At 40.8% G+C, this 57,671-nt stretch carries 48 protein-coding genes and 1 pseudogene (1 of these 49 running past the window's edge); 36 read left to right on the top strand and 13 right to left on the bottom strand.

Annotation, left to right across the window (positions count from 1 at the left end; all coding sequences use genetic code 11):
- Window positions 1-202: 202 nt before the first annotated feature.
- Window positions 203-829, bottom strand: coding sequence for a Uma2 family endonuclease (locus HWQ58_RS00810; RefSeq protein ID WP_292856641.1), 627 nt, complete (start codon window positions 827-829; stop codon window positions 203-205).
- 289 nt (window positions 830-1,118) lie between these two features.
- On the opposite strand from HWQ58_RS00810, the gene HWQ58_RS00815 reads away from it, so the two are divergent.
- Together HWQ58_RS00815 and HWQ58_RS00820 are read left to right on the top strand one after the other, a co-directional pair.
- Window positions 1,119-1,976: a hypothetical protein gene (locus tag HWQ58_RS00815; protein WP_292856643.1), complete on the top strand. Its 858-nt coding sequence runs from the start codon at window positions 1,119-1,121 to the stop codon at window positions 1,974-1,976.
- A 12-nt stretch (window positions 1,977-1,988) separates the two neighbouring features.
- Window positions 1,989-2,543 carry a hypothetical protein gene (locus HWQ58_RS00820; protein WP_292856645.1) on the top strand — a complete coding sequence of 185 codons (555 nt, stop codon included), beginning with the start codon at window positions 1,989-1,991 and terminating at the stop codon, window positions 2,541-2,543.
- Between the two features lie 69 nt (window positions 2,544-2,612).
- Here HWQ58_RS00820 and glgX read toward each other — a convergent pair whose 3' ends face one another.
- Entirely contained in the window at window positions 2,613-4,739 is a 2,127-nt protein-coding gene (gene glgX, locus HWQ58_RS00825; protein ID WP_292856647.1) for a glycogen debranching protein GlgX, read from the bottom strand.
- A gap of 597 nt (window positions 4,740-5,336) precedes the next feature.
- Between glgX and HWQ58_RS00830 the strand changes: the two genes are divergently transcribed.
- Together HWQ58_RS00830 and HWQ58_RS00840 are read left to right on the top strand one after the other, a co-directional pair.
- Window positions 5,337-5,522, top strand: a complete 186-nt coding sequence (locus HWQ58_RS00830) for a hypothetical protein (RefSeq protein ID WP_292856649.1) — start codon at window positions 5,337-5,339, stop codon at window positions 5,520-5,522.
- Window positions 5,523-5,960: 438 nt separating this feature from the next.
- The gene (locus HWQ58_RS00840; protein WP_194043762.1) at window positions 5,961-6,257 is read left to right on the top strand and encodes a hypothetical protein; all 297 of its coding nucleotides are present in this window, start codon (window positions 5,961-5,963) and stop codon (window positions 6,255-6,257) included.
- A gap of 283 nt (window positions 6,258-6,540) precedes the next feature.
- Here the strand turns inward: HWQ58_RS00840 and nifH are convergent, their stop codons facing one another.
- Window positions 6,541-7,431 carry a nitrogenase iron protein gene (gene nifH, locus HWQ58_RS00845; RefSeq protein ID WP_292856651.1) on the bottom strand — a complete coding sequence of 297 codons (891 nt, stop codon included), beginning with the start codon at window positions 7,429-7,431 and terminating at the stop codon, window positions 6,541-6,543.
- Between the two features lie 263 nt (window positions 7,432-7,694).
- Here nifH and HWQ58_RS00850 point away from each other — a divergent pair, with 263 nt between their 5' ends.
- The 8 genes from HWQ58_RS00850 to HWQ58_RS00885 all read left to right on the top strand — a co-directional run bounded on the left by HWQ58_RS00850 (window position 7,695) and on the right by HWQ58_RS00885 (window position 18,863).
- The gene (locus tag HWQ58_RS00850) at window positions 7,695-7,835 is read left to right on the top strand and encodes a hypothetical protein (RefSeq protein WP_292856653.1); all 141 of its coding nucleotides are present in this window, start codon (window positions 7,695-7,697) and stop codon (window positions 7,833-7,835) included.
- Between the two features lie 1,152 nt (window positions 7,836-8,987).
- Complete coding sequence (locus HWQ58_RS00855; RefSeq protein WP_292856655.1) at window positions 8,988-9,500, top strand: hypothetical protein; 513 nt, start codon at window positions 8,988-8,990, stop codon at window positions 9,498-9,500.
- Entirely contained in the window at window positions 9,493-10,707 is a 1,215-nt protein-coding gene (locus tag HWQ58_RS00860) for a divalent metal cation transporter (protein WP_292856657.1), read from the top strand. The genes HWQ58_RS00855 and HWQ58_RS00860 overlap by 8 nt, the downstream gene beginning before the upstream one ends.
- A 104-nt stretch (window positions 10,708-10,811) precedes the next feature.
- A complete protein-coding gene (locus HWQ58_RS00865) occupies window positions 10,812-11,171 on the top strand; it encodes a hypothetical protein (RefSeq protein ID WP_292856658.1) in 360 nt (119 codons plus the stop codon).
- A complete protein-coding gene (locus tag HWQ58_RS00870) occupies window positions 11,171-11,509 on the top strand; it encodes a hypothetical protein (RefSeq protein ID WP_292856660.1) in 339 nt (112 codons plus the stop codon). Before HWQ58_RS00865 ends, HWQ58_RS00870 begins: the two co-directional genes overlap by 1 nt.
- Window positions 11,510-11,636: 127 nt before the next feature.
- Window positions 11,637-11,807, top strand: a complete 171-nt coding sequence (locus tag HWQ58_RS00875) for a hypothetical protein (RefSeq protein ID WP_292856662.1) — start codon at window positions 11,637-11,639, stop codon at window positions 11,805-11,807.
- A gap of 188 nt (window positions 11,808-11,995) precedes the next feature.
- Window positions 11,996-14,344: a glycoside hydrolase family 31 protein gene (locus HWQ58_RS00880; RefSeq protein ID WP_292856664.1), complete on the top strand. Its 2,349-nt coding sequence runs from the start codon at window positions 11,996-11,998 to the stop codon at window positions 14,342-14,344.
- A 187-nt stretch (window positions 14,345-14,531) separates the two neighbouring features.
- Window positions 14,532-18,863, top strand: coding sequence for a PAS domain S-box protein (locus HWQ58_RS00885; RefSeq protein ID WP_292856666.1), 4,332 nt, complete (start codon window positions 14,532-14,534; stop codon window positions 18,861-18,863).
- 437 nt (window positions 18,864-19,300) lie between these two features.
- Here HWQ58_RS00885 and HWQ58_RS00890 read toward each other — a convergent pair whose 3' ends face one another.
- The gene (locus HWQ58_RS00890) at window positions 19,301-19,783 is read right to left on the bottom strand and encodes a DUF4168 domain-containing protein (protein WP_292856667.1); all 483 of its coding nucleotides are present in this window, start codon (window positions 19,781-19,783) and stop codon (window positions 19,301-19,303) included.
- Between the two features lie 109 nt (window positions 19,784-19,892).
- On the bottom strand, window positions 19,893-20,882 hold the full coding sequence (holA, locus tag HWQ58_RS00895; protein ID WP_292856669.1) for a DNA polymerase III subunit delta: 990 nt from the start codon (window positions 20,880-20,882) through the stop codon (window positions 19,893-19,895).
- 307 nt (window positions 20,883-21,189) lie between these two features.
- On the opposite strand from holA, the gene HWQ58_RS00900 reads away from it, so the two are divergent.
- From HWQ58_RS00900 to HWQ58_RS00910, 3 genes are all read left to right on the top strand, one after another.
- Window positions 21,190-21,978, top strand: coding sequence for a DUF1868 domain-containing protein (locus HWQ58_RS00900; RefSeq protein WP_292856671.1), 789 nt, complete (start codon window positions 21,190-21,192; stop codon window positions 21,976-21,978).
- A gap of 357 nt (window positions 21,979-22,335) precedes the next feature.
- Window positions 22,336-22,587 (top strand): hypothetical protein, encoded by a 252-nt coding sequence (locus HWQ58_RS00905; protein WP_292856673.1) that lies wholly within the window; start codon window positions 22,336-22,338, stop codon window positions 22,585-22,587.
- A complete protein-coding gene (locus HWQ58_RS00910; RefSeq protein WP_292856675.1) occupies window positions 22,584-23,033 on the top strand; it encodes a type II toxin-antitoxin system VapC family toxin in 450 nt (149 codons plus the stop codon). The genes HWQ58_RS00905 and HWQ58_RS00910 overlap by 4 nt, the downstream gene beginning before the upstream one ends.
- A 132-nt stretch (window positions 23,034-23,165) precedes the next feature.
- Here HWQ58_RS00910 and HWQ58_RS00915 read toward each other — a convergent pair whose 3' ends face one another.
- Both HWQ58_RS00915 and HWQ58_RS00920 read right to left on the bottom strand, forming a co-directional pair.
- Window positions 23,166-23,951 (bottom strand): RDD family protein, encoded by a 786-nt coding sequence (locus tag HWQ58_RS00915; protein ID WP_292856677.1) that lies wholly within the window; start codon window positions 23,949-23,951, stop codon window positions 23,166-23,168.
- Window positions 23,952-23,996: 45 nt separating this feature from the next.
- On the bottom strand, window positions 23,997-24,842 hold the full coding sequence (locus HWQ58_RS00920; protein WP_292856679.1) for a hypothetical protein: 846 nt from the start codon (window positions 24,840-24,842) through the stop codon (window positions 23,997-23,999).
- A gap of 80 nt (window positions 24,843-24,922) precedes the next feature.
- Here HWQ58_RS00920 and HWQ58_RS00925 point away from each other — a divergent pair, with 80 nt between their 5' ends.
- The 11 genes from HWQ58_RS00925 (at window position 24,923) to HWQ58_RS00975 (ending at window position 36,712) form a co-directional block, all read left to right on the top strand.
- A complete protein-coding gene (locus HWQ58_RS00925; protein WP_292856681.1) occupies window positions 24,923-25,876 on the top strand; it encodes a stage II sporulation protein M in 954 nt (317 codons plus the stop codon).
- A 574-nt stretch (window positions 25,877-26,450) separates the two neighbouring features.
- Entirely contained in the window at window positions 26,451-27,494 is a 1,044-nt protein-coding gene (pstS, locus tag HWQ58_RS00930; protein WP_292856683.1) for a phosphate ABC transporter substrate-binding protein PstS, read from the top strand.
- Window positions 27,495-27,825: 331 nt separating this feature from the next.
- Entirely contained in the window at window positions 27,826-28,803 is a 978-nt protein-coding gene (gene pstC, locus HWQ58_RS00935; protein WP_292856685.1) for a phosphate ABC transporter permease subunit PstC, read from the top strand.
- A 74-nt stretch (window positions 28,804-28,877) separates the two neighbouring features.
- Window positions 28,878-29,759, top strand: coding sequence for a phosphate ABC transporter permease PstA (gene pstA, locus HWQ58_RS00940; protein WP_292856687.1), 882 nt, complete (start codon window positions 28,878-28,880; stop codon window positions 29,757-29,759).
- Between the two features lie 37 nt (window positions 29,760-29,796).
- Complete coding sequence (gene pstB / locus HWQ58_RS00945; RefSeq protein WP_292856688.1) at window positions 29,797-30,576, top strand: phosphate ABC transporter ATP-binding protein PstB; 780 nt, start codon at window positions 29,797-29,799, stop codon at window positions 30,574-30,576.
- Window positions 30,577-31,272: 696 nt separating this feature from the next.
- The gene (gene pstB, locus HWQ58_RS00950) at window positions 31,273-32,052 is read left to right on the top strand and encodes a phosphate ABC transporter ATP-binding protein PstB (RefSeq protein WP_292856689.1); all 780 of its coding nucleotides are present in this window, start codon (window positions 31,273-31,275) and stop codon (window positions 32,050-32,052) included.
- A gap of 318 nt (window positions 32,053-32,370) precedes the next feature.
- Complete coding sequence (locus HWQ58_RS00955) at window positions 32,371-33,525, top strand: NYN domain-containing protein (RefSeq protein ID WP_292856690.1); 1,155 nt, start codon at window positions 32,371-32,373, stop codon at window positions 33,523-33,525.
- A gap of 81 nt (window positions 33,526-33,606) precedes the next feature.
- Window positions 33,607-34,311 carry an SDR family oxidoreductase gene (locus HWQ58_RS00960; RefSeq protein ID WP_292856691.1) on the top strand — a complete coding sequence of 235 codons (705 nt, stop codon included), beginning with the start codon at window positions 33,607-33,609 and terminating at the stop codon, window positions 34,309-34,311.
- 106 nt (window positions 34,312-34,417) lie between these two features.
- Entirely contained in the window at window positions 34,418-35,515 is a 1,098-nt protein-coding gene (gene hppD, locus HWQ58_RS00965; RefSeq protein ID WP_292856692.1) for a 4-hydroxyphenylpyruvate dioxygenase, read from the top strand.
- A complete protein-coding gene (locus tag HWQ58_RS00970) occupies window positions 35,512-35,952 on the top strand; it encodes a GNAT family N-acetyltransferase (RefSeq protein ID WP_292856693.1) in 441 nt (146 codons plus the stop codon). The genes hppD and HWQ58_RS00970 overlap by 4 nt, the downstream gene beginning before the upstream one ends.
- Before the next feature lie 67 nt (window positions 35,953-36,019).
- Window positions 36,020-36,712, top strand: coding sequence for an HAD family hydrolase (locus tag HWQ58_RS00975; protein WP_292856695.1), 693 nt, complete (start codon window positions 36,020-36,022; stop codon window positions 36,710-36,712).
- 155 nt (window positions 36,713-36,867) lie between these two features.
- Here HWQ58_RS00975 and HWQ58_RS00980 read toward each other — a convergent pair whose 3' ends face one another.
- On the bottom strand, window positions 36,868-37,494 hold the full coding sequence (locus tag HWQ58_RS00980) for a CPP1-like family protein (protein WP_292780627.1): 627 nt from the start codon (window positions 37,492-37,494) through the stop codon (window positions 36,868-36,870).
- 649 nt (window positions 37,495-38,143) lie between these two features.
- On the opposite strand from HWQ58_RS00980, the gene HWQ58_RS00985 reads away from it, so the two are divergent.
- Window positions 38,144-38,863 (top strand): response regulator transcription factor, encoded by a 720-nt coding sequence (locus HWQ58_RS00985; RefSeq protein WP_292856697.1) that lies wholly within the window; start codon window positions 38,144-38,146, stop codon window positions 38,861-38,863.
- Window positions 38,864-39,684: 821 nt separating this feature from the next.
- Window positions 39,685-39,876: a hypothetical protein gene (locus tag HWQ58_RS00990; RefSeq protein WP_292856699.1), complete on the top strand. Its 192-nt coding sequence runs from the start codon at window positions 39,685-39,687 to the stop codon at window positions 39,874-39,876.
- A 140-nt stretch (window positions 39,877-40,016) separates the two neighbouring features.
- Here HWQ58_RS00990 and HWQ58_RS00995 read toward each other — a convergent pair.
- Window positions 40,017-40,208, bottom strand: a pseudogene (locus tag HWQ58_RS00995) (DUF2811 domain-containing protein); the annotation flags it as partial.
- 486 nt (window positions 40,209-40,694) lie between these two features.
- Here HWQ58_RS00995 and HWQ58_RS01000 point away from each other — a divergent pair.
- Window positions 40,695-41,954, top strand: a complete 1,260-nt coding sequence (locus tag HWQ58_RS01000) for an MFS transporter (RefSeq protein ID WP_292856701.1) — start codon at window positions 40,695-40,697, stop codon at window positions 41,952-41,954.
- A gap of 143 nt (window positions 41,955-42,097) precedes the next feature.
- Window positions 42,098-43,012, top strand: coding sequence for a phosphotransferase (locus HWQ58_RS01005; RefSeq protein ID WP_292856703.1), 915 nt, complete (start codon window positions 42,098-42,100; stop codon window positions 43,010-43,012).
- Window positions 43,013-43,028: 16 nt separating this feature from the next.
- On the opposite strand, the gene hisIE is transcribed toward HWQ58_RS01005, so the two are convergent.
- On the bottom strand, window positions 43,029-43,679 hold the full coding sequence (hisIE, locus tag HWQ58_RS01010; RefSeq protein WP_292856705.1) for a bifunctional phosphoribosyl-AMP cyclohydrolase/phosphoribosyl-ATP diphosphatase HisIE: 651 nt from the start codon (window positions 43,677-43,679) through the stop codon (window positions 43,029-43,031).
- 229 nt (window positions 43,680-43,908) lie between these two features.
- Between hisIE and hemL the strand changes: the two genes are divergently transcribed.
- Entirely contained in the window at window positions 43,909-45,207 is a 1,299-nt protein-coding gene (gene hemL, locus HWQ58_RS01015) for a glutamate-1-semialdehyde 2,1-aminomutase (protein WP_292856707.1), read from the top strand.
- Between the two features lie 1,032 nt (window positions 45,208-46,239).
- Window positions 46,240-47,160 carry a polysaccharide deacetylase family protein gene (locus HWQ58_RS01020; RefSeq protein ID WP_292856709.1) on the top strand — a complete coding sequence of 307 codons (921 nt, stop codon included), beginning with the start codon at window positions 46,240-46,242 and terminating at the stop codon, window positions 47,158-47,160.
- A 262-nt stretch (window positions 47,161-47,422) separates the two neighbouring features.
- Here the strand turns inward: HWQ58_RS01020 and HWQ58_RS01025 are convergent, their stop codons facing one another.
- The gene (locus HWQ58_RS01025; protein ID WP_292856711.1) at window positions 47,423-48,316 is read right to left on the bottom strand and encodes a fasciclin domain-containing protein; all 894 of its coding nucleotides are present in this window, start codon (window positions 48,314-48,316) and stop codon (window positions 47,423-47,425) included.
- An 852-nt stretch (window positions 48,317-49,168) separates the two neighbouring features.
- Here HWQ58_RS01025 and HWQ58_RS01030 point away from each other — a divergent pair.
- The 3 genes from HWQ58_RS01030 to HWQ58_RS01040 all read left to right on the top strand — a co-directional run bounded on the left by HWQ58_RS01030 (window position 49,169) and on the right by HWQ58_RS01040 (window position 53,408).
- On the top strand, window positions 49,169-49,963 hold the full coding sequence (locus HWQ58_RS01030) for a glutathione S-transferase family protein (RefSeq protein WP_292856713.1): 795 nt from the start codon (window positions 49,169-49,171) through the stop codon (window positions 49,961-49,963).
- A 109-nt stretch (window positions 49,964-50,072) separates the two neighbouring features.
- A complete protein-coding gene (locus HWQ58_RS01035; protein ID WP_292856857.1) occupies window positions 50,073-51,803 on the top strand; it encodes an ATP-binding protein in 1,731 nt (576 codons plus the stop codon).
- A gap of 621 nt (window positions 51,804-52,424) precedes the next feature.
- Window positions 52,425-53,408: an RNA polymerase sigma factor, RpoD/SigA family gene (locus tag HWQ58_RS01040; protein ID WP_292856715.1), complete on the top strand. Its 984-nt coding sequence runs from the start codon at window positions 52,425-52,427 to the stop codon at window positions 53,406-53,408.
- 257 nt (window positions 53,409-53,665) lie between these two features.
- Here the strand turns inward: HWQ58_RS01040 and HWQ58_RS01045 are convergent, their stop codons facing one another.
- Complete coding sequence (locus HWQ58_RS01045; RefSeq protein WP_292856717.1) at window positions 53,666-54,238, bottom strand: hypothetical protein; 573 nt, start codon at window positions 54,236-54,238, stop codon at window positions 53,666-53,668.
- Between the two features lie 418 nt (window positions 54,239-54,656).
- Window positions 54,657-55,220: an RICIN domain-containing protein gene (locus HWQ58_RS01050; protein ID WP_292856719.1), complete on the bottom strand. Its 564-nt coding sequence runs from the start codon at window positions 55,218-55,220 to the stop codon at window positions 54,657-54,659.
- A gap of 305 nt (window positions 55,221-55,525) precedes the next feature.
- On the opposite strand from HWQ58_RS01050, the gene HWQ58_RS01055 reads away from it, so the two are divergent.
- A protein-coding gene (locus tag HWQ58_RS01055) for an NB-ARC domain-containing protein (protein ID WP_292856721.1) crosses the window boundary here: on the top strand, window positions 55,526-57,671 show its 5' portion. Its footprint extends 1,406 nt past the window's final position; 2,146 of the gene's 3,552 nt are visible here — the first part of the coding sequence; it begins with the start codon at window positions 55,526-55,528; its stop codon lies beyond the right edge, outside the window.

Genomic DNA, 57,671 nt, shown 5'->3' on the forward strand with positions numbered 1-57,671 from the left:
TTGATAGACCCCTGACATTGGATATCCCTCTTCTCATTAAATCTTATTATCTCATCTGTAGCCAGCTTTTAGAGAATTAGTATAAGTACTTTGAAAACCAAGGAAAAAAAGTTGCTTACGAAAAAACTCTAGATTTACTGAAGAATCTGCGACAACAAATTTCGTCTGTAACAGAAATCGCCCTTTTCTAAAATTGTCAGGGTTATGCAGGGTATGCGCCAGCTTGAAAAATCTGTTCGGCAGTTAAATCTAATTCGGGGAAAAGAGGTGAGATAATGCGATCGCTACCTCGAAACTGGCTTACTTGGTATTCTCCCTCAATTAAAGTGTAGAGCGAGACAGTTGGTTGTTTGGGGTTGCCAATAAATCGCCTACCGCCTAAAGCACCATAATCTACAATCCAGTATTCTGGGATACCTACAGCTTCATAGTCAGCAGCTTTTTTTAAATAATCATCACGCCAATTACTACTCACTACCTCAATTACTAAGGGTATTGATTCCGCTTGGCTTACAGTAGATTCTTTTTTCCATAAAGGTTCATTTACTAAATTGGGGCGATTTAATATCAGCACATCTGGTGAGTAAGCAGATTCATTTTCAAGCGGTTTGACTAATACTGTTTTGGGTATGAAGTAGGGGAGATTTAAACGAATACACTCTCTAGTAACTTCAAAAGCTAAAAATCCAACTACCTCTTCATGATCGCCTGTTGGTTGCGGCATATCTACAATTACTCCGTCATGCAATTCATAACGTTTTCCTGTGTTGTCAGGATATTTAGCAACAAATTCATCGAATGTAACTAGTTTACGTAAGGCTTGAATCATAAATTATTGTCTTCTATTGTGTTTGTGAAGCGTCCATTTTTATCAATATTAACGTAATTCGTAATTGCTACATCTGACGTTTCTCAATTGAGTTTAATACAAACAAACCTAACAAGGATAGCCCCTTCCCTGCTAGCGTTGGGGAGTAAGCCTTAAAGCCTCTCTCCTTTTAGGAGAGAGGTCAGATCATATTACCAGTAGAACCGAGATCACACTTCAATGAGTTTATCTTGGTTAAACTGAATACTTATACTTAAATCTAACAAATGCTTACATAGGAATATAAATTATGACAATGAGGAGAGCAGATCGCAGAGATTCTAATCATGACAACAATGTTAATAATCCTCGCTCACGGCAAAAAGAACCACCTTCTCCTCGTGAACTTCAACAGCTATTGATGACTGTTCGTGCCCAACGCGATGAAGCACAACAACGTGCGAAAGAAAATGAGGAAGCTGCATCTCAACTAGTTCATGTTCAGCAAGAGATTCAAACTTACCAAATTGAGGCTAATGAGCTAAAAGAGCGAGTCGCTCAAAATTATCGCTTTTATATTGATGAGCAAGAGAATCATCAAAAGACGCTCTACCTTTATAACGAAGAAAAAGCGAAAATATCCCAGCTAGTTAATGTTCACCAGCGAGAGATTCAAACTTGCCAACTCGAAGCTAATGAGCTAAAAGAACAAGTCACTCAAAATTATCGTTTCTATATTGATGAACAACAAAGTCATCAACAAACACTCTGTCTCTACAATGAAGAAAAAGCTAGAGCAACTGAATTGTTTACCAAATATGAGGCAGTAAACTCTGAACGAGAAATGTATTTAACTTTATACAATGAGACTAAAGCAGAACTTAAACATGAGCGTCGTTCTAAAGCTAGTATTAAGGGATGGGAAACTCGCCGGAAAGCCGAGAATGAAAAACTAAAACGAGAAATTGCCCAGATGGTTGTGCTATTGCGTGACTCTTTAGCAAGTAAGGATGAAGCAGTAAATAGTCTTTATCTTGTAGCAGAGCGTATGGATCGGATTCAATCTCTAGTTGATTCGGTGGAAGAAGAAACAACTAACAATCCTATGGGTTTGGTACAAAAATTTAAACGCATCTGGCTGGCAATTAAAGACATACTTTCTGAATAAACAAGCATACTTATGAGCAAAAAATCACTACCAACCACGCAAAAAAAAGGTAAAGCGAGGTTGGCAGATCAAATTCGCAGTATTGCTGATCGCCTTAATCAAGAGACTGATGTACAGATACAAGCAACTTCTCGGATTTTAGGGGCTGCTGCTCAAATTGCCGAAAATCATGACCGACTTATTACTGAAGTAGTTGATATGGTTGAGTCAGACCTAAATGTAGAGAAACAGGTATCTCAGAAGCATATTTATAGTATTGATATTCTGAAGCAACAGTTTCAAACATTACGGGATGCAAAAATTCACTTTAAGCTAAAAGTTAGTAGTTGGGAATCACTAGCTAATAAATTAAATGCTGCATCTTGCCAAACAACCATAATACAGAATAAGCCTCAATCAAATCAGGGTTTGGCAGACACTAATATGACAAATAGTAAATATAATTTTAATAATGTTGAAAAATTGACAGTTTTTTTAGAACCTGATGTTGCAGAAATGTTTCCCAATTCGGAAGCTGTAAATGAAGCTCTGCGTTTTCTAATTAGAGTTACGAGAAAAAATCGTTAAAGCATTTTATCAACTGTATAGAAAAATATATTTTTCTATACAGTTGAGTATCTTTTTGTCCTCATACTGCTAACTAATAAGGCGTAACACCATCAAAGAGCGATCTGTAACTGGTACAGTTTGAGAGTCTGAAACTAATTTTCCCCGATCTAAAAAACGAGGTTCATTAGTGTCAATTACTATCTCCCATACCTTATCTTTAAATTCATTGGGTAAAGCAAAGTCAATTAACTCGTAGTGAGCGTTAAAAAATAACAGAAAACTTTCATCAATAATCCGCTCACCACGATCCCCTGGAGTAGCAATTCCCTGCCCATTCAAAAAAATCTCCATTACTTTGGCATAACTAATAAGCCACTGCTTCTCAGTCATTTCACTGCCATCAGAATTAAACCAAGCAATATCATTAATGCCTAAACCGTAGATGGGGCGACCTTGAAACCACTTACGTCGTCGGAATACTGGATGCTGATTGCGAAAATTGATGAGTTCACGTGTAAAGTCTAGTAAATCCGCGTTCGCTTTATGCAAATCCCAATGCCGCCAGGAAATTTCATTGTCTTGGCAGTAGACATTATTATTTCCCTGTTGACTACAGCCAATTTCATCCCCCTCTAATAGCATTGGGACACCTTGAGATAGCATTAGGGTTGCTAAAAAGTTTCGTCGTTGCCGTTCGCGCAAACGCATTACTTCTAGATCGTCGGTTTCGCCTTCTGCACCACAATTCCAGGATCTATTATGGCTTTCACCATCTCTACTGTCTTCCCCGTTTGCCTCGTTATGCTTTTCGTTGTAGCTGACCAAATCATTTAACGTGAAACCATCATGAGCAGTTATGAAATTAATACTTGCATTTGGGTTGCGCCCATTTGTTTGATAGAGGTCAGGGCTACCGGTAAAACAGTAAGCAAATTGTCCTAAACTATCATCTACACCACGCCAAAAATCTCTGACTGTATCCCGATATCTTCCATTCCACTCAGACCAACGCAGTGGAAAGTTCCCGACTTGATAGCCGCCTTCTCCTAAGTCCCAAGGTTCAGCAATCAGCTTCACATCTGCCAAGATTGGGTCTTGATGAATAATATCAAAGAAGGCTGATAGGTTATCTACCTCATATAATTCTCGTGCCAGCGCCGAAGCTAAATCAAATCGGAAGCCATCTACATGCATTTCTATTACCCAATAGCGCAGGCTATCCATAATTAACTTCAGAACTTGAGCATGACGCACATTCAGAGAGTTACCACAGCCTGTAAAGTCCATGTAGTAGCGAGGATCATCCTTTACCAAACGGTAATATACAGAATTATCAATACCTCGCAAAGATAGCGTTGGCCCGAAATGATTTCCTTCGCCAGTGTGGTTGTAGACTACATCTAAGATCACTTCAATTCCGGCAAAATGTAGTGCCTTGACCATTTGCTTGAATTCAGTGACTTGTTCTCCCCCAGTTCCACTAGCACTGTAACTAGAATAGGGGGCAAAATAGTTGATGGAATCATAGCCCCAGTAATTGCTTAATCCTTTTCCTTCTAAATGTCCCGGATGAGATAGAAAATGATGTACTGGCATCAACTCAACTGCTGTAATTCCTAATTGCAGTAAGTGCTGAATTGCAGCAGGATGCGCTAACCCGGCATAAGTGCCGCGCAACTCTTCTGGAATAGCTGAGTGTAGTTTAGTAAAACCTTTGACGTGAGTTTCATAAATAACAGTTCTATACCAAGGTGTAGCAAGCAGTTTATCGCCTTCCCAATCAAAAGATTGATCGACCACTACACATTTGGGCATTAATTTGGCATCATCTAGTTCAGAAAAAACTAAGTCTTTTTCCTCAGCGTCTAGAGAGTAGCCAAAGACAGCTGGATCGTTACTAAACTCACCGTCAATTGCCTTGGCGTAGGGGTCAATTAATAGTTTGTTTGGATTAAATCGATGACCAACTTCCGGTGCCCACATCCCATGCACTCTAAACCCATACTTTTGACCTGGGGCAACTCCTGGTAAGTAACCATGCCAAACAAAATTGTTTTTTTCTGTCAAAGGCACGCGGATTTCTTCGTCATCGTCATCAAATAAACAAAGCTCTACCCCTGTTGCATTTTCCGAAAATAAAGCAAAGTTTGTCCCTTTACCATCCCAAGTTGCACCTAAAGGATATACATTCCCTGGCCATAAAGCTACATACATAAGTAAATCTTGAATAATTAGTTTTTCGGCAAATATTATTGACTTCGACTTTTTTGAATAATTAGTTAAAATCTAAAGTTACTAATTATTCGTTAAAATCACTAATATTACAATCTAACTTCTAAATAATATTATTTGCTCTATCATTAGTAATAAAAATTTCTATTCCTTAAGTTGGAAAAATTAATGTAGAGGGCAACAGGCTGAAGGAAAACTGTCCTGTCTGCGACACGCTGCACAATCTGCTTCAGTAAAGCAACCATCGAAAAAGCTTCTTTTCTTTTGCTCCCTGCTCCCGTTCAGCTTACCTCGGCTCCGGCTCCATTGAGCGAAGTTGAGATGCTCGGCACGGGTCGCTCACGGCAAACCTGCCCCCAGCAATAACTGCGGTCTAAATGATAAGTTTTTAGCCGGACACGATATAACTTCTTTAAATACGATCGCTCTAGAGTTTAACACATAGTGAATTGACCAACAATCTCATCCGAACTGTGGAAATATGACAGCGTGTCTTTTGACACGATTTTACTATTACAGCAACAATGCTACGTAGTGACTGTTTTTACTTTGTGTAAAATAGAACGTTAAAAATGATTTTTGTTGCTAACAGTTGCTTTACCGAGTTTACTAATAGGGTCTCCTAGTTATGCGGTTGAGAGTGAAATTGAGCAGAGAAATACTAATAAATCAACGGAAGTCATTTCAGATATTCCGAGTTTGAGTGAAATTGAGCTACCCGCCACTAATGCCGAATTATTATCTCAACAATCTGTACCAATTTAAGTTAATCCAAAAGAAACTCAGCCAGAAACAGAGCAAACTCCGAGCGATGATGCAGACATTTCTTTTGTGAATTGAGATTTGAGCGGGCGTATACCTCTAACTAGCAATTTAGGACTGACAGTTTACTTAGAAAATCTACTCGGTGAGCAAGATGAGCTTAATCGCATATATAGCCCTGGATTTACTTTTCGTGTGGGTTTAAGCGCCAATTTTTAGGTATTCAATGTAGAGATTTTATCATTGCAAAGTCTCTACATTCTTATGTCTTGTCACATGATTTGGAAAACCTCACTTTCCTACCAGGGTAGGATGTTAGGTTTCACAGCATTTTTTTGTTAAATACAACGCACCGCCGTACAACATAGTGCGTTAAGCTAAAGCCATAATCACCGTACTTAAAATTTACTTTTAATCTAAAATATAAAATCTGAAATTGCTATGAGAGCCAGAATTGAAAATAAAATACTTTTTATCCACCACGAAGATTTGCCAGAGTTTAAAAAGGGTGGTTCAGTGGTGAGAAACTCTTATTTTTGGGCACTACGTTCAATAGCTGGTCAAGCTTCACGTTATCGTGATTGGGAATACGAACCGGAGGTTTGGCTAGCGCTTTCACGAATGCTTTTATCGTTTGCTGAATCTGGATATCTGGGTATTAGAGAAACTTTACTAGAGTTTCCCTTATCTCAAGGAGAAATTCCTAATTTGCTACGAGATGTTTCTACTTGGGAGTAGGGATGTATATGTCATTCTTGTTAACAAACCCTGTACTAGCTTCTGGTTGAAAATGATTAAGATTAGAGATATTAAGCGATTGCCAGAAACATTTATATCTTCTAATTTGTAACCACCGCTTTTGAAATCTCGAAACATCTCTTGTACATAGATGCGTAGCGGCTTATTGCAGGGTACGAGCGATCACTATATATTTATATTAAGGATTCAAACAAAGAAATGCAAAAATTGGGAAAAAGGTGGGCTGTTGCCCACCCTAAACCATTATTTATTTAGCAATACTTTAAACAGGTGCTTCAGTAGCAGTCTTCCCAACTAGCATTGCAGTATTTTCGTCGCTTTCCAGGATACCGAATTCAATCAACAATTCTTCTAACTCTTCCATCTCAATGGGGGTGGGGATAGTAAGGTTCTTGTTGTCAACGATCTTTTGAGCCAATGTCCGATATTCGTTAGCTTGGTTGCTTTCGGGTGCGTACTCGTTAACAGTCATCCGGCGCAATTCTGCGTGTTGTACAATGTTGTCACGAGGTACGTAGTGAATCATGTGGGTGTTCAACCGTTTTGCCAGGGTTTGGATTAGGTCAATTTCCCGGTCAGTGTTACGGCTATTACAAATCAAACCACCCAAGCGCACACCACCAGTGTGAGCATACTTAAGAACACCACGAGCAATGTTGTTAGCAGCATACATCGCCATCATTTCACCTGATGTGACGATGTAGATTTCTTGTGCCTTACCTTCACGGATAGGCATAGCGAACCCACCGCATACAACGTCACCTAATACGTCGTAAGATACGAAATCTAAGTCTTGGTAAGCACCGTTTTCTTCTAAGAAGTTGATGGCGGTGATGATACCGCGACCTGCACAACCTACACCGGGTTCTGGACCACCAGATTCTACGCAAAGAACGTCACGGAAACCCTTCAGCATCACTTCATTGAGTTCGATATCTTCTACTGCGCCACGTTCAGCAGCGAGGTGAAGAACGGTTGTTTGAGCTTTGCTGTGCAGCATCAAACGGGTGGAGTCAGCTTTGGGGTCGCAACCGACAATTAGAATGCGTTGACCCATTTCAGCCATTGCTGCAAGGGTATTTTGAGAAGTGGTAGATTTACCAATACCGCCTTTACCATAGAAAGCTATTTGTCTAATCTTTTCGTCAGTCATGGTTGTGTTTCCTACAAAGATTTAGTTGATGAGTCGTAAGCTTGATGTGAAATATTCACCCTTGGCGTCGTAGGGAAGTAGAGCCTATTGGCGTAGACGCCTAGCGGCTTGTCGCTAGACATCGCACCCTGGCAAAAACAGTTAAAATCAGAACATATTTACCCACGAACCGATGGCTTAAGAGATAGAGAAATCTAATCTCCTAATAACGAAGCCTTTGAAACTATGACTTCAGCATTATCAGTTGTTGTAACCAATCCCAAATGGTTGCTCAAGCCTCAAGAGTGGTTGCAGCAGGAATTCAAATGAACGCAGATTTGTTCCCTGAACCACACAACCAACCAAATTGCAATCCACTCTTAAATGGTCGCTACAACTTTTTTGATTTTGCTGATGTCAAGTAACCAAGAAAATCTATAGCGCTTCTCGTTTCGTGATTGATGCAGCAAGATAAATCCCAGCCTAAAAGTGGTAGAGACCAGTACAGTAATATAATAACTGCACAGGCAACATCTGATACTCTGGCTTAGATAATATCTTGGTGACTTTTGACAGTATGGTTAAATTCCTAGAAATTATGGAACTACACCATTCTGCTTGAAGTTTTCGTTCCAAAAGTCAGCAACTGCTTCAACTTAGTTTGCGGTTGAAAATGTTTACTCCCGCAAGACTAAGTTAGTAAATATTCTGTATTTCTATTGAATTGTCAGGCTGTACTAAGAGTCTTTCTTCCCAGACTCCAAGAGTAATTGCCTTTGGCGGGTAATGCTCTAGCTAGGTTAGCCAACTCTTATTGGCTCATACCCAGATAAATTTCGATTGACTTCAAGTTGTTACAAAGGCTACTATCCAACTCAATCTAGTTTTAGATTTTCGTTAAAAAAAGATGTAGCTAATTGAAGGGGACTTACCAGAGCAAAAAAACTTTCTTGAGCTTGCCTCAAACTTGTCTTGAAGTCTTTTTGTGTTTTCACTTGTTTGATTCCTATAAAAACCATAACATACATCTCACTAATTAATTTGCCAAATCTCAAATTTTTTCTCTATTTAATAGAAAGTTATCCTTAGAACCTTTAATAGTCATAAGTTACGTCCCGATCAGTTGCTAGTTAATAAAATTATTTATCATAGCCAATATGTGCAGTTTGATACTTTTGGGTATTTGATAAAAGTAATGAAACTAATGGTTTATAACGAAAACAAAAGTTTTTGTTTTTGTAACCAAAAATCTTGTAAAAAAATAAGTTAAATAACTCACAAAATTTTACGCAATAATAAGTAGAATGGCTTAATTAAATCAAAAGGTCGTAGTAAGCAGCTTGATATCTTAATAACTTTATATAAATGGATAAAGTATTTACTACCAATAAAAGTTTTATGGCATTTAATTACGCCTATACCAATTCTATTTAATTTACAAACACGGAGAGGCTCTGCTCCACAAATTATTGAAGAAATCAGGGATATTTTTATAGTTAATTTCCGTTAACACAATGCATTTTGAAAAATAAATATTCAGCTTGAAGTAATATTTTATAAAATCTTCCGTTAGAGAGATGTACACTGTTACCAAAATAATGAGAAAAATATATTTATTGGCTATGGAGAGTGTAAAAATGCCAGAGCCTGGTAAATTAGGATCTGTAATTAATTGTTTATTAATACTGACATTGTTAGCCTCTTGCAGTGGTAAAACCTCCGCAGAAGATATGGATAAAGAAACACAAAGTGTATCTTCTTGGGTAGCAACAGCAAATATGGTTGGTGATGCTTGGATACGCGGTGCTGTGCCGAATAAATATGCTGAACAAACATTGAAAAGAGCCACGGAAGAACTGCAAAAAGGAAAAAATCAAATAGACAAAATAAAGTTATCTAAAGATGTCAGCAAACATGATAAATCAGTGCTACTAGCTATAGTGTTACAGTTAGCCAATAAAACAGAGGAAATATCGAGGGCTGTGGCTAAAAAAAATCATTCAGAGGTACAACAAAAACTTGGAGAATTAGCAGTAGAAAAGCGATCGCTAAATAAGCTACGAAAAGTAGCAGGGCAAACCAATGAATAAAATTTTGGAAATCGCCCTTGGGATTGTTACCAGTATCGGCGGTTTTTTAGATGTAGGTGCGATCGCTACTGCTGCAGAAGCTGGATCTACCTATAACTTCCAACTAATTTGGGCGTTTGTCTTAGGGACAATTTGTGTAATTTTTCTGGTGGAAATGTCTGGACGTTTAGCAGCCGTTAGCAAACATACATTAGCTGCGGCGGTGCGAGAACGATTTGGGTTCAACTTTTATATTATTCCACTAGTTGCAGAAATTGCCGTTGATTTTCTGGTTTTCGCAGCCGAAATTGGCGGTGTTTGTATTGCCCTGCAATTAGTAACAGGCATTAGTTTCCAGTGGTTTGCTTTACCCGTAGCCTTTGCAATTTGGTTGCTACTTTGGAAAGGGACATTTGGATTAATTGAAAACGGTGTTTCTTTATTCGGATTAATTACCCTAGCATTTGTCGTCGCTACTTTTAAACTGCATCCATCATTGACACAACTTGGCTCTGGTTTGTTGCCAACTCTGCCACAACAAGACACCGCACATTACTTATACCTGGCCGTTGGCATACTAGGAGCATTGATTAGCCCGTACTTGTTTTATTTTTACTCATCTGGTGCAGTAGAAGATAAGTGGGATGAAGGGTATATCGGTGTAAATCGCGCCGTTGCTGGTTTGGGGATGGGCTTTGGTAGTATCGTATCACTGGGAGTGTTGATTGTGGCAGCACTGGTACTCGGTCCCAAAGGTATCCAGGTTGATAGCTATGAACAGGCGGCGCTGATGTTGACAGAAACCTTTGGTTACTGGGGCTTTGTGCTATTTGCAGCATCTTTAGGGATTGCTTGCTTTGGTGCAGCACTGGAGGTAAGCCTTGATACAGCATATATTGTGGCTCAAGCTTTTGGTTGGAATTGGGGCGAAAATCTTAAACCAAAAGATGCCGCACGCTTTAGTTTAGTCTACACAGTGTTTGTCTTTCTCGCTTCATTACTGATGGTATTTGGGATCGATCCATTGCAATTGACTTTGTTTTCAATGGCAATTACAGCAGTGATTTTGCCGCCTGTAATTATACCTTTTTTGGTTTTGATGAACGATGAATTATACGTTGGCAAGTATCGCAACGGGTGGATTAGTAACAGTGTTGTCATTTTTACAATTGCACTGACATTTGTGCTAGCAATCTTTGCTATTCCATTGGAAATTATTGGAGGATAAATCCATTTTAGATTTTGGATTTTAGATTAGGATTTATAACGTTTTAATCTTTGCGCCTTTGTAGCTTGGTAAATCTATCAATAATTAACCAGAAGTGATAGTTAATGGATATTATCAGAGATGTTCTTGATAACCAATTAGTTGACCGCAATCAACGCAAAATGGGTAAAGTCGATGGCATTGTGATGGAGTTGCGCGATCGCGAACCACCACGACTTGCTTATATTGAAGTAGGAGTAACAACCCTTACCAAACGCCTAAATCCCCGCTTGGCAGGTTTTGTAGCAACAATTGCAAATAAATGGGGTGCTAAACAAAGTGAACCGTTTCGGATTCCGTGGTCAAAAGTGCGGGATATTGGTATTGATGTCGAAGTCGATGTTGAAGCTGAAGCAACACCAGCTTTAGGCTATGAAAAATGGCTGCGCAATCGCATCATCGCCCGAATTCCAGGAGGGAGATAATGACAACTCGTGAAATTCATCTAGAATTACTGCTGAGTAAACCAGTATTAGACTCAACTGGTAAAGTCGTCGGACGCATTGAGGAAGTACGCGCCGAACAACAAGGCGAAGAATGGATTGTTAAAGAATATCTTATCGGCTATGCTGCCGTGTTAGAACGGCTATCCGCTTGGACAATTGGGTTAAAAATTTTGCATCTACTTGGGGCACAAAAAATTTACGGTGGTTATACAATACCTTGGGACAAGCTAGATTTGACTGACCCTGACAAGCCGCGTTTGCGTTGCAGTCTAGATGCATTAAAATCATTAGACGAGCAGCCGCAGGATACAGAGTAACTTGGCTTGAAGGAGGCAGAAGTATGATGTCACCAAGTTGCAAAATGCTGTAAATGTTTCTAACGATAGAACTTAGTACAGTTTTGCGTTAAAAGCGTAGCGTTTTAATGCGGCCAATGCATTAATAATGCAAGTCGATGCATTGGCATTGTCAGCCGATGCATTAACAAGGCAAGCCGACGCATTAACAATGCAAGCCGATGCATTGGCATTGTCAGCCGACGCATTAACAATGCAAGCCGACGCATTAACAATGCAAGCCGATACATTGGCATTGCAGGGTATTGCCTTTCTTTAATTCGCGACAAATTAATCAAATGTTGTATTTAGTGTGGTCACAATACAAGCTTGTGCATTACAAAAACCACTCTTGCTGAAAAATATCTGCTAATCTTTCACCCAACTTCTAGCGAAAGAAAGAGTTTGAGACTAAGTATCTCTGTAATCATGAAATGCGGACAAGTATTAACCTGCTGAATAACTGATATGCCGCAATATTTCGGAAAACTACCCACTACTAACCAACCTTGGACAACAGTTAGCAATGTAAAAGCTGTAACCTGGGACAATAATATTATTAATTTTGACTGTGGCGACTCACGCCTTACCATCAGCGTACTTGCTCCCAATTTAATCCGCGTGCGTTTGGCACTGACTGGGGAATTTGTGCCCCGCCGTTCTTGGGCAGTAACGCTGGATGATGCAGAATGGGCGACAACACCTTTTGCAGTCCGCGAAACTGAAGCAACGATAGAAATTGAAACAGCACAGATTCGTGTGTGCGTCCAGCGAGAAAAGTGTCGCATCGCCTGTTTCGATAAAGATAACCGTCCCTTTGCTCAAGATGCAGATATGGGAATAGGTTGGCGGATGGGCGCAGTTGCAGCGTGGAAGGAAATTGCTGCCGAGGAACATTTCTATGGTTTTGGTGAACGCACAGGCTTTCTGGATAAACTCAGCGAAGTAAAAACCAACTGGACAACGGATTCCTTAGATTATGATGCACTGACTGATGAAATGTACCAGGCAATTCCATTTTTTATGGCTTTGCGCCCAGAGGTAAGCTACGGCATCTTTTTCAATACCACTTTTTGGAGTCAGTTCGATATCGGTGCTGAACAACCAGGTATTTGGAAGATGGAGACTCGTGGCGGTGAATTGGATTATTACATTATCTACGGCCCCGAACCAGCCCAAATCCTGGACACATACACTCAGCTAACCGGGAGAATGCCATTACCGCCGAAATGGGCGCTAGGTTATCATCAATGTCGCTGGAGTTACGAATCAGAAACCGTTGTGCGGGAACTAGCAAAGGAATTTCGCCAACGCCGCATTCCCTGTGATGTTATCCACTTGGATATTGACTATATGCGGGGTTATCGGGTGTTTACCTGGAGTCCCCAGCGTTTCCCCAATGCGGCAAAACTGATCAGTGATTTAGCAGAGGATGGTTTCAAAACAGTCACAATCATTGATCCTGGTGTGAAATATGAACCAGAAGGCAATTATCACATTTTTGACCAAGGATTAGAAAACGATTATTTTGTGCGTAAAGCTGATGGTACGTTGTTCCACGGCTACGTTTGGCCTGAGAAAGCTGTTTTTCCTGATTTTTTACGCCCTGATGTGTGTAACTGGTGGGCTGATTTACACAAAAGTTTAACTGATGTTGGTGTGGCAGGAATTTGGAATGATATGAATGAACCTGCCATAAATAATCGCCCCTTCGGCGATGAAGGTGAAAAAATTTGGTTCCCGCTAGATGCACCGCAGGGAGCAGGGGGGAATATCCCTGCATCTTCTTCTACTCATATAGAAGTGCATAACTTGTATGGGTTGATGATGGCTAAAGCTTGTTATGAAGGGTTGGAACGGCATCGAGGCTCAGAGCGATCATTTGTGTTAACGCGATCGGGTTATGCTGGTGTACAACGCTGGTCTTCTGTGTGGATGGGAGATAACCAATCGTTGTGGGAGCATTTAGAAATGTCTCTGCCAATGCTTTGCAACATGGGACTTTCGGGTGTAGGGTTTGTGGGTTGTGATATTGGCGGGTTTGCTGGTAACGCCACAGCTGAATTATTTGCTCGCTGGATGCAGGTAGGAATGCTTTACCCATTGATGCGCGGTCACTCGGCAATGTCTACTGCTCGTCATGAACCTTGGGTATTTGGCGATCGCGTTGAAAATATCTGTCGAGAATACATTAATCTACGTTACCAATTACTTCCCTACATTTATAGTCTTTTTTGGGAAGCGGCAACAACGGGCGCACCGATTTTAAGACCATTATTGTACCATTTCCCTAACGATCCGAAAACCTATAGCCTCTACGATCAAGTATTGCTAGGTGCGTCGCTGATGGCTGCACCAATTTACCGCCCAGGAGTTGAGCATCGAGCTGTCTATTTACCTCTTGGCACTTGGTATGATTGGTGGAGTGGTGAACGTTATGAAGGCCCGATTCACATTCTTGCTCATGCACCATTAGAAAGAATGCCACTGTATGTCCGTAGCGGTGCGATTGTTCCCATGCAACCTGTAGGGCAATACGTCGATCAAGCCCCACTCGACGAGATCCGATTACGGATTTGGCGTGGTAATAACGAATATCAGCTATTTGAAGATGATGGACAGACAAACGAGTATCAAGACAAAAATTTTTCACTAACAAACATCAGCGTTTTCACTGAGTCTAATCAAACAGTAGTGGAAATTGGAGCAAGAGTTGGGGAATGGACACCTCCACCGCGTCAAGTGATTGTAGAACTTGTTGGTGTTGGAGAGCAACGTTTCCAAGATGATGGTAAGCTACACACTCTGCAATTCTAAAATACTCGCAAAGGTGGTTTTTTGAACCATGATTATTTCCTACTCTAAATTGTGCAAGAAAAAATATGCATAAGGGTGGATGAAAAGCAAGTCAAGGCGTAACATACAATACAAAGGACATAAATGATTAAATCGTAAGAAATACGTAAGTTTACTACGCTAGATAGATGCGGTTAGAGAACACTCAATGTTAAATATTAACCGCTTGCGCCTGCAAGATAGATTTAAAGTCTCTACAAATGCACTTGTGGCAGGAGTTGCAAGTGCGATCGCTGTTTTTGTGGGCAGCTTGGTACTAGTTGGCTGGTGTCTTGGCATTGAAGTTCTTAAGCGCGGCTTCCCTGGTAGTCCTGCCACAATGAAAGTCAACACAGCGCTATGTTTTGTGTTGTGTGGTGTGTCGCTGTGGCTATTTTTAAAAGGAGAGCAGGGAAACAATTCAAAATTCAAAATTCAAAATTCAAAATTATTTACCCATTTCCCTACTCTTCTAATCTCTCAGGTCTGTGCAATAGCTGTCACCACAATTGCAGCGCTTACCCTCTGTCAATATCTGTTTGGCTGGAATCTTGGCATTGACGAACTAGTGTTTCGTGATTTGCGAACTAGTATAGCGACATTGCATCCGGGGCGAATGGGGGTGAACACAGCAGTAAACTTTATCCTGGTCAGTGTTGCCCTACTGATTCTGATTCATCCAAAAACTTACCGTAGTTATTGGTATGCCCAGATTATCGCTCTGATTGCTACTTTAATTTCCTTTCAGGCGCTGATGGGCTATGCCTACAAAGTGAAAGGACTTGTTCTCTACACCCCTTATACAACATCAATGGCGTTACACACAGTGGTGTTGTTCCTTTTTCTAAGTATGGGCATTCTGTGGGTGCGGGCAGAACATGGGTTAATGAGGGTAGTTACAAGTGATAGTTACGGCGGCTTACTTGCACGTCGTTTACTAGTTGCCGCGATCGCAGTACCTTTTATATTGGGATGGGTAATTGTCGAAGGTCAACGGGCAGGACAATACGATCCGGCATTTGCAGTATCGGTGTTTGCGATCGTTGTGATTGTAATTTTTACTATTTTGATTTGGCAAAGTGCCAGGGTTATTGAACACCTCAGCGATCAACGCGACCTTGCCCAAAAAGCACTGAGAAGCTACGAAGCTAAACTAGGGAGTTTTGTAGATGCTAACGTCATCGGCATTCTGTTTGGCGACGTGTATGGCGGTATCCAGCAGGCAAACGACGAATTTCTGAGGATGATTGGTTACACGCAGGAGGATTTGTCAGCAGGTAAGTTAAGTTGGCGCAATATCACACCATCAGAGTATCTATACTTGGATGAGCAAGGTGTTGCCGAAGCCCAAGGAAATACCAACGCTACTTGTACGCCCTACGAGAAAGAATATATTCGCAAGGATGGTAGCCGTATCCCGGTTTTAGTTGGTTACGTGCTGCTAGGAGAAAACCGCGAAGAGTCAGTAGCCTTTATCCTTGATTTAAGCGAACGCAAACAAGCAGAAGCAGAGCAACAAAAATTAGCATCACTGGTAGAAAATAGCTCTGACTTTATCAGCATTGCTACCCTTGAGGGTGAATTACTCTACATAAATGATGCAGGTCAAAAGTTGGTAGGGTTTGCCAACCTTAATGAAGTCAGGCAAAAAGCAGTATTAGATTACTTCATGCCCAAAGACAAAGCCTATTTTCAAAAATATATACTGCCGACTGTACTATCAGAAGGGCGCTGGCAGGGAGAATTCTGCTTTCAGCATCTCCAAACAGGTCAACCGATAGCAGTTGATTACAACGTCTTCACTGTTACAGATAACAAAACAGGTCAACCAATTGCCTTAGCAACTGTGACTCGCGACATCAGCGAACAAAAGCAGACCCAGGAAAAAATCTTACAACTAAATAGGGATCTACAGCGCCGCATTACTGAATTACAAACTTTGTTGGAGGTAATTCCCATTGGAATTGGCATTGCCGAAGATCCAAAATGCCAAAATATCAAGGTCAACCCTGCTTTTGCCAAGCAGTTGGGGATATCGTCAGATACAAATGCCTCCCTCAGTGCTGACTTGGACGAAAGACCAACAAGCTTTAAAATCTACCGCCAGGGAAGGAAACTGTCAACAGAAGAACTTCCAATGCAGTACTCTGCTGCTCATGGTGTCGAAGTTCTGAATTTTGAACTTGATGTCGTCCATGACAATGGCAAAATCGTCAACCTGTTGGAGTACGTTGCACCCCTGTTTGACGAAGAGGGTAAAACCAGAGGAAGCGTTGGTGCATTTTTAGATATTACGGAGCGCAAACAGGCAGAGGAAGTACTCCTAAATCAGCAAAAATGGCTGGAGGATGTGTTAAATCTGATGCCAAGACCGTTGCTGTTTATCAAACCAGGAACGGCGCGGGTAACTTTTGCCAATCGCTCTGCTAACGAATTAGCTGGGGGCGAATTTCCCAAAGGTATACCTGCTGAAGATTATCACACAGTTTATTACTATACAGATGCAGCCGGCGATCGCATCCCCAATGAACTTATGCCAGGAGTGCGGGTTGCTCGTGGCGAACGCCTGAATGGATTGGAAGTAGACTGGCACACCCCCGATGGTGTACGCTCTTTACTGATATTTGCTGATACCTTGCCAGCAATGCACGGTCATCCGGCTACCTGTATCTTGGTGTTCCAAGAGATTAGCAACCTCAAACGGGTAGAAAAAGCACTCTCGTTAGGTTACAAAAGGCTAAAGCTACTATTTGACACAGCCAACGATTTACTATCAAGCCAGGAACCAGTACTACTAATCGATAGCGTCTACCGAAAACTAAGAGAGCAAATTGGAATAGAAGTTTATTTGAACTATTTGGTTGAGGATAACTCTCAAGTAATGCGGTTGAGGTCTTACAGTGGTATTTCCCAGGGGATGGCAAAGGAAATTGAGTACTTGGCATTTGGTCAAGGGGTTTGCGGTACTGTAGCGCTCTCACGCCATTCCATAGCTGTAGAGAATGTGCAGCAATCCACTGACTCACAAACAGAATTGATTCGCTCTTTAAGCATTACTGCTTATTATGCATATCCATTAATCGCCCAAGGACGGCTATTGGGTACTCTTTCTTTTGGCAGCCGCACTCTGTTAAGCTTCACCGACAATCAAAAAGGGATGATGCAAGCAGTATGCGACCAAATAGCGATCGCAATGGAACGGGCTAGTTTAATTGCTTTTTTGCAACAACAAACTGAGCAGTTGCAAGAAGCCAACCGGATGAAGGATGAGTTTCTAGGAATATTATCCCACGAGTTGCGATCGCCCCTCAATGCCATCCTTGGTTGGGCGCAATTACTGCAACGAAGCAAGCTCAGTGATAGCCAAATGGCTAAGGCTACGGAGACAATTGAGCGCAACGCCAAAGCGCAAACCCAGCTAATTGAAGACTTGCTGGATATATCGCGGATGAATAGAGGCAAGTTACGCCTCGATGTCTGTACTTGTAATTTGGTTCCCATAATTGAGTCAGCCATCGAGACTGTTAGTTTAGCCGCTCAATCCAAGGAAATCGATTTGAGATTTTCCCTGATTCCTTCAAAAGAAACGCGAAATTCAGATTGGGGATTAGGAGTTAATCGCGAAAATCTCGAATTTCCAAAAGCACAATCCCAAACCAATCAACATTCAGAGGACAGCAAGCTGGGTGAAAATTCTCAATTCTTAGTTTTCGGGGATTTCGAGCGCTTGCAACAAATCATCTGGAATCTGGTATCCAATGCCATCAAATTTACACCCGTTGGAGGAAGGGTAGAGGTGCAATTGTCAGTAATTAATGGACAAGAAAAACAACAGACAACAGATAAATATGCCCAAATTCAGGTGATTGATACAGGCATTGGTATCAGCCCTAATTTTCTTCCTTACGTCTTTGATCGCTTTCGTCAAGCTGATAGTTCTAGCACTAGAATCTATGGTGGATTAGGACTAGGTTTAGCGATCGTCCGTCATTTAGTAGAATTACATGGTGGTACTGTCCACGCAGATAGCCCAGGTAAAGAACAAGGAACGACGTTTACAGTCAAACTACCACTTCTGAAGAGTTCTTCCCTGCGCCCCTCTGCTTCTCCCCTCCTCTCCCTGCTTGGTGTGCGCGTGCTGGTTGTAGACGAGCAAGCCGATACCCGTGAATTCATCACCACAGCCCTCGAACAGTACCAAGCCGAAGTTAAAGCTGTAGCATCAGTTTCAGAAGCATTGCAGTTAATTATACAGTGGAAACCAGATGCTTTAGTCAGCGACATCAGTATGCCCCAAGAGGATGGTTACTCTTTGATCCGTAAAGTGCGATCGCAACCACCAGAACTAGGGGGAAATATTCCAGCCGCAGCGTTGACAGCTGATACTAGGGAAGAGGATCGGCTGCAAGCTATACAAGAAGGTTATCAGCTGCATTTACCTAAACCTATTAAAGCCGCTGAGTTAGCTACAGTAATCGCCAGCCTTGTTGGACGGACTTAAAAATGGGGCTTTGGGGAATATGAATTAAATTCTGCCCAATGCCTGATTTGCTTTTTTTTAATATCAAAATTTATACAGCATAATTCCGAATTCAGAATACAGAATTCATATCAAGTTCGGGTGATTACTTATAATAAAATCTATCAATGTAGGTTGGGGAGCCACTGCGTTGTCCGGGAACACCTGCTTGAAGCAAGTGGCGTTTGAACTTAAGTGTTACTCAACGTGAACAAGGATAAAATGTTAGGTTTCGTTCCTCAACCCAACCTACATATATTATAAGTGTTTAACCGGACACGATATCAGGAGTAAAACACGCTTTATCATTTTTCATGAATCAAATAGGAATCCTATATAATGTCCGAATAATTAGTTATGATTCCCATAGTAGTTAACCACTTACTTACTACGTGCTTGAATTGAAGTAGCCCTTCTACTTACCGAGACTCAGGAGGTTGTTGCAGCCGTAATAGGGTATTGTAAACCTGCCTTTTTAAGATAGTATTATTTTGTAGTTCTATAGTAATTTTGTTGAACTGCTCAAATTTCAAGCCATTATCTTCGACAATTTTTTGAGCGTGGTTACAGTAGTTCACTGCAATATCTTGAGCCTTCTTTGGAAGACCATTTATGCTATTAGAATCGTTGCAGACAATATTGGGAATTTCTCCATTGCCAATAAGTTTTTTAATTTCTTCAAAGGCATTTTGACGGGCTGGCTCCATTGCTAACACGGCTTGAGCGTAACTGTCAATTTCAGTATTGTTAACTATTGGTGCTGGAGTTTGAGCGTCAGCTTTGGAACTGAATGAAAAAGCGTTGAAAATCACACCCACAGTAGCGATCGCGCCGAAAAATAATGATTGCGAAAGGGTTCGCTTTCGGCTAGTTCGAGAAAACAAATCAGAAATTTTCTTCATATAGTGTGTGACACGAAACTACATCAGGGATATTATAAGAACTTTGAATTATTTTCGGAGTTGGAAGTTCCAGGAACTGCTCAATAGATCAAGCTTTTATATGTGATTGTCAATTTCCTCGGCATACTTGACAAAGTTCGATGACTTTAGTCTGGAGAGTTGACATTTCTGATGCCCCTTGCTTGAGGCTAACTTCTAACTCCAGTAGTAGGGGTAAGCAAGAGATTAACTGTTGCACAGAAAGCAGCTTGATTTCTTGCTGTAAGAAGTAAATCCGTTTGGAATTACCGATATCAGCAGCAATAGCGATCGCTTGTTGATTCCGTTCCCCACTTTCTATCATAATCTTGACCCACAGCCAGGTGCGAAATTGTCCAATCAGTGTGGCAACTATCCGTAATCCCGGCTCGGAAGCATTGCTCAAATCTGCCAAGGTTGTCAAAGCTTTAGCTGTATCTCCTGTTCTGATTGCTGCTGCTAATTGTAAGCTATTTTGAGTAGTATTTCTTACTAACTTCGTAACGGTATCTGTATCTAAAGGCTTATTACTACCTTGGGCATATAGCCGCAATTTCTCTAGCTCATTGTAGAGAAGCCGTGTATCATTGCCAACAGATTCTGCCAACAGATGGGAAGTATTGGCAGTCAGTTTCACGCCCACAGTTTGGGCTGCTTGATTAACAGATTGCACCAGTAATTCTGTTTTCCAAGGAGGAATGAGGGGAAATTCTCGGAATTCGGTAGCAAACTGTTTTAACAATTTCGTGGATTTGAGACGTTCATCTGGCTTGTTGCGACTGGTAAGCAATAAAAATGAGTTTTCGGGAATGACTCTTAGCGATCGCCCCAATTCTGCCAACACATTCTCTGGACAGTGCTGACACAGAGTAGTATTTATCAGCCATACCAAGCGCCCACCAGCGCCAAAAGTAGGTGTCATCACCTGATTTAACCCCTGGATAGCAGCATCAGCTTGATCTGGGGAGAATGCAGTGTAATTAAAACTTGTCCATTGGGGATCGAGGACGCGATCGCGCAAAACAGCGATCGCCTTTTCCATCGCAAAATCATCCTCACCCCAGTAAACATAGATTGGCATAGATAAACCTTGTAGTAGATGGGCATTAGGAGTGCTGAGTGCTGAGTGCTGTTAGCGGTAGCGGGGCGTTCAGCCCGTGCTGAGTTTGGAGTTAAAAGTTAAAAGTTAAGAGTTAGGAGTTTTGTTTACCCCCTTGTCCTCTTGTCCCCTTGTCCCCTTGTCCCCCTATCTCCCTCATCTCCCTCATCTCCCTCATCTCCCCACTCCCCACTTCCCACTTCCAAAAATTAAATACTTTTGAAATCATTCTGTTAATCAAGATAATTTTCCCTAAAATCTATCAAGTGAGAGCGTGAGGCTATGAAGATTGGACGACAACTATCAAACTTACTTAAATCGGTTAGCACGACTGACGCTGTCAGAAGCCTACAGATTCCAAGCCCAGCATATTCAGGAATCTTCTAAATTTCAGCTACATTCTGGGTTGAGACAAGCAGCATCCTTTCCTGGCTATACGCTAATTACCCCGCCTGCAGAAGAAGAATCACACAACTCTGCTTTCTATGCCAAATTACAGACTTATCAACAGGAACTTTTACAGTTGCCTGTAAACCGTAATTTGATTGTACCTCTACCTCCTGCTAGCTTCCATCTAACTTTAGCGGATTTAATTTGGGACAATGCTTACCTTGATGCCTACGAAAAAAATCCTAAATTTGACGAGGAGTTACACTCTTGTTTAGCTGAAATATTTCAAAAATATCAACAATTGATGACAAACAGGAGTCATCCAATTAAATGGCAAATGCTGGGACTAATACTGATGCCAAGAGCTGTAACCATTTGTTTAGTCCCCCAAGATGAACGCTGTTACGAGGAAGTTATTAAATTTCGCCGAACAATTTATCAAAATCCCAAGTTAATTGCTTTGGGTATTGAGCAGCATTATCACTTCACGGCCCATGTTACATTAGCCTATTTTGGGGAGGTTCCATCTGACCTAGACCGCATAAGCTTCAGCACCATGCTTTCTCAATTGAATGAACAATGGCTGTTGAATTTGCCAGAATTTTTGATCGATCGTGTTGAATTGCGAAAGTTTGATGACATGATGCGCTATTATCGTGAACCAGACTGGCCGATTTTAGATTTTTAAGTCATTAGTTAGTAGTTAGTAGTCAGTAGTTTCCACTCACTCACTGACAACTGACTACTGATTAATTAGTTATGTCTGCCTGAAAATGAAGCAATTGGCTAAAGTCAGTTAATAAGGGTTGGAAATGCATTTTGGCAAAATTCCTCAACCACTTTAGATAAATTGATTAAAATCCCATCTATTTAAAACCGATTTTGTAATTCGTAATTGTTCAAACCAAATGCAATGCGATCGCTGTTAGTATAGTAAAAACATCCTTTAAGTTAATTTTGGGAATGTTGGACTTTTTGAAATAATTAGGATATACCCAAGAGTAAAGACGCTAAAATTTACAGATGTTGACAACGGGTTAGATTGATGAGTTCGTCACTCGAAAAAATTTTAAGCGAGATTGAGCAACTGACTCCACAAGAGCAATTGACGGTAATGGGGCATTTGGTAGAGCGCATAAAAAAGCATATTAACCAAGCCCAACCAAAACGCAAGTGGAGCGATTTGAAGGGTGTGGCTCCCTATCCGCTATTGGGTGAGGATGCTCAGAAATGGGTTTCGCGGACTCGACAAGAAGGAGATGAGCATCGAGAACGGTTGTTGCGAGGAGAGGAATGAAGATTAGTGATGCATTAGCTAATGTTTCTCGCTTGTTTCTCGATACAGCACCCGTAATTTATTTTGTAGAACGCAATCCGCAGTTTGTAGATTTAGTCGATCCAATTTTTGAGCGATTGTCAACTGACATTACAGTAGTAGCATCTGGGATAACGTTATCAGAGTGCTTGGTAGGTGCTATACGTCTGGGGTTAGCTGACTTAGAGCAAGCTTTTGTCGATGTGTTGCAACAAGAACAAGTGGTTTTTGTGGAGATTAATGCTGCTATTGCGCAAGAAGCTGCGAGAATTCGGGTACGTTATAACCTTCAGTTACCCGATGCGTTGCAGGTGGCGGCGGCAATAATTGCTGGTTGTGAGGCGTTTTTGACCAATGATGCAGCTTTGAAGCGGGTAACGGAATTGAGGGTTTTGGTGGTGTGTGAGTTGGAAAGCGAAAACCCGTAATATACGCGCTTGATGATCGCTTACAATGCTGTTGAAGTGGTTATCCCTCTTCTAAGCTCAAAGATAAATCCTATGATTTCGTCTTTTAGGTAAACCTAGCTTTTTGTCAATGCTCTAAACAAAATTTCCAGCCTAAAATTCTGGTTGTTGATAACCGAGGTAAATTGCTTCTAAAAAAACATCAGGTGTAACAGCTTCTGGCAATTTTTCTAAATGAATAATAGCTTTCACTTGCTCGGCTAGCTTTAGAGATAGTGAGGCTCTTGCCTTTAACGACATTGCAGCACGTCGCTGTAAATACTCGCGAATCACAGCAAAATCATCTGGCATCAATTGCGAGAAATCAGCAATTTCGATTAACTGTTCATGAAGTCCTTTTGCCTGTTCTGAAATTGTCAATCTTGCAGATGCAGTCGGTGTTTGGGCTTGAATGACAATTGTGCCAGCAGCCAAATCACCTAAGCGCTTTTCACGGCTACCCAACATAATTAAAAAAGCGCCAATAAACAAAGTTTCATCAAAGGGTCGCAGTAAAGCACGTAGCGTTGCTTGTTGTAACCCGATGAGTCTACCATCATCTCGAACTACGCGAATTTTAGCAAAGCGTTTACCAGGAGTTTCTCCAAACCATAAGGTTTCAAAAAATACAAAATAGCCGATGTAAATTGCAAAGGCGATAATGAAGAAAATTGCTAATAACCAAATATCTAAACTTGGTAAATTTGTAAAAAAGTATTCAACAAAATTTAACAGCTGTGTCGAGAAGACACTCCAAGTAAGGACAAACAGAAGCAAAGTTACACCCAACACTGTATAGTCAATCAGGAGTGCCAAAGCTCGATTACCGATTCCCGCTAGAGTGAATTCCAACTCTACACTTTCTGGAGTCTGGAATGTGATGCGATTAAAAAAGCGCATATTTTAACTAATTCAAAATTAATAGAGTTGGATTAAGCTATTGAGTTAACGAAAATCTTGCGAGGGAGGTTCTCGTAATTGTAAACCTAGACCTTCACGCCGACTACGCAAGTCCAAATATAAAACAGCTTTTAGTGCTTGCCAGAATGGCATGACTAAAACTCCACCGATCAAGCTTCCAATCACAGAAATAAGATAGACAATCGAGTAAATAGCAGTACCAGGCTCAAGCCTGATTAGGAATAAGCTAGGTATATAGTTTAATACAAACACCAACGGCATTGTAACGATAAAAGCAACTAAAACAATGCCTTGAATGCGAAATACTGAGGCTTTAGTTAGCTCCCAACTTCTGGCAACACTTTCGCCACCATTGATATTTTCCTCAACTGCTAAGGGCACTTCAGCTACTATCCAACGAGAGTAGAACCAGGTTAGTCCTAATAATATAATGCCTGCCGTTACAATTATTGCCAATGTGGTTATGACTATAATGCCTGAAGTACCTAAAATTCCTCCTAATGCTACTCCAATCAAGCCTGCTAGTACACCGCCGACGATCGCTAGTCCAATATAAATTACCAGTAAAGATATACCTACTTGGAGAGCAACTCTTAAAAATGACCAAAGGCGTGGATCAATATGGCTTCTGGCAGTTTGAACACCTTCAGGCTGGTAAATCAATTCTCCAAAAGCCAAGCGTGAAATTAGTCCAGAAATGGCTGCATATTTTGCCCAACCATACACAGGAACGAGAATCCACAAGTGAGCGATCACAGCTAGATTAAGATAAGTCTTCAAATGAGAACGATACAACCGTACCGCAGCACTGACAACGTTACCGATACTCAGTGGTTGTATCTGACCGGAAGATCCAAAGTTTTCAGACATAATGCTAAATTTCCCTTGAAATTACGGAGATGAATTTGAGGTTATCTTAAGCTAAGTTAAACTCAGTGTTCCCAAAATTCATGAATATTCAACGTTGGATTGCGCGACGAGAACCGAATTGGCAGCGTTTAGATGCCCTATTAAGGCAGATAGAAAAAAAAGGGTTAAAGTCCCTACGGGCAGCAGAAATTAGAGAGTTAGCGAGTTTATATCGTTCAGTAACAGCAGATTTGGCACGTGCCCGCACTCAGCAAATCGGCAATACTTTAATCCAAAGTTTACAATCTTTAACAACTCGTGCCTACACGCAGATTTACCAAGGTTCGCGGCGACAAGAATGGCAGGCAATCCTAGAATTTTATCGTTGGGGATTACCATCTGTAGTCCAGAAAACGTTTGTATCTATTGCTGCGGCTACGGCGCTGTTTTTACTGGGGGCACTAGTGGCTTGGTGGTATTCCTGGCAAAACCCCAGCTTTATGCCTTTGATTGTATCTGAAAGTTTGATTACCAAAGTACGAGATGAGCATAAATTATGGATGGGTTCAATTGTCAGTATTGAACCTCTGGCATCCAGCGGGATCGCGATCAATAATTTGTCGGTGTCTTTTGGGGCTGTCGCCGGTGGCATGACGGCTGGAGCATACACAGCCTATTTGATGGTATTTAATGGTTTATTAATTGGTGCTGTTAGTACTTTAGTTGGTCAAAATAATCTGGCTTATCCTTTTTGGGCCTTTGTGTTTCCACATGGTTCTTTGGAATTACCGGCGATATTTTTTGCTGGAGGTGCGGGATTTTTATTAGCAAGAGCAATTTTGTTTCCTGGTAAATATCGCCGTGGGGATGCACTGAAATTTTATGGTTATCAGGCAGTGCAGCTAGTATTTGGGATTGTACCAATGTTGATTATTGCTGGTGCGATCGAAGGCTTTTTCTCCCCTAATCCTAATGTACCTGATGCAATTAAATATCTGGCAGGAATAGGATTATTTATACTTTTAGTAATGTATTGTAGCCGCAAGCAAAAATAAAATAATTTAGATAGCGACTGATTGCCAATACATTTGCCGCAGCACCCGACTGGATAATCGAAATTCTCTCCCCCGAACAAAGCCATGCAAAAGTTACAAAAAAATCTTACACGCTTTTAATCACGGGACTAAAATGGGTTGGTTAATTGACCCTGATGAGTGATTCATTGCTGTTTATCCTGCGGGACAACAACCTTTACCTTTTGAGGAAATTGAGTCTGTTTTGCCAGTGCCAGAGTTCTGCCAGGGGTTACAGTTGACGGTAGGTAATATTTTTGGGTGGTTAAAGGTGACTCTGTAATAAATATTAATCTTTTCTCCTGAATGGATAATTTTTAGATTGCATGATTTACGAAATTTTAATTATTTAAATTAAACTTAAAACTTTTATTATTATATTTTGACTAACTAATTTAGCCAATCAAAATCCATAAGAAAAAATGCTTTAAATTAAGATTTAAACATACCTTAATTGTTTGCTTATCAATTGTTAAATAAGCTTTAACCATAAAAAATGTAGCCTATTCTAAGACTGGAATAATAGCAGTAAAATATTCCTTAAATCAGAGGCAATATGATTTTTTCGACCGCCATATTGAATCGTGTCGTTGCTACTTCAATGGTGACAAGTTCTGTTGCACTTAGTCCATTTTTTGGTGCGATCGCACAAGCTGAAACTCTCAATGGTGCAGGAGCAACTTTCCCAGCTCCGCTTTACGAACGCTATGCTCGTGAAGTGAAGAAGAAATATCCAGACTTGAAAATTAACTACCAAGCAATTGGTAGTGGTGGCGGTATTCGTCAAGTCATCGCCGGAACCGTTGACTTTGGTGGTAGTGATGCTGCAATGAAAGATGATGAAATCGCTAAAGTCAAGAATGGTGCAATCTTAGTACCTACAGCAGGCGGTGCTGTTTCTGTTGTTTACAATCTTCCAGGCGTTAACAATCTCAAATTATCCCGCGCTACACTACCAGCAATTTATTCAGGTCAAATTACCAAATGGAATGACGCGAAAATTAAAGCTGATAATCCAAGTACTAATCTACCAAATCAAACAATTAAATTTGCTGTTCGTGCCGATGGTAGCGGTACAACTTTCATTTTTACGAATCACTTGAGTGCCATCAGCGGTTATTTTAAAGGCAGAGTTGGAACTAACACTGCTCCAAAATGGAATCTGCCAAATGTCCTCAAAGGCAAAGGGAATCCAGGCGTAGCTGCTATAGTAGCTCGGACTCCTGGTTCTATAGGTTATGTTGAATACAGCTACGCTGTCAAAAACAATCTGAAATCAGCACTCGTACAAAATAAGAACGGAGAATTTGTTGCTCCTTCTTTAGAATCTGCAAATGCAGCTTTATCAACTGTCACTTTCCCAGACAACTACCGCGTTTTTATCGGAGATCCAGCACAAGGTTATCCCATTGTCGGTCTTACTTGGATGATGGTTTACAAACAGTATGCTAATGCTGCGAAAGCTGATGCAATTAAGAAATGGATTAATTGGGTATTGAAAGACGGTCAACAGTACAACGATGACCTTAACTACACCAAAATTCCATCTGATGTAGCAAATCGAGTGCTTCAGACAGTAAATAGCTCTGTCAAGCCTTAATTTGCAATTTTTAGAAATTACGCACAAGAGATCCCTCAATTTCCTTAAAAAGGGAAGGGTGCTTTGAATATAGCAATCCTAAATGAGATTGTGAAAATTTTTGTTATGGTCGTCTTTGGTCATTTGTCCTAAGTAAATTGCAAATAACAAAGGACAAATGACTAATGACTAATGACAGCCAACTCCAAAAATATTTCACAAATGATTTAGGACTGCTATATATCCCCCTTTTAAGAGGTTTAGGGGGATTATTTTACTACTTTCTTTCCCTAATAGACTGAGTTAAGAAGTCGCTCTACTAGTAAGAAAAAATCTATTTTATTGATTTGTAATGGCAAATTTATCAGATGATTCAAATCTAGGCGATGAAAATTTCAATCTAAGTGCTACCAGCGGCACAAATTTCTGGTTTGACCAAGGTTTTACACGGCTAGTATACTTTTTTGCTGTGATTACTGTTGCAGTACTATTTTTGATGAGTTGGGTAATTTTACACGAAGCTCTACCAGCCATCAAGCAGTTTGGAATGGGGTTTTTATGGGGACAAGATTGGGATACAGGTAATCAGATTTTTGGTGCATTACCCTATATTTATGGAACTTTGGTAAGTAGTGCGATCGCTATTTTATTTGCTGTCCCAATGGGAATGGCAGTAGCCTTAGTCACGAGTGAAAATTTTTTACCTACATCACTGCGAACCACTCTAGCATTTGTTGTTGAATTAATTGCTGCAATTCCCAGTGTAATTATTGGTTTGTGGGCGATTTTTGTCTTTATTCCAGTTCTAGAACCTCTCCAAAAGTGGCTAGCCAGCACTTTTAAATGGATACCACTATTTAATACAGAAGATCCTTCTGGGACTAATATGTTGACTGCTGGAGTTATTCTCGCGATCATGATTTTGCCCACAATGGCAGCAATTAGTCGTGATGTCTTAATGGCTATCCCTAAAGAATTACGTAGTGCATCTATGGCTTTGGGTGCAACCCGTTGGGAAACAATTTTTCGAGTCTTGCTACCATCTGGATTTTCTGGAATAGTAAGTGCAGCAATGCTTGCTTTAGGACGTGCTTTGGGTGAAACAATGGCTGTCACGATGGTGATTGGTAACTCTGCTCAAATCAGCGCTTCTTTACTTGATCCAGCTTATACAATTCCCTCTGTATTAGCTAATGAATTTGCCGAAGCTGAACCGGGTTTGCATATAGGTGCTTTAAGCTATTTAGCATTAATTTTATTTGGGTTGACTCTAACTGTAAATATTGGTGCTGTAATCTTGGTGAAGTGGGTTGGCAGGAAAAATAAATAACACTGCCTAACTTTGAACTTACTACAAATACCTCAGTTGAACAAGATGTTTATCAATCAAAATTTGTAAAAATTATGAGTGGTTATATTCAGTCAGAAACAGATGAATCATTAGCGGCAGAATTATGCAGTCCTCTGCCAACAGGACGAGTAATATTTACATACGGAATGAATGCGATCGCCTTTAGTTTGACAGGTCTAATACTCATTCCTTTATTATCAATTTTGTGGGAAATTTTCATCCGGGGAATATCTGGACTCAAATCAGAAATGTTTGTCAAAGCAGTTATTGATAATGGCTTTGGCAATGCCATCCTGGGAACCATAATTATGGTGGTTATTGGTGCTATTTTAAGCATTCCCACAGGGATTATGACAGGAATTTTCTTAGCAGAATTTAGCCAAACTAATCCAGTTGCTAGTATTGTTCGTTTTGTCACTAGTATTCTTACAGGCGTGCCTTCAATTGTTGTAGGCGTATTTGCTTATGGTGTAATAGTTCTGGTAACTAAAGGATTTAGTGCGATCGCAGGTGGTTTTGCTTTAGCCGTGATTATGCTACCTGTGATTATCCTGACAACAGAAGAATCCTTAAAACTTATTCCTATATCTCAACGCCTCGCCTCCGCTGCTTTAGGCGGAACTCGCTTCCAAACAACTTTTCGCATCATTGTGACTGCTGCAATCCCCGGAATTACTACAGGCATTTTACTAGCTGTAGCTCGTGCTGCTGGGGAAACAGCACCTTTAATTTTTACTGCCTTATTTAGTCTAGATTGGCCAGAAGGATTGTTAAGTCCAACAGCTTCCTTGCCAGTATTGATTTTTAACCTCTACAATGACCCCGACCCACAAAAAAGCCAATTAGTATGGACTACTTCTATAGTTTTACTCAGCTTAATTTTATGTGTCAGTATTCTCTCTCGCTTAGTTATTAGACAGAGAAGAATTAAGTAAAAATAAATTTTTGTTTTATTTCGTACCTTGGGAAAGCATGAGTAACCTAATTCCAGCTATTAAAGTTAAAAACATCAGCTTTTACTATGGGACAATAAAAGCTATTGAAAAGGTATCAATAGATATTTATCAGAACCAAGTAACCGCAATTATTGGCCCTAGTGGTTGTGGTAAATCTACCTTCATCAAAATTCTTAATCGCATTAGCGAATTAGAAGGGCCTGTCAAAGTTGAAGGAGATGTAGAATTTTTTGGTCAGAATATTTACGATCCTCGTGTCAACATCAATCGGTTACGCCGCCAAATTGGTATGGTGTTCCAAAAACCAAATCCTTTTGGGATCAGCATTTACGAAAATGTTGCCTACGGTATGAGAATAGCAGGCAGATATTCAAAATTAGAATTAGATGAAATTGTCGAATCTGCACTTCACAGCGCTGCTCTTTGGGATGAAGTTAAAGATAAGCTGGATAAATCAGCTTTAGGGCTTTCTGGTGGTCAACAACAAAGATTATGTATAGCCCGTGCTTTAGCAGTCAAGCCGAAAGTTCTACTGATGGATGAGCCTTGCTCGGCTCTTGACCCCATTGCCACCATGAAAGTTGAGGAACTGCTCCATAGTTTGCAGTCTGAGTTGACGATTGCGATCGTTACCCACAATATGCAGCAAGCCGCTCACGTCTCTGATTTTACGGCTTTTTTTAGCACCGATGAAAGTCGGATTGGTCAAATGGTTGAATTTGGCGCTACAGAGCAAATCTTTAACAACCCACTAGACCCTCGCACCCGCGACTACATTTCAGGACGTTTCGGTTAAGGTGTCTTCAAACGTGACTTATCGATTTTTGTCGATCTAGCTTGCACTAGAAGATACTCATAAAATCTAGTTTAAAAAAGTTACTAATTTATCTTTATAAAAAACTAACTCCTCACTATCCATGAGGATATATGATATTGATGTTTTTCTTTATACATATATATTTTAAATCGAAATAGACCTAATCCTTTTTCATAAGCAAGGGTGCTATGTAAAAGGATGTTTTAAAAGTCATGATTGATGTATCAAATATTTTTTTACCCCACCCTAACCCTCCCCGATATATTGGGGAGCCACTGCGTTGGGCGGGCAACGCCCGACTTGTTCGCGCAGCGTCTCCCCTTCTCCCAAAGGGAGAGGCTAGCGCCAAGGGAGAAGCATGTGGCGTGAGGGAACCGGATTTTCTTGTTTCCCCCCAATATATCGGGGGGATTAAGGGGGGTAATAATTCGATTAAAATCACAACATACCACTTTTCAAACAACCTCTAAGTGAAGGTGCAAAAGATGAGTATAAAAAGTCTGTAAAAGAGAAATTTTGGAACACAGTCTTGATACAAATAGCTAATAACACTTTATTTGCTGTATAACTACGTAATTTCCATGAATATATCCTTTTGGGAGTAACATAGTGAAACAGCATTGCTGATTTGTACTGTTTTAGTTTGTCAAGTTTTGTTTCATACGTTTTGGGAATATGAGTAAACTAATTCCAGCCATTAGAGTCAAAAACTTCAGCTTCTATTATGAAACTAAAAAGATAGTTGAAGGCGTGTCAATGGATATTTATCAAAACCAAGTCACGGCAATTATTGGTTCTAGTGGTTGTGGGAAGTCTACTTTTCTTAAATCGTTAAATCGCATGAGTGAATTAGAAGGAGATGTGAGGGTTGAAGGAAGAGTAGAATTTTTTGGGCAGAGTATTTATGAGCGTCGTGTCAACATCAATCGTTTACGTCGCCAAGTTAGTATGGTTTTTCCCAAACCAAATCTTTTTCCCATGAGCGTTTACGATAATGTTGCTTATGGGGTGAAATTAGTTGGATGGCATCCGAAAGTAGAATTAGATGGAATTGTTGAATCTGCCATCAAAGCTGCCGAACTTTGGGATGAAGTGAAAAATAAGCTGCACAAATCTGCTTTAGAGCTTTCTGGCGGTCAACAGCAAAGATTATGTATTGCCCGTGCTTTAGCGGTCAAGCCGAATGTTCTTTTGATGGATGAGCCTTGTTCAGGTCTCGATCCTATGGGTAGTATGAAAATCGAAAATTTGATCCATAACTTGCGTTCTGAGTTGACAATTGTAATGGTTACTCACAATATGCAGCAAGTTACTCGCCTATCTGATTTTACAGCTTTCTTTTATAGGAATGAAAATCGTACTACTCAAATGGTTGAATTTGGTACTACAAATAAAATCTTTACTAATCCTGTGGATTCTCGCACCCGCGACTATGTTTTTGCTCGCATCATTTGAAGTGTTTCTTAAATTATAGCCATTCAGATGGTTACTATATGGTGCAATTGGAAATGAGGGGTTAAATCGAATTTCCGCTTGCTTTAAGTTTTTCTGGTGTCGGGCAATGCGATCTAATATTGACAGTATTTTTTTATACTATATATTTAAAGAGAAGTATTTGCTTTAGACCACCTGAATCATAAAATGAAATGTCCCCGGTGCGAATCTACTTCATATCGTAAAAATGGTCGTCGGAATGACAAGCAGAATTACCTCTGCAAAAATTGTGGTAAGCAATTCCTCGAGCCTGCATTCCCTGCTTCCCTAGAAACTGACTTGCTTGCTAACAGCAACGGATATACTAAAGTATCTACATCTGAAGCGACGGAACTTTCTTTAGTAAAAAACCTGTCAGAAGAAAAAATCACGGAGAAAAGTCTTGGCTCTTTTAGTTTGACATTAGCTGAACAACTGCTGCAAATTATATTATCGCCTGCTTGGTTAGAATCTGCTGCATTCAGCCAATTTATCCAAAAATTTCAACAAAAAACTGAAATAAAACATCAATTAGAAACAGGAATATCTCTTCTACTTTTGGATGCAGAGAACTTAAAATTAGATGTTAATTCAGAATTATTTTTAGCTAGTGTCTGCAAGTATCCTCTCCAATTTAAAATGGCATTTGCTAACTGGAGAAATCCAAGTATTGGAAAGCAAGATATTGAACTATATAATCGTGGCTATCAACTTGTCCACGTACCAGAGGGTAAGGATAGTGCTGATGCAAAAATGATCGCTTTTGGTGCTTGTGTTTCACGCTCTTATCCAACAGTTAAAGAAATATTAGTCTGTTCTAACGATGGAATTTTAATTCACCTCTGTAACGAACTCCAAAACCAAGGATTAATTGTCTATTGGGTACGTAGACAAGGGCAAACTTTACATATAGAGAACCGGAATACTGGCAAATTAACTCATTATTCTTTGGCAATGGCAACAGAAGTTCCATCCTTGGAAAAAGTGGTTGAGCAAATTCAAGACTTAATTAAAAACGAACAAGATTCTATTAATACTCGATTACACAGTTTAGCAACTATTGCAAATTTATTTCAAGAAAGATCCAATATCAATAATAAATCTAATCCTAAGCAAACAGAAATTGAAGAAATTATCACTATTAGAGATGATTCACCTGCACAATCTATTCAAGAACAAGAAAAAGAAGATTCTGCGGAAATTCCTAATGAAAAAATATTAAATAAATTACTATTAAAAATTATTCAAGATATACAAACAAAGTCTCCCCAAACTAAATTATCTGTGTCTAAACTAGGTTCAGAGTTACGGAAAATAACCGGAGAGTCTCCTAATTCGATTATTAAAAAATTAAAATTAGGTTCTAATTTTACCAAATATTTAGAATCATCTCCCACATTTACATTAAAAATGAGTGGCAAGGAATATGAGGTAATTCCGCTACTCTCCGAATAGATACTTTTTGGATGTTTACGTACAACCTGAGCTTGTAATTCTGTATTATCTAAAAAGATGTAAATAAATGTAAATAATACAATGCAGGATAAAGTTGTTGTTATTGTCGGTGCTACTGGTGGTATTGGTTCAGCTCTAACACAAAAACTTGCGCCTACCGAAGTCCAGTTGGTACTGGCTGCCAGAGATGCTGTTCGTTTAACAAAACTGGCAGATGATTTACCAAGGCAAGTTTTGAGCGTTCCCACTGATATTACTGACCCCCAACAGGTAGATACTTTGATCAAAAAGACCATCGCTGAGTTTGGTCAAATCGATATTTTAGTGAATGCAGCTGGTGCTGGTATACTCAAGCCCTACAACAGCCTAGAACCCGCTGATTTAGACAAGATGTTAGATGTCAACTTAAAAGGTAGCTTTTACACTACTCAGGCGGCTGCTGAAGAGATGCAAAAGCGCAAGTCTGGTCACATCTGTAATGTGGTAGGAATTCTGGGCAAGCATTCGATGGGGATGGCCACAGCTTATTCGGCTTCTAAGTTTGGTGTTGTCGGTTTTAGCAAGTGCATGGCAGAGGAACTCAAGCGTTTTGGTATCAAGTTCACGCTATTCTACTTTGGTGGGGTAGATTCTCCTTTCTGGGATAACGTCAACCTAAAAGTAGACCGAAAAAAAATGCTTAGTCCTGAAACTGCTGCCAATGCGATTTTCTTTGCCCTTTCTGCCGAACCACAAGCTGTGCCAATGGAAATTAACATTCAACCTGATAGTCATTTGTTCTTTTAGAGTGGGAGTAAGTTTACATAATTATTGCTTAGGAAAGACGAGAAAATCTAGCAAAAAAGGCAAAATTTACAGATATATAAACTGTTATGCTTGATTTTCAATATCTATGAAAATTGATCACGTTCATTTCTATGTAGAAGACGCCAAAATGTGGCGGGATTGGTTTGTACGCCATCTTGGTTTTCAAGCAGTAACCGATCGCATTAGTTCATTTCACACTTGTACAGAAGTGGTGAAAAGTGGTGATGTCTGCTTTTTTTTATCTTCACCACTGTTGCCTACAAGTCCAGTAGCTGAATTTCTGCGGCAATATCCACCTGGTGTGGCAGATGTCGCTTTTGTTGTCGAAGATGTCGAAGGCGCGATCGCCCTAGCTCAAAAATACGGTGCTACAATCCTACAACCCATCCAGGAACGCCAAGAGGGTAAGGCATTCATCAAATGTGGCAAAATTGCCGCCTGGGGTGGATTGACTCATACATTGATAGAAAGGTCATTAGTCAGTGGTCATTTGTCATTGGTTTTTGACAAAGGACAAATGACTAATGACAAAAGACAAATGACAAATGACAACACTTTTACCGCCATAGATCACGTAGTTCTGAACGTGGCAGTTGGTGAATTGGATCGTGCTGTGGCTTGGTACGAAAAAATCCTAGATTTTCAACCCCAGCAAGCATTTAAAATTAAAACCAATCGCTCTGCTTTACACAGCCAGGTGATGGTTTCGCGCAATGGTAGCGTTCAATTGCCCATTAATGAGCCAGCTACCAAGAATTCTCAAATTCAGGAGTTTCTTGATGTCAATCGGGGGCCAGGAATTCAACATATTGCCTTGCGGACGACTAATCTTGTGAGTGCGATCGCCAAATTTCGTGCCAGTGGTTTATCTTTACTCTCAGTTCCTCAAACCTACTACTCGCAGCTAAAACAGCGTCCAGGAATCACGCTATCACCTCTAGAACTAGAAGCGATCGCTCAACAGGAAATTCTGGTGGACTGGCAAGAAGATACTCCCGCAGAAGGAGGAAATGCCGCACCCTTATTACTACAAATTTTCACCCAGCCAATATTTGAACAGCCGACATTTTTCTTTGAGTTTATTGAACGCCGTTTCCAAGCTCAAGGTTTTGGCGAAGGTAACTTTCGCGCCTTATTTGAAGCCATTGAAAGCGAACAAATCAAACGCGGTACTTTGCAATGATGCCTGAGTACAAAATATCAATTGAAATTCAGCCAGACTCCAGAGAAGTTGATTTTATAGACAAGCAACTTCAGCAATTCAATATAGGCAAGATTGGAGATTACCAATATACGCCACTGTTTCTATTGCTGCGTGATTCAGAAGAAAATGTAGTGGGCGGCTTAGAAGGTTTTATCGGCTTGGGATGGCTTCATATCGCTACTCTCTGGATTGCACAGGAGTTAAGAGGTGATGGATATGGAAAAACGCTACTTTTGGCAGCAGAGCAAGAAGCTGCTAATCGTGGCTGCTTAAACGTATATGTTTTTACTTACAGCTTCCAAGCTCCTGAATTTTATCAGCACTTGGGGTATGAAGTTTTTGGAGAGTTAGGGGATTTTCCTCCAGGTCATCGTCGATACTTTCTTAAAAAGAATTTACAAAAAACCCTCAGCTAAACTTAATAGTCTCTAAAAATACTCATACATCTGAGATAATTTTAATAAAAATTAACATTTTCCGCCGATGCTAAGACTGATTACTGACTTCGACGGTCCAATTATTGATGTTTCCGAACGCTACTACCGCGTTTATCAATTCTGCTTAGATAAAACCCGTCGCCCCGATCAAGTAGTGCAAGAACTTCCGAAAGCAGAATTTTGGCAGTTCAAGCGATCGCGTGTTCCTGAAAAACAAATCGCCTTAAATTCCGGGTTAGACGAAGCTCAAGCCCAAGAATTCGCCCAGTTGCGACGGCAAACTGTGCATACAGAACCTTACTTTCACTATGACACTCTCGCGCCTGGTGCTGTGGATGCACTGTTAAAAATTCAACAAGCTGGAATTGATTTGGCAGTGATGACGATGCGCCGATTTCGAGAACTAGATTATGCCTTCCAAAAACACGATTTAGGGAGATTTTTCCCAGAAAATCGTTGTTATTGTTTGACTAACGACTACGTTAAAACTCGCGATATTGAAGATAAGCCCTTGTTGATGGCTAGGGCATTAAAAGAACTGCCCCCGTCTGCTGATACCTGGATGGTGGGGGATACGGAAGCCGATATTACCGCAGCTAAAAATTATGGGATTAAGGTGATGGCTGTGGAATCTGGAATTCGCGATCGCACCCAACTAGAACTTTACCACCCCGACTTAATCGTTAAGGATTTTAGCGCTGCTGTAGATATAGTTTTAAAAGCTAAACACCTTGTTTAAAAAGGCTCTGTAGCTGCAACAGATTCAATTAATCAGCATTCGGGTTGCAAATCAAAATAGGAGTCAGAATAAGTATTCTGACTCCTGACTTTTTTATCTCAGAAGAACATACATAAACCATGTCTTCTTTATAGAAACCTGCTTACGGCAGTGGTTTAACGTAGAAAACTACTAACTAACCACAATAATATAAACGTCACTACAGTAGAGAATTGATTCGTTTCCAGACTAATAAATGATATTTGTGGTAAGAGCCAGCTAGCAACTAGTCCCCCAACGATTAGGCCAATTATTAAACTGACCAGGGTGAACAGAACTGCTCGGCCAAATTTGCCTTCCTTGCGATTAAGAAAGTAAATACTAGTGCCTACGCCAACCACCAATGCTAACTGCAAAACCTGATCGCCTCCCTCTGGATAGAACAGGCTAATAGAACTCAAACCAAGAAACCAAGCTCCTGGTAAGAGTATATCCGCAGGCGTTGGCTGATCCAGCATCCGTTGCAGCCATGCGGGTGACTGCTCGCGAGGGGTTGGACTTTCTTTCGGAGGCGATTGCACTCGCAACTCTGGAAACCGTATCCGCTCAGGGACTTTGATTTTACCTTCCTGGCGCATCCGTAAGCGATCCATTAAAATCGCATCGTAAGCTGCCTCAATCACTTCCAAATGCTTTGCATCGCCATTATGTTGCTCGAATAGGCGATTACGAGCATCCTGAATTTCATCGAAGCTAGCCTCTTCTGATACCCCAAGTTTTTCGTAGGGATTTTGATCGCTCATGGGAGTTTGTTACTTCAGCCTCAATCAGCGGCAGTCTTTTATCGAATAAAAAACAGCTTTAGGTTTTATTTTGATCGAAACTAAAGTCTCGACCTATTTATATGCCCTACCAGGATAGTAGCACGGGTTAGTTTGATCGACTTTGTAATTTCAACTATAGTCACTTTAACATATTGCTATAACTCCGTGTATACCCTCATGTCGTTGTCTAATTCTGGCTTTAATCTAGAATTTGAACGGAGAGTACCTAAAATTCATGGTTTTTATGAAAAAATCAACTTTACTGTTTCAAATTTGGCAACTTACTGTGCCCTAAAAGATTTTTTTTTAATTATACTGAATAATCGCTTGTGGTATATATCCACATATCGATTTAAAATTGAAACGTTTTAAGTTACCACCTAACTGGGATCAAGAAGGTGTCTTGTTATCAAGAACGGTTGCAGTTAAAGTCAGAGCGCTTATATACTGTTGGCTAATAGAAGTTTCGCCTTCTGATTGCCCACAATCCTGATTAAAGTATTTATTTTTGAACGATCGGGATTCTTATACCGTAGCCATGTAGATTCTTAGTTAGTCCCAAAGTGGCAACTGCGTTTTTACGCAACTCTCTTGTTAATCTTACGAATTTTTGTGCAAAGTAATGGTCATGGCTCCTGCCAAGATTCTTGTTGTTGACGACGACCCTGCGGTTCGGAATTTAATCCAACGCTTTTTGATTAAACAGAACTATCAGGTGGAGGCTGCCGAAGATGGAAAGACAGCCTTAACTCTATTTGAGCAATTTAACCCTGATTTGGTGATTCTAGATGTGAATTTACCAGATGTCACAGGGTTTAACCTCTGCCAAGAGATGCAAAGTCGTAATGGTGTTTTTGTTTTGATGTTGACTAGCCGTGCTGACGAAGCTGATAAAATTCGCGGCTTTGCTAAAGGTGCTGACGACTATCTCACCAAACCTTTTGGGCTAGGAGAGCTAGAAGTCCGAGTTGGAGCTATTTTGAGGCGTCAGCGAGTGATAACTACGACCGAGCAGAAACGTTTGGTATTTGAAAAACTTATGATCGATCCAGTGCGACGGGAGGTAGCACTTAATAACCAAGCAGTACCTTTAACTGCTCTGGAATTTGACTTGTTGCATTTTTTAGCTAGTCATCCAGGTCGAGTTTGGCGGCGGGCAGAACTAATCCAAGAGGTGTGGGACTATGAATATGTCGGCGACCAGCGGGTTGTAGATGTTCATATCGGCCAAATTCGCAAGAAGATTGAAATTGATGCTAGTCAGCCAGCATTAATTCAAACTGTACGTGGCGTAGGTTATAAGTTTGAATCTGCTGCTCACCCTCAGCAGTTGGAAGGCAAGTCCTGAGTTTATAGTCTAGAGTTTTTTAACTCTTGACTGTTAACTCTTGGGGTAGTAGTTGGTGAATTCTCTTGGCTTTAGTAACAGACAAATTTAGACAATCAAAATAAGTAGATATTCCTCAAATACAGACCAAACAGTTATTTGAGATATTTATTTATCCATTTAAGACAGTGGACAGGGGAGAGAGTCCACTGGAAAATATTTCTTTGTATCTGACCGTTTTGGTAGATATAACGGTACTTAACTTGGAGTTCGTAGGGGTGCTTAGCTATAGCTGTGCATTGGTTTTAACTTAAGGTGAAAAGGGAGCAACGCTAAAAATACCGCTTATAATAGTTGGTTGTTTGTAAAAATAATAACTAAGTAAAAATCCGGAGCATTTTTTATGGGAATCGGAAATATTTTTTCAGGGATTTCTGATTTTAAAGGACTAATCAGTAGCCAATGGGAGCATCGCCTACTGATTCAACTCCAAATGTCGTACCATCCGCAAGATAAGCTAATCGTCATTCATTGTCACTGAGGGCTAGAGTCAACTAACAGCTTTCATCCCCGACTTAAAAGAGGTTCAATCTTCAAAAATTTTTGGGTTTTGAAGATTGAACTTCGGAGTTTTCACCCTGCATTCTTATAACAAGTACTAAGGATCAGCTAATATATTCAAGTCTTGCCTCAATTGTCAATATTGCGCTATTGCCAACTAGTTTTAGCAACACGAGAAACTATTGGAACCTTTTTAAGGATCAGAATCTACTGATCTTTTTTGTTGTAATATTACCCCGATATGCCCCAATACGGTTCGTTAAGAATATTTGTAGGTTGGGTTGAACTTTAGTGTTACCCAACAAACCCCGCAAAATGTTGGGTTTCGTTCCTCAAACGCCACTTGCTTCTCCCAAGGGGAGACGCTACGCGAACAAGTCGGAAACCGCAAGGGCGCAGTGGCTCCCCAACCTACACATTTTTATTTTTTGGGCTTAACCGAACCATATTGCGATATGCCCGATCGCTATTAGCTTAAAATCCCGTTAATGGGGCACGGTATGCCTTGCCCCATTAATAAATAGGGGAATAACGCCCTTCATACCAGTACCTATGGGGTGTCTAGTAAATTAGCTGTTGCTGGTGAGTCGGTACAGGGCATTTCTACTGTGGAGTGGTGAAACAAAGTTTCCAGATAGACTCGCGCAGCACGGCGATCGCTATCTCCATTTTGGAGTAAAAACAATGATAGCGCCGCCGTCAATACTCTGTTTTCATCCCAATCGGGATGGGTTTCTAAGTAGTTTTTTAAGGATTCGTGGAGTGTTTCAGGAATTTCTGTAAAGATACTAACCGTTGATTTCATGAGATTTTCCTCCTATGAGGATAATCAAGAGGGACAAGTTGCTTGCGGTAAACCGGTTTAGGGCTTCACACGCTCTTTCGCTATCCCGACAATCTGCATTCACATCTGGTGGTAATATATTTTACACATTTGATGCCAGCCGATTAAACGGATTATAAAAGCAAGCCGCATCATTGTGCGCCAAGAGGGGGTGGGTTTGTCAATGCTGCGAAATGTTAAAAACGATTGTATAAAAAATAAATGCGAACGAAAGAATCGGGATTTAAGCCTATTTTTTGTTACTTTACTTCATAAAAACTCAGTCCTTAAACTTCTTTGCTACTTGTAATCAACAATCCCCAGTAAGACAGCAAGAAGCCTATTAGCTCGTATAGCACCTGTGGAAAACTGCTAAAATCCCTGTGGAAACCCTGTGGAATGAGTGAGGAAAATAGTAGCCAATGATAAGAATTACAAAAATGTCATCAAACTATGACATTTAAACTCATGAAATTAGCTTCTCAATCTCAGTTATCATCGTGGTTGCCCTCGATACATCCCCAGGTCTGGATTTTCGCAATTGGTAGATTTCTCTCGGAAGTTGGTACCGGCTTTACCCTGTTTTATGCGCCCATCTTTTTTGTTAATCAACTTGGTTTATCTGCAACCAGTGTTGGGGTAGCCTTGGGTAGCGCCTCGATTTCCGGCATTGTAGGGCGGATTGCGGGTGGTTCTTTGGCTGATTCTGAATATTGGGGACGCCGCCGCACTTTGTTGCTAGCCACGGCGATTTCAGCAATTGCTTCTCTAGTTTTAGCTACAACCAATAATTTCACTTCTTTGGTAATCGGTAGCTTGATTAGCGGTTTAGGGATAGGTTTCTATTGGCCGGCGGCTGAAGCTGTGGTTGCTGACGCTAGCCAAATTGACAATCGCCGGGAAACTTTTGCGATCGCCCGACTAGCTGATAATCTTGGGTTAGCGATCGGAATTGTCCTAGCAGGGTTTTTGATCGCGATAATTGGGAGTTATCGATGGCTATTTGTGATTGATGCCATCTCTTTTATGGTATTTTTTGGAGTTGTCTATGTAGGGATTAGTGAAACTGAACAACAGCAGATAGGAGTATCTGAAAAGGTAGAACTTTTTACTGCTTGGATGGCAGTATTAAGAGATGGGCGTTTCCTGGTCTACATAGCAGTTAATATATTCTTTACAATCTATATTTCTCAAATCCACAGCACCCTGCCGCTTTACTTCAAAAATTTTGTCCTTGTCGAAAGTACTGTCAAGGGATTTACCGAAACTACGATTAGCGGACTATTTGCTTGGCATCTGGTGTTCGCAATTATTTGTCAGTTGCCTGTCACCAGCATCTTAAAACGCTGTTCTCACACACTCGCACTTACTGTTTCTGCGATTTTCTGGGCAATTGGTTTTGGACTGATTTGGGTAAGCGGGACAGCCCCATCTGATCATCTGCTTTGGGTAACATTGGCATTGGGAGTATTTGCTGTGGCAATTGTTTCTTATACCCCATCTGCTGCCTCTTTAGTGACTGAGTTAGCCCCAGAAAATCAACGCGGCGTTTATTTTTCCATCAACGCTTTGTGCTGGGCTGTTGGCTCTTTTATTGGTCATCCTTTGGGTGGATGGGCATTAGATCAACCACAAATTATTACCAATACTTACTGGCTAGGCTTCATCTTCAGTGTAGCGATCGCTGTAGCAATTTTACAGTACCTCAATCGAATTTTGGCTGATTAACCACCAAAATGGTATTATGCTCATGTTTAGCGATTTTTTAGGGAGTTAAATCACAGTGGTACGTTGATACAACAAATAGGCAAATTATTATAAGTTGCTGCGATCGGGCTAAAAGTCCGATAAGTTTTGATTTTTTGTTTGTTGTGATTGCGTCAGAATTTACTGTGAATATTCCTTCCTCGTATCTCGAAAAAATTCATGCTGTCTATCCTAATATCTCTATTGAGCATCTTGACTTTAATCAAGATGGAATGGTTAACGATATAGTAATTGTTAATCATGAGCTTGTATGTCGCTTTGCCAAAGATGACTGGGGAAAACAGGTACTTTCCCATGAAGCTAAGGTGTTGGAAGTGGTGCAAAATTATGTCGATCTGCGAGTTCCGCACTTTGAACACCTGGAAGAAGGCTTTGCTAGCTATAGATTTATTAAAGGTGAACCGCTATCTCGTAACACCTTGCTGAAGTTGAGTGAAGCATCACAAGCGCGTGTCATCTCGCAACTAGCCAGATTTCATCAACAATTACACAGCATTCCAAATGAAGTTTTAGTTAATGCTGGGGTGTCTTGTTCTGGTGCAGAGCGTTCCCTTGAAGATTGGTTGCAGTTGTATGAGCAAGTTCAGGAAACTCTCTTTCCTCACCTGTGGCGTCATCAGCAAACTTGGATACACGAACTTTTTGCGCCCGTAATTACAAGTGAACTTGACCTCAGCTACACACCCGTACTGATCGACGGCGACAAGCCAGTGTATCACATTCTGTTTGACCCGATCTCCGAGAGCATCAGCGGTCTGATTGATTTTGGTACAGCTGGTTTGGGAGATGCAGCTTGTGATATTGCAGTGCAACTTGGTAATTACGGAGAAAGTATTGTGCGGCGTATGGAAAGCGACTATTCTATGTTACCGAATGTCATCGACCGGGCGCGTTTCTGGGTGGGCACACTTGAACTTCAGTGGGCTTTGGCTGGAGTAAAGTTTAACCATATCTCATTGTCGTTGGCACATATTGGTTTAGCCAGAGAGGTTCAACCTATGGGTACACGGTTAAGTTAACCTTTGCCTAGATTCTTTATTGACGACGTTCTTGCAGCTTGCGATATACAGATTTTAAATCAACTTGATGGTGAGCTAAGGCAACCAAAGTATGATATAGCAAATCAGCCACTTCACCTGCGATCGCATCTGCTTCATCATCCTTAAAAGCCATTACCACCTCAGCAGTTTCCTCACCAATCTTTTTCAAAATTTTGTTATCGCCACCTGCAAATAGTTTACAAGTGTAAGAACTTTCAGTAGGATTGTCGCGGCGATCGCATATTATTTGAAACAATTGCGACAATGTATCTCCTGGAGGTGCAACAATTTTTCCTTCTATTTGGTGAAAACAACTGCGCTCTCCAGTATGGCAGGCAACATCTCTTAATTGTTCTACCCCAATGAGCAGCGCATCACTATCACAGTCATAACGGATACTTTGCACTTTTTGGATATGCCCAGAAGTCGCCCCCTTGTGCCACAATTCTTGCCGGGAACGGCTCCAAAACCAAGTTTCTTCAGTTTCTAAAGTCTTTTGTAACGACTCCTGATTCATCCACGCCATCATCAGGACAGTACCATCTAGATAGTCTTGGACAATTGCAGGCACCAGACCCCGTTCATCGTAGCGAATTTTCTCAACCGGGATGGTGTAATGCAGCGAGCGCGAATCGTTAGAAGACATACCAGCTAGTTTGCTCTCATGAGAATAATTTATGGATTCACGATACCATTCAGAATAGGCTAGCTGGTATATTTTTTGGAATTAAATATCTAAAGTCAAGTCTTCATTGGACTTGCATAACATAATGTTATTTTTTTGGTTCAGCTAATTTTATACGATAGAAATTCTAAGCAGTGTTTGACCCTATCCTAAGATAGAGCGTTTTATTGCCCACTGTTAGGAGAGAACTTTGGTAAATACCACAATTAAAACAACAAAATCACAAGAAGTCTTCGCCGCTGCTCAAAATCTCATGCCCGGAGGAGTCAGTTCTCCAGTTCGTGCCTTTAAATCTGTAGGCGGACAACCCATCGTTTTTGATCGTGTTAAAGGCGCGTATATTTGGGATGTAGATGGCAATAAATACATAGACTATGTAGGCACTTGGGGCCCAGCTATTTGCGGTCATGCTCATCCAGAAGTAATTGCAGCGTTGCATGAAGCTTTAGAAAAAGGCACCAGTTTCGGCGCTCCCTCAGTTCTAGAAAATGTTTTGGCAGAAATGGTGATTGATGCCGTTCCTAGCATCGAAATGGTCAGATTTGTCAACTCTGGAACTGAAGCCTGTATGGGAGTTTTGCGGCTGATGCGGGCTTTCACCAACCGAGACAAAATCATTAAATTTGAAGGTTGCTACCACGGACACGCCGATACGTTTTTAGTCAAGGCGGGTTCTGGTGTTGCTACACTTGGCTTGCCAGACTCACCGGGAGTACCTAAAGCAGCAACTAGCAGCACTCTAACTGCACCTTTCAATGACCTAGAAGCAGTCAAAGCTTTATTTGAAGAAAACCGTGACGAGATTGCTGGTGTGATTCTTGAGCCAGTCGTCGGCAATGCTGGATTTATTGCGCCTGAGGCTGGCTTCCTAGAAGGATTACGGGAACTCACTCAGGAGTATGGAGCGTTATTGGTATTTGATGAAGTGATGACAGGCTTCCGCATTGCTTACGGTGGCGCTCAAGAAAAATTTGGCGTCACTCCCGATTTAACAACCTTGGGTAAGGTGATTGGTGGTGGTTTGCCAGTGGGGGCTTATGGCGGTCGTCGAGATATTATGTCAATGGTTGCGCCTGCTGGCCCCGTATATCAAGCTGGGACTCTTTCTGGTAATCCTTTGGCAATGACTGCTGGGATTAAAACTTTAGAATTGCTGCAAAAGCCAGGTACTTATGAGTCTCTTGAGCAGATTACTAAAAAGCTAGCAGATGGTTTACTGCAAATTGCCAAAGAAACTGGTCATGCAGCTTGCGGCGGTCAAATCAGCGCCATGTTCGGCTTATTCTTTACCTCTGGCCCAGTTCATAACTATGAAGATGCGAAAAAATCTGATACAGCCAAATTTGGACGCTTCCATCGCGGGATGTTAGAGCGTGGTGTTTACTTAGCCCCCTCTCAATTTGAAGCTGGGTTTACGTCTTTTGCTCACACTGAAGAAGACATTGATCAGACTTTAGCAGTTGCACGGGATGTAATGTCGAGCCTGTAACCTGTTTGTTAAGGGATTTCCAAATAAAAAGTATCCTGTTAACTCTTGTGGGGTGGGCATCTTCCCCCACAAAATGGATGATTTATAGGAAGTCCCTTTTTTAAGAGAGAAACAAGCGTGCGGAATTTTCGGACTCACTCTCAAGCATTACTTGCAAAACTTTCAGCAGTTAATGGTGTTCAATCGTCTTGCGCGGTTGGAGATCAAAGAAATTTTTTAACAGCTTTGCTCTTTACTGTCATTACTCAAGGAAGGTCACATCTTCGTCATAATTTCGCAATGGCTTCGTCAATAGAATATGCAATATTTAGCCTACATTAAGATTCATAGTTAATGAGGCAGGATTATTAACAATTCAAAATTCACGCATTCAAAATTCAAACATTTTAGACATTTCAAACGTTCGCGTAGCGTCTCGTAGAGAAGAGAAGTGCCTTGCGCGGGTTCCCCGCGTTGTGGCAACTTTGGGGGATTTAAACCCAGACTGAAACTGCTGCTACATATAGATGTAGGGGTCTTAAACCCTTGAGCTTATGATAAATTTTAGGGGGTTAAGTCCCTCACAACTAAGAAGTGGCAAGTTTTGTGGCTCTGGTCTCGATATCCGTTGCAAAACTTAACTTAATTACAAATTATTTTACTTGCCTTTTACAGTTCTCGAAATTCCCTTCATACCCCATAGGTTACAAAAATTAATATGTATGAAGGTGAGAACCTTCATGGTGAGGGTTTTGCTTATAGATACAGCAGTTTGCAACAAGCGTGAGGTACAAAACCGAGGACTCAAAAATTAAATTATTCTTCTGCCTCCAGCATAGCTGCCTCAAAACCAGTGACTTTGTCTTTATCCAAACGAAAACTGCTGTATTAGATTATCCATCGGGTAAGGTATTTTTTCAGAGTCAGGGTTGGAGCTAACTTTAAAAAATATACCAATCATAACTGTAGCTTGGATAGTAAGGCTTACAGAGTAGAAAGAGCTGCCATAGGTATTGTGAAAAAAAGATGGTTCGACCTTGAAGGAGCTATGAAGTGGACGACAATAAGTCATTTTTTGGTCTGCAAAAAATATTAGTTACGTTGCTTGTCTTGAGTGGCAGTGTGAGTGTCAGCACGATGATGCTTATTAAGTCAAGCTCCTCTAATGCTCAAAGTACAGAGAATATAAATGTAAACAATCTACCAAGCAAAGTTGGAATTCAGCAGCAGATTGAAGAACTAAAAGCGACGATGCTTAGAAGTTGGCAGCAACAAGCACAAACAAAAGGTTTTTCATATACTGTGCCACTACGTTTTCAAGGGGCAATAGTTGATGCGGCAAAATTGACTCCCGAACAGAAAGTAATTGCGCTCACCTTTGATGATGGGCCATGGCCTGAGAGTACCAAGCAAGTACTGGATATTCTCAAAAAAAATCAGATTAAAGGGACATTTTTTCTCATTGGGCAAAACGTGAAGAATTATCCAGGCTTAGTGAAGCAGGAGATTGCTGAGGGTCACGTAATTGGTAATCACACTTGGCATCATTGGTATCAATTCTTGAATCCACAAGCAGCTGCCTATGAAATTGACCACACAGCAGACTTGATTTATCAAGTGACAGGGATTAAAACAAATTTATTTCGACCACCAGGGGGACTCATGCACAATGGGGTGGCTAGTTACGCTAGAAATAGCAAATATGCCATCATTCGCTGGTCATCTGACTCTGTAGACTACTCACGTCCTGCTGTACCAAAATTAATTAATAATGTGTTTAGGAGGGCCAAGCCAGGTGGAATTGTGCTAATGCATGATGGTGGTGGTAATCGCTCTAAAACTGTGCAAGCTTTACCAGAAATTATTGCCAACTTTCGGAAACAGGGCTATAAGTTTGTTACTATTCCTGAACTTTTAGAAATGCAAGATAAAGACCAAAAGCTGATTGCAAACAAAAAAACCGTCCAAAATTAACATCTGAACGGAATTTTAACGTATGGCTGTCATTAGTCATTTGTCCTTTGTTATTTGCAATTTACTTAGCGCAAAGCCTGAGCGGAGGTTTCCGACGCTCGATGACTCGCTCTCCGTGGCGCTATCCGTTGGCGCAGCCCGCCGTAGGCATCAGAACTTTGTAAGAGAGGACAAATGACCAAGGACGACTAGAACAAAAATTTTCACAATCTCATTTAGGATTGCTATAGTTATGTTGCCAGTTGTTGCTGATACCGTACAACTACAAGTCAGGAGGTAAAATCACCTGATCGATTGCGTGGATTACGCCGTTACTACCTGTGATATCTGCCTGTGTGACTTTAGCATCATTAACGGTAACACCAGTAGCAGGATCAACTTTTACGTTGATTGTTCCGCCTTCAAGGCTTTTAACTTCGCCAGACTTCAAATCAGTGGACAATACCTTACCAGCCACCACATGGTAAGTTAAAATCTTCAGCAATACTTCTTTGTTGTCTGGTTTTAACAATTCTTGCAAAGCATCTGGTGGCAACTTAGCAAAAGCTGCATCTGTGGGTGCAAAAATAGTTAAGTTATCTTTGCCTTGTAAAGCTCCGGTCAATCCTGCTGCTTTCAAAGCCTTAGTTAAGGTGGTAAAGGAAGCGTTTGATTCTGCCAAGGCTAACAAGTTTTTGCCTTGATTGTCGCTTGCCCCTGGTCCTGGTGGAGTTGTAGTCGGTGGTGTGGTAGGTTGAGTTTGTGGTGGGATAGTACGTGGGGTGCGGGGTGTAGGTTCACTAGAGGGTGTAGGTTCGCTAGGGGGTGTAGGTTCACTAGAGGGTGTAGGTTCACTAGGTGTCACACTACCACCACCACGGTTATAGGGAGGCTCGTTGAAAATACTTGGTTTGGGATTTAGCGTTCCACCACTATTCTGTGCTATCGGTTTGCGTTTGGTATTGCCCTTTTCTATTTGAGAAATGGCTTCAGCAGGTGTGTATTGAGCGTTTGCTTGAAGGCGTTGACCCTGGTTATAGGGGGCTTCGTTGAAAATACTGGGGTTAGGATTTAGTGCCTCTTTCGCGTCAGATGGTAAAGTAATGAGGGCGCTGAAACTACTCAATCCTGCTATGCCTGCCAACGTGGTCAGCAATTTGCTGTAATTTGTCTTCATAAATTTTGTTTTTCTTTTTGTTCACAGATTACATAAAGATTTATAACATTTTGCTATGCACAAAATCTAACTCAAGAGGGAAGTAAGATTTTTCTCTAGAACAGTTTGTGCTAGTGAGGTAAAATGTTTAACCTCCACTCAAGCTGATAAGTATGAAATATATCTACCATATATTTAATGTAAATTGAGTAAATTTTCTCCATCACACCAAAATGAGTTAAAAAGCCCCACTCGGTGTCACATAAATTCTAAGAAAGCGTGAAAATCTCATATTTACAAGTTATGAGTTAGAATCAGCTTCAAAGAAAGATTATACTTAAAAGACAATTTCTATACAAATTTGTACGTAAATTAATAATTGATTCATAAATCCTAAATTACATAGGGAAGAAGGTTATATAGCGTTTTCCGACCTGGTGAGATACGTTTTCAAAGCTACTAACCTTGGTAAAAAAGATTTGGAAAGATTTGGGTGTACCTCAGTTGCTTAGGAAACGCTATATCTCAGAATTGACCATTGATTATTCAGCAAAAGCATAAAAATTAATTACCGAAATATTTTAACGTAGGCTAACGGTGAGAGAAATTGAAGTAACTGTTGAAGACCCAAGAATGAGAGGTTAGGTTTATTTATATATACTGAATTAAATTACTTAGTTATTTGATATCTTTCAATCATCAAACAATATCTTTTTAAAGTGATAATTTGATAACTTTACCAAAAATTAGGCATCAGTTAAACACTAATGTCAATTAAATAGATAACTAAGCAACTAATATCAATAAAAATTACTTAAACTAAAGATACAATTGTAAAGTTAAGAAGTTGACTAGTTACAAGATATACAAAATATGCTGGAATTATACCAATGGGAACTCTCTCAATACTCAGAGAAAGTGCGCCTAATTTTAGATTTTAAAGGACTAGATTACCGCAAAATCGAGGTGACGCCTGGGATTGGACAGGTAGAACTGTTCCGGCTGACTGGTCAAAAACAAGTGCCAGTATTAAAGGATCGTAATAAGTATATTGCGGATTCTACGGAAATAGCTAAATATTTAGACTTAGAGTATCCCGATCGCCCCATAATACCGCAAGATCCTAAACAACGAGGTTTAACTTTATTAATAGAAGAATGGGCGGATGAGTCCATAGGCATCAAAGGTCGCAAAGCACTATTTGCTGCCATAAGCCAAGATCAAAATTTCCGTAAGTCTTTATTACCCACCTCAACACCAGATATATTTAAAAGTCTGGTTCAAGGAGTACCTAGTGACTTACTGACAGTGTTGGGTTTTGGCGTCGGTTACAGCCCAGATGTGATAAAGTCAGCGATCGCATCTTTAAAACAAGACTTGGAAGCCTTGACGTTATTATTGGCAGATAGTCCTTATTTAACAGGAGATGAGCCGACTTTAGCTGACTTAGCGGTGGCTGGCTTATCGATATTGCTCAAGTTTCCTCCTGGGCCCTATCTGGATTTACCAGCTTCTATCAGAGGTAAAGGATTGCCAATCTTTGCCGAGAATATAGATTATGAACCATTCTTTACCTGGCGCGATCGCCTTTACGCTCAATTCCGCAAACCGTTAATTAGTACCACTCCACCAACGGGAAGTGCGCCAACTTCGATTCAGATTGATTAGATAATGGGGAATTGGGCATGGGGCATGGGGCATTGGGCATAGGGGATGGAGAAGAAAAACAAATGACAAATGACAAATGACAAATGACAAATGACCAATGACTAATCAGATGAATTCGGCACAGCCATTAGGTTCGGTCATTCAAGGTTCTCTAACTGAAGGTTTAGAAGTACGATTGCATCCTGACATTTCTGTAGAAGATATGCGGGTGGGTAAGTTTCTTGTTGTGCAAGGGATGCGATCGCGTTTTTTTTGTATGCTGACAGATGTAGCATTGGGAGCTGCTAATGCCCGAATTATTGCTAATCCCCCCAGTTGGGAAGACACTTTTTTACGAGATGTTTTAGCCGGAAGTGGCACTTACGGTACTATCAACCTTGCGCCGATGTTGATGTTCACTCCCGAATCTGAAGAATCTTTCTCCCCAACAAATGGCAAATCGGCAAATCCTTTCCTCCCATCGGTGACGGGTTTGGCTTCATTTATGCCACAAACCAGTACTACAATGGAATTGTTGCCTGTTAAAACTATTCCTAGCCACTTTAGCCAAGTTTACGATGCAAGTGTTGACGATTTTCGCCGGGTATTTGGTTGGGAAGATGACCCCCAAAGGCGCAATTTTTCCATCGGCAAACCTTTGGATATGGATGTGCCCGTTTGCATCGATTTGAATCGCTTCGTAGAACGGAGCAATGGGGTTTTTGGGAAATCTGGTACTGGTAAATCTTTTCTAACGCGGCTACTTTTAGCTGGCGTCATCCGTAAAAATGCGGCAGTCAATTTGATTTTTGATATGCACTCTGAGTATGGCTGGGAAGCTGTTGCAGAAGGTAAAAATGTCAATACCGTTAAAGGATTAAAGCAACTTTTTCCTAGTAAAGTGGAAGTTTACACCCTCGACCCGGAATCAACAAAGCGTCGGGGTGTGCGTGATGCTCAAGAACTTTATTTGAGTTACGAGCAAATAGAAGTTGAAGATATTAAGTTATGTAGCCGAGATTTAGGACTCTCTGACGCAGCCTTAGATAACGCCAATATTCTGTATAGCGAATTTGGCAAGTCTTGGATTGTCCAGTTGCTGAATATGACTAACGAAGAAATCGAGATGTTCTGCGAGGAGAAGCGCGGACACAAAGGTTCGATTATGGCATTACAGCGCAAACTCTTGCGGATGGATAGCTTGAAGTATATGCGAGCAGTTTGCCCACAGAATTACATTAGTAAAATTGTGCAATGCCTGGAATCTGGGAAGAATGTTGTAATAGAATTTGGTTCCCAGTCTAATATGCTCTCTTATATGTTGGTGACAAATATGATCACCCGACGTATTCACGAGCATTACGTCAAGAAAGCAGATAAATTCTTGCAAAGCAAAAATCCTAGCGATCGCCCAACGCCATTGATGATTACCATTGAAGAGGCGCACCGTTTCCTTGACCCGGCTATCGTCCAAAGTACTATCTTTGGGACTATTGCTCGTGAACTGCGAAAATATTTTGTCACACTTTTGGTAGTTGATCAACGTCCATCAGGCATAGATAATGAAGTTATGTCGCAAATTGGGACTCGCATTACCGCCTTGCTGAATGATGAAAAAGACATTGAGGCAATTTTTACAGGTGTATCTGGTGGTAGCGGACTGCGATCGGTGTTGGCAAAGCTAGACTCGAAACAACAAGCTTTAATATTGGGTCACGCCGTTCCGATGCCCGTAGTAGTACGTACCCGTCCTTATGACGCAACTTTTTACGCAGAAATTGGTGAGCCAGCCTGGGAAGAAAAACCTGACGCAGAAGTATTTGCCGCTGCTGAACTAGCTAAAGCTGATCTTGGATTTTAGATTGTCATTTGTCAGTTGTCCTTTGTCCTTTGCAAATGACCAATACAACTCTTGGAGACGCTGCGTCAACTCCTTACCTCGGCTTTGCTCGGCACGAGTCGCTCAATACAAGTGACTAATGACTAATGACTAATTCGTAACATCCCTCCATTGTTACAGCAAATTAAGTTCGGTTATCCGGCTAGTTTTTGGCAACAGAAGAGGGGTTTTTGGCGTCACTATAGATGTAGTCAGTAATTTCAAGGAAATTTAAAATTTTTTTCTATAACGGCTGCTTTTGAATTATAATCATAGGTTTTATCTTAAGATAGTTTACTATTTGCCTGATTTATCGTATCATAAGTTAAGTAGAACTCATACCGACTTCGGTTTTGCCGATCGGTGTTAGTAACTGTCCAAGAGAAGAATTCTCAAAAATAACCAACGTGCTTATAAAAGATTGAAAATTTAGGGAAGGTAGGGGAACCTATCATTGGGAGCTTACCGTCTTAACAACGGCTGTATCAATTGATTAATTACTTTTGGTAGCTCCCAATATTTCGTGATAAATGTACTACTTTTCCCCATCCATTTTAGTAATAAAACATACATTATCTTTACGAAGTAGAGGACATCGCACCAATGCCTACTGTCAAGACCCAAACGGAAAACCTCAACACCAAATTCACGGCTGATATGGTGCGAACCTATCTGCGAGAAATTGGTCGTGTACCACTGCTAACCCGCGAACAAGAAATTGTCTTTGGGAAGCAAGTGCAACAAATGATGACGCTCATCGACGCCAAGGAAGCTTTGGCGAAGAAGTTGCAACGCGAACCGGATATCTCAGAGTGGGCCGATCACGTTAAACAATCGGAAACCGATGTGCAACAAACAGTGGCACAAGGTAAGCGGGCAAAGCAAAAAATGATCGAAGCGAATTTGCGCTTGGTTGTCGCTATTGCTAAAAAATACCAAAAGCGAAATATGGAGTTTCTGGATTTAATCCAGGAAGGAACACTAGGATTAGAGCGGGGTGTGGAGAAATTTGACCCAATGAGGGGTTATAAGTTCTCGACTTACGCTTACTGGTGGATTCGCCAAGCAATTACTCGTGCGATCGCTCAACAAGGTCGGACTATTCGCTTACCGATCCACATTACTGAGAAACTGAACAAAATCAAAAAAGTGCAGCGCGAGTTGGCTCAAACCTTGGGGCGATCGCCGACTCCGGCTGAAATTGCCAAAGAACTAGAACTAGAACCGACTCAGATTCGCGAGTATCTGAATATGGCTCGTCAACCAGTGTCTTTGGATGTGCGAGTTGGCGAGAACCAGGATACTGAGTTGCAAGAAATGCTTGAAGATGATGGGCCATCGCCAGAGTATTACACCAACCAGGAATTCTTACGCCAAGACTTGAACAACCTGCTAGCAGAATTAACCCCGCAACAGCGAGAAGTTGTAGCTTTACGCTTTGGTTTAGAAGATGGTAATGAAATGTCATTGGCGAAAGTCGGTGAGAGATTAAATCTCAGCCGTGAACGCGTCCGTCAGTTAGAGCATCAAGCTTTGGCTCATCTGCGTCGCCGTCGTGCCAATGTCAAAGAATACGTTGCTAGCTAAAACAAGAGACGCGGAATTTCGCGTCTCTACACCACCTTGGTGATCCGCCTCCTGAATTCAGGGGGCGATTTTTTTTGCTGAAAACAAGGCACGATATGAAGGGTGATGAGTTCGTTCAACTTGTTTAGATGTTAGCAGGAATTGGAAGGCGGCGATCGCACAAACTTGTCGTATTATTGAAAGTGCGAGCGCTCAAAATCATTGTTTAATGAAAAGTGCGCTCACATTAATTTATATTTGATGATTTTTTATGATTATTAATCCCCGCATTTTAAAAGGTAGTTGTAACCATCCATACTTTGACAGTCTTGGTTGTTAACTAGCGCAAACATATTATCACCAGTACCTCCCGTCCCTCTAATCCAATAGACTCTTGACTTAGGACTCCTCTTAATTTCAACTCGTAAGTTACCGTTGTAACGCATATTTATGACATTATCGGATAGAAACTGCGAACCTAAACGGTAACTATACTTAGGCATTGAACTTCCATCTGGATTCAGGGCAAACATATTCTGTCCAGTGCCACCAGTACCTTTAATTTTGACAAGGACAGATATATTGCTATTTTCTAGGCGACCTGATACAAAAAGAACATTCTGTTCAGGAACCCACATAATACTATCAAAACTCTTAAACTTTTGCTCTCCCAACCATTTGCCTGTAGATGCTTCGGTTTTAGTCAGTAATGTACGTGAGCCATTAATTGAAAGACTGATATTGCCAATTTTTAAGTTTGAATTTGAAGACGCACTATCAGCATAAGCTGGAATATTTGAAAAACCAATTAATGCCCAGCTAAAGGCTACTACTGCTGCTTTCTTGAACATAAAATTTCTTCCTTGGTTACTGTGAATTAGCAAGTTATTAGTTTGAGAAAGCGATCGCTTCTCTATGAGAGGCTACGCCAACGAGACCCTAAGCATAGCTAGATTTCTTCCTAGAACTGCTTATCTAAATAATCTACAGCCTGGTATAAAGTTTGACGGTCAGAAAAGGTCGGAAAAAAGTCGGATCTTTTTAGTTGATTTACGTAAAGTTTTTTAATAAATAGAGATTATGATGCCAGTATCGTAGTTAATCACAGTATTGCTAAGTGGATAAATGACGGTTGAAGAAGCGATCGCACTAGTCGAACAATTATTAGAATGGGGATGAGCGCTCTCTAAATCTGTGCGATCCCACTTTCAATAACAGAATTATTTTGTGCGACCGCATTGATCTATGGTTGATGATTTTTTATAATCATCAATACTGGACTGTCCACTTTTGGTCTGTACGTGAACGGTTATCAGCATTACGTCCAGATAGTTCACAATCCCAAAGTTGTAATTGTGCGCCGTTCTCTCTACCTGGAGCGCCAGCTACATCAATACATTTTCCAGAAAGTCTATTCCTGATAAATCCATTGCTTGTAAATGTCCACCTTTGATCTGTACGTGGATTGCCAAACTCACAGTCATAAATAATCAACTTTGAACCGTTAGAACGTCCAGGATATCCAGCTACATCAAGACATTTTCCGGAAAGTTCATTTACGATAAATCCATCATTTCTTAGTATCCATCTATGGTCTGTAGGTGAACCGTTATCAGCATTAAGATTAGATAGTTCGCAATCCCAAAGCACTAATGGTGCTCCATTATCTGTACCTGGAGCGCCACCTACATCAATGCATTTTCCGCTTAGTAAGTTATTGATAAAAACACCAGTTGCCTGCGCGTTACTAGGCTTAGAGTCAACAGAAAATGACAATAATAGGTTAGAGATAATAAACACTATACCAGGTAAAAATTTGGTTTTAAGTTTCATAGATAGTTCCTCATGTCTGCTTATCTAAATACTCTAATACTTGGTATAAAGTTTGACGGTCGGAAAAGGTCGGAAAAAAGTCGGATCTTTTTAGCATCAGGACTAAAGCTGTTTGTCACACTTAAATCACCTTATCGGGTGCATGAGACGAAGTTATAGATAAATAGGATGAATATTTATACTTATGATGCACCCGATTCTATGTACCATCTGCATAGATTCTGCGTATATTCACTTAATATATTTGAAGAAATAAAGCTTATAGTGCGAATATCGGAGTTAATTTAGTATTTTTATGAAAATAAATGACGGTTGAAGAGGCGATCGCACTAGTTGAGCAATTATTAGAACGGGGACGCTTAACAAAAGTTCAAGAGATTGTATTTCGTCAATCTTGGGCAGGACAGACATACTTAGACATGGCTGTAGAGTCCGATTACGATTGTGGTTATATCAAAGATATTGGTTCGGAATTATGGCGATCGCTCTCTCAAGCTTTAAGAGAAAAAGTTACCAAAAATAACCTACAAGGAGTACTGAAGCGAACTGTACAGCGACAAAATGACATAAACGCCTCCTTAAATTTTCAACCCTTCACGAACTACACAAACTGGGGGGAAGCAATCGACGTTTCTCAATTCTATGGACGTACCACTGAATTAGAAACCCTCAGCCAATGGATTGTAAGAGATCGCGCTCGTGTAGTCACACTGTTAGGTATGGGTGGCATGGGTAAAACCGCGCTCTCGGTGAAGTTAGCAGAACAATTACAGGGAGAATTTGAATATGTCATTTGGCGATCGCTCCGGCACGCACCTTTTTTCTATGACAAGGTGACGGACTGGATCAAAATCCTTTCTCATCAACGAGTTACCACGTTGCCTGCTTCTCCTCATGAGCAAATTACTTGTCTAATCGAGAACCTCCGCAGATATCGATGCTTGCTGATTCTGGATAATTTCGACACATTATTGCAGCAAGGTAAAGGGACAGGCTGTTACTGTGAGGGTTACGAACCCTACGGTGAACTGCTGTGGCGATTGGGAGAAACACAGCATCAAAGCTGTGTCCTGCTCACCAGCCGGGAAAAACCTACTGAAATCGCCGCCTTGGAAGGTGATGCTTTGCCAGTTCGTACCCTTGCTTTATTAGGATTAGAAGTCGCAGCCGGACAAACAATTTTGACACTCAAAGGACTATCAGGCTCCGAAGAAGAAACCCGCCAACTAGTTGAGTGTTATCGTGGTAATCCACTAGCTTTAAAAATTGCCGCCACCTCCATTCGGGACTTACATGAAGGCAATATCGCCAGTTTCTTTTCTGAAGGCACAACCGTATTTAAGGGCATTGGCAATCTTCTAGAGCAGCAATTCAAAAGACTCTCCACCTTAGAGCAGCAAGTGATGTACTGGCTGGCAATTAATCGGGAAAAGCTTTCTTCGACAGAATTGCAAACAGCCTTCACACCAACATTGCCTAAGCCTAAGTTAATGTCAGTCCTAGAATCTTTACGCTGGTGTAGCTTGATAGAAAGCAATACTGGAGGATTCACACAGCAACCTGTAGTGATGGAATACGTGACAGACTGCTTGATTGAACAAGTCTGCCAGGAAATAGTCACAGAATCACCACAATACCTGCTAACCCATGCTTTGATGCAAGCCCAGTCAAAAGACTACATCCGTGATAGTCAAATTCACTTAATTGTGCGACCGATCCTAAATCAGGTACAAATAACCCTTGGCTCTGCTCATCAGCTTGAGTATAAACTTGGCAGACTAGTTAGAAGGCTCCAAAATGAAGTTATAGATCCAGTTGGGTATGGTGGCGGTAATCTGCTGAATTTACTGACACAATTAGAAACCAATTTAACTGGGTATGATTTTTCGCATCTCACTATCCGTAACTGCGATTTGCGCTCGCTCAACTTACATCGGGTAAACTTTAGCCAAACCACCTTTCGAGATTGTGTTTTTGCTGCGACCTTTGGCGGCATTACTAACGTTGCCTTTAGTCCAGATGGGCGCTGCCTTGCTACCAGTGATACAAATGGTGAAATTCATGTTTGGGATGTTACCAATAGCAAACAACTCTTTAGCTGTAAAGAACATAACAGTTGGGTCTGGGATATTGCTTTTAGCCACCCAGTTTTAGCTAGTTGCGGTCAAGATCATAAAATAAAACTTTGGGATACAACCACAGGAGAATGTTTCAAAACGCTATACGATCACGCTAGCATTGTCACAGCGATCGCATGGAGTCCTGACGGTCAATTACTTGCCAGTACTAGCTATGATCGCACAGTTAAAGTTTGGCATCTAGCCACAGCCAAATGTGTGCAAACTCTAGAAGGACATGATGCTTGTGTGTGGAGTGTAGCTTTTCATCCCACAGATCAAATCTTAGCAACGGCTGGTGAAGATAACAAAATCAAGCTGTGGGATTTACAAA

The organism is Nostoc sp. LPT (assembly GCF_017115165.1).
Taxonomy (GTDB): domain Bacteria; phylum Cyanobacteriota; class Cyanobacteriia; order Cyanobacteriales; family Nostocaceae; genus Nostoc.

What these genes read in the sequence shown, in the direction of transcription:
- HWQ58_RS00810 (WP_292856641.1), bottom strand. Translation starts at nt 829, where the DNA reads ATGATTCAAGCCTTACGTAAACTAGTTACATTCGATGAATTTGTTGCT.
- HWQ58_RS00815 (WP_292856643.1), top strand. Translation starts at nt 1,119, where the DNA reads ATGACAATGAGGAGAGCAGATCGCAGAGATTCTAATCATGACAACAAT.
- HWQ58_RS00820 (WP_292856645.1), top strand. Translation starts at nt 1,989, where the DNA reads ATGAGCAAAAAATCACTACCAACCACGCAAAAAAAAGGTAAAGCGAGG.
- glgX (WP_292856647.1), bottom strand. Translation starts at nt 4,739, where the DNA reads ATGTATGTAGCTTTATGGCCAGGGAATGTATATCCTTTAGGTGCAACT.
- HWQ58_RS00840 (WP_194043762.1), top strand. Translation starts at nt 5,961, where the DNA reads ATGAGAGCCAGAATTGAAAATAAAATACTTTTTATCCACCACGAAGAT.
- nifH (WP_292856651.1), bottom strand. Translation starts at nt 7,431, where the DNA reads ATGACTGACGAAAAGATTAGACAAATAGCTTTCTATGGTAAAGGCGGT.
- HWQ58_RS00850 (WP_292856653.1), top strand. Translation starts at nt 7,695, where the DNA reads ATGGTTGCTCAAGCCTCAAGAGTGGTTGCAGCAGGAATTCAAATGAAC.
- HWQ58_RS00855 (WP_292856655.1), top strand. Translation starts at nt 8,988, where the DNA reads ATGTACACTGTTACCAAAATAATGAGAAAAATATATTTATTGGCTATG.
- HWQ58_RS00860 (WP_292856657.1), top strand. Translation starts at nt 9,493, where the DNA reads ATGAATAAAATTTTGGAAATCGCCCTTGGGATTGTTACCAGTATCGGC.
- HWQ58_RS00865 (WP_292856658.1), top strand. Translation starts at nt 10,812, where the DNA reads ATGGATATTATCAGAGATGTTCTTGATAACCAATTAGTTGACCGCAAT.
- HWQ58_RS00870 (WP_292856660.1), top strand. Translation starts at nt 11,171, where the DNA reads ATGACAACTCGTGAAATTCATCTAGAATTACTGCTGAGTAAACCAGTA.
- HWQ58_RS00875 (WP_292856662.1), top strand. Translation starts at nt 11,637, where the DNA reads ATGCAAGTCGATGCATTGGCATTGTCAGCCGATGCATTAACAAGGCAA.
- HWQ58_RS00880 (WP_292856664.1), top strand. Translation starts at nt 11,996, where the DNA reads ATGCCGCAATATTTCGGAAAACTACCCACTACTAACCAACCTTGGACA.
- HWQ58_RS00885 (WP_292856666.1), top strand. Translation starts at nt 14,532, where the DNA reads ATGTTAAATATTAACCGCTTGCGCCTGCAAGATAGATTTAAAGTCTCT.
- HWQ58_RS00890 (WP_292856667.1), bottom strand. Translation starts at nt 19,783, where the DNA reads ATGAAGAAAATTTCTGATTTGTTTTCTCGAACTAGCCGAAAGCGAACC.
- holA (WP_292856669.1), bottom strand. Translation starts at nt 20,882, where the DNA reads ATGCCAATCTATGTTTACTGGGGTGAGGATGATTTTGCGATGGAAAAG.
- HWQ58_RS00905 (WP_292856673.1), top strand. Translation starts at nt 22,336, where the DNA reads ATGAGTTCGTCACTCGAAAAAATTTTAAGCGAGATTGAGCAACTGACT.
- HWQ58_RS00910 (WP_292856675.1), top strand. Translation starts at nt 22,584, where the DNA reads ATGAAGATTAGTGATGCATTAGCTAATGTTTCTCGCTTGTTTCTCGAT.
- HWQ58_RS00915 (WP_292856677.1), bottom strand. Translation starts at nt 23,951, where the DNA reads ATGCGCTTTTTTAATCGCATCACATTCCAGACTCCAGAAAGTGTAGAG.
- HWQ58_RS00920 (WP_292856679.1), bottom strand. Translation starts at nt 24,842, where the DNA reads ATGTCTGAAAACTTTGGATCTTCCGGTCAGATACAACCACTGAGTATC.
- HWQ58_RS00925 (WP_292856681.1), top strand. Translation starts at nt 24,923, where the DNA reads ATGAATATTCAACGTTGGATTGCGCGACGAGAACCGAATTGGCAGCGT.
- pstS (WP_292856683.1), top strand. Translation starts at nt 26,451, where the DNA reads ATGATTTTTTCGACCGCCATATTGAATCGTGTCGTTGCTACTTCAATG.
- pstC (WP_292856685.1), top strand. Translation starts at nt 27,826, where the DNA reads ATGGCAAATTTATCAGATGATTCAAATCTAGGCGATGAAAATTTCAAT.
- pstA (WP_292856687.1), top strand. Translation starts at nt 28,878, where the DNA reads ATGAGTGGTTATATTCAGTCAGAAACAGATGAATCATTAGCGGCAGAA.
- pstB (WP_292856688.1), top strand. Translation starts at nt 29,797, where the DNA reads ATGAGTAACCTAATTCCAGCTATTAAAGTTAAAAACATCAGCTTTTAC.
- pstB (WP_292856689.1), top strand. Translation starts at nt 31,273, where the DNA reads ATGAGTAAACTAATTCCAGCCATTAGAGTCAAAAACTTCAGCTTCTAT.
- HWQ58_RS00960 (WP_292856691.1), top strand. Translation starts at nt 33,607, where the DNA reads ATGCAGGATAAAGTTGTTGTTATTGTCGGTGCTACTGGTGGTATTGGT.
- hppD (WP_292856692.1), top strand. Translation starts at nt 34,418, where the DNA reads ATGAAAATTGATCACGTTCATTTCTATGTAGAAGACGCCAAAATGTGG.
- HWQ58_RS00970 (WP_292856693.1), top strand. Translation starts at nt 35,512, where the DNA reads ATGATGCCTGAGTACAAAATATCAATTGAAATTCAGCCAGACTCCAGA.
- HWQ58_RS00975 (WP_292856695.1), top strand. Translation starts at nt 36,020, where the DNA reads ATGCTAAGACTGATTACTGACTTCGACGGTCCAATTATTGATGTTTCC.
- HWQ58_RS00980 (WP_292780627.1), bottom strand. Translation starts at nt 37,494, where the DNA reads ATGAGCGATCAAAATCCCTACGAAAAACTTGGGGTATCAGAAGAGGCT.
- HWQ58_RS00985 (WP_292856697.1), top strand. Translation starts at nt 38,144, where the DNA reads ATGGCTCCTGCCAAGATTCTTGTTGTTGACGACGACCCTGCGGTTCGG.
- HWQ58_RS01000 (WP_292856701.1), top strand. Translation starts at nt 40,695, where the DNA reads ATGAAATTAGCTTCTCAATCTCAGTTATCATCGTGGTTGCCCTCGATA.
- hisIE (WP_292856705.1), bottom strand. Translation starts at nt 43,679, where the DNA reads ATGTCTTCTAACGATTCGCGCTCGCTGCATTACACCATCCCGGTTGAG.
- HWQ58_RS01025 (WP_292856711.1), bottom strand. Translation starts at nt 48,316, where the DNA reads ATGAAGACAAATTACAGCAAATTGCTGACCACGTTGGCAGGCATAGCA.
- HWQ58_RS01030 (WP_292856713.1), top strand. Translation starts at nt 49,169, where the DNA reads ATGCTGGAATTATACCAATGGGAACTCTCTCAATACTCAGAGAAAGTG.
- HWQ58_RS01035 (WP_292856857.1), top strand. Translation starts at nt 50,073, where the DNA reads ATGAATTCGGCACAGCCATTAGGTTCGGTCATTCAAGGTTCTCTAACT.
- HWQ58_RS01040 (WP_292856715.1), top strand. Translation starts at nt 52,425, where the DNA reads ATGCCTACTGTCAAGACCCAAACGGAAAACCTCAACACCAAATTCACG.
- HWQ58_RS01045 (WP_292856717.1), bottom strand. Translation starts at nt 54,238, where the DNA reads ATGTTCAAGAAAGCAGCAGTAGTAGCCTTTAGCTGGGCATTAATTGGT.
- HWQ58_RS01050 (WP_292856719.1), bottom strand. Translation starts at nt 55,220, where the DNA reads ATGAAACTTAAAACCAAATTTTTACCTGGTATAGTGTTTATTATCTCT.